Below are 57671 nucleotides of genomic sequence, written 5' to 3'. Positions count from 1 at the left end.
ACCTGTTGAGGCGCTCCGGCGCTCTTACTGATCGTTTCAGAATGAGGTTCGGAGTCGTCTCAAGCAGATGATGTGCAAGCGAGTTGAAGCAGGCCGAGGTGGAGATCGGCGCGTATCTCGTAGCGGATCCGTAGCCGTTTGAACTGGTGGAGCCAGGCGAAGGTCCGCTCGACGACCCAGCGGGTGCGGCTCAGGCCGGAGCGGTGTGCTGTGCCCTTGCGTGCGATCTTCGGTGTGATGCCTCGGGCCCGGAGGAGGCGGCGGTACTTGTCGTAGTCGTAGTCGTAGCCGCGGTCGGCGAACAGCCGGCCCGGCCGGTGCCTCGGCCGCCCGCGCACCCCGCGAATGCGGGGTATCGCGTCCAACAGGGGCATCAGCTGAGTGACGTCGTGACGGTTTCCGCTGGTCAGCGACACGGCCAAGGGGATGCCGTGCCGGTCGGTGATCAGGTGGTGCTTGCTGCCCGGGCGCGCGCGGTCGACCGGCGAAGGTCCGGTGTGAGCCCCCCTTTGAGAGCCCGGACATGGGAGCCGTCGACGGCCGCATCGCTCATGTCCAGCAAGCCCGCGGCCCGCAGCTCGGCCAGCAGCACCTCGTGCAGGCGGGGCCAGACGCCGGCCTCGGTCCAGTCCCGCAGACGCCTCCAGGCCGTCACACCACTGCAGCCGACCTGCTCAGCCGGAACGTCCCGCCAGCTCACGCTCTTGCACAGCACGTAAACGATGCCCCGCAACGCAGCCCGGTCATCCACCGGCAACCGCCCGGGATACCGATGCCGCCGCGGCGGACGAGCCGGCAACAGCGGAGCCACACGTTCCCACAGGTCATCAGGCACAAGATCAGCAGACACCCAACAGATCCTGCCGACACAACACCCAACTGCCAAATCCCGCAACGAACTTCATTCGGAAACGATCAGTAAGGCTCACTGGACCGCCTTCGGCTCAGAGATGGCTGAGCAGTCTCATCGCCTCGCTCCGAAAGAGGTTTATCAAGCCGCTCGGGAGTCGATTTGAGACAAAAATGGGACGACCCTCAGCAAGCGGGGGGCGCGATCTTCGCGGCGCCCGCGCGTATGGTGTAGTTGCCCGGAAGGCTCCGCTGGTCAACCCAGGCGGGGGCTTCAAAGGCCCGATACCCGATTGATCGGGAATCCTCCGAATTCTTCATAGCGAGCTCATCTCGGCGGCTGTTTGCGCTGGTCAGAGGCCAGACTCATGCTCTCCCTCATGGACACCGCCACCAGCGTGATCATTTCTGTCTTCGGCTTGGCAGGGCTTCTGATCACCTTTGCTGCATCAACTCTGCGCCAGCTCCCGGATCTGGTCTCCGCGTTCCGCGAGTTTCGACGCTCGCTTCGAAACGGACATCGCGGGGTTGCGGATGACAGCGAAGACGATTAGCGCACGCCCAGTAGTCAGAGGGGCCCAAGGAGCGACAATGTCGGGGATCTTGGAGTTCTCGGGACAGGGGCTTTCGGTGGTTGGAACGCTTCGGACGGTCCTGCGTGGTTCCGTCCTCCTGAGGTGATCAGTGTCCGTTCGTCCCCGGTCCGGTGCAGTAGTTCCCGAGCTCACAGCCCGGATGGCGCGGGCCAGCAACCCCCGCGGCACCACGGCAATGTGGGTACGTGATCACCTCGACGGGCTCTGGGACGACAGGGACTTCGCCTCCTGGTACCCGCGCGACGGCCGCCCCGGACTCTCGCCGGCCCAACTCGCCACGGTCTGTGTCCTTCAGTTCTTACTCAACCTCTCCGACCGGCAGGCGGCCGAGGCGGTGCGATGCCGCATCGACTTCAAGTACGCCCTGGCCCTGGAACTGGACGACCCGGGGTTCCACCACAGCGTGCTGACCGACTTCCGTGATCGTCTGTGCGAGGACGATCGTGCGGACCAGCTGCTCTCCCTGTCGCTGGAGCGGATGCGGGCGGCCGGCATGGTCACGGAGCGCGGGAGACAGCGCAGTGACTCCACCCAGGTCCTCGCTGCCGCGCGGGACCTCACCCGCCTGGAGCTGGTCCTCGAAGCAGTACGCGCGGCGTTGGAGGAAGCCGCTCAGCGGGCACCTGAGGTCCTGGACGGGCTGGTGGATGCTGAGTGGGCCACCCGCTACGGGCGTCCGGTGCGCCTTCCCAGCCAGCCGACTCACCCCGTCACCCGGCTCAAACAGGCCGGCGCGGACGCCCGCCGACTCCTGGAACGCTTGACGCCCCACCAGCGCGGTCCTCGCGCGGAAGCGCTACGGCAAATCGTGGTGCAGAACTTCCTCCTCGACGCCCGTGGCAGGTTACGTCCGCGCACCGAGAAGGACGGACAGCCCAAGGGGCCTTGCGGATCGTCACGCCCTACGACTGCGAAGCCCGCCGGGCCATCCGGGGCAATACCCGCTGGAGCGGCTTTCTGGTCCATGTCACCGAGACCTGCGATACCGGCGCCCAGGCCAACCTGATCACGGACATCGCCACCACCAAGCCGACCCGGGACACCGAGGCCCTCCCTGGCATCCACGCCCGGCTCCGTGCCCGCCGGCTGCTGCCCCGGCAGCACCTGCTCGACGGCGGCTACCTCTCCGTCTCGCTGCTGTACCGCTCCCTCCGGGACCACCGGGTCGAACTCGTCGGCCCGGTGAAGGCCAGCGGAGCATGGCAGAGCAAGGAACAGTCCGGCTTCACCCGGGACGACTTCTCCATCGACTTCGACCAGCGCCAGGTCACATGCCCCAACGGCGAGACCAGCCACATCTGGCTCGAGCCACCGGCCATGGCGCCCTACACCGTGGCCCGGTTCCACCCACACCAGTGCAACCCGTGCCCCGACCGGTCTGCCTGCACCCGCGGCACCGCCGCCCGCACCGTGAACTTCCTCCCCCGACCCCTCCACGAGCTTCAGGCTCGAAACCGCACAGACCAGCAAGACCCCCAGTGGAAACGGCTCTACGCCACCCGGTCCGGCGTCGAAGGCTCCATCTGCGAGTTCATCAACGGACACCATGCCCGACGCAGCCGCTACCACGGCATCCGCAAGACACACGTGCAGCACGTCCTGACCGGCATCGCGATCAACATCGAACGCCTCGCCTCACGCACAACTCAACACCCCCACCGCCCTCGCTCCCCCACGACCTTCCAGCAGTACCTCAACACCCGCGGCCTGACCTGGGAATGCTGGTGGCGACAAGGAAAATGAGGTCACGCTCAAGATCCCCGACAGAGTCGCTCACTGGTCCATCATCGGCGCAGCCGTGACCGCCATCACGCTGATCAATCCCGGCTCCGGACCCGCCACCACCGTCTACCTCATCGCAGCCGGCGGCCTCGCCTTTAAACTCGCCGCCGCCGCGTGGATCAGGCACGATAAGAAGAAGCGCACCAACTTGCCCACCCCGCCTCACCCGCCCCAGACCAACCCACCGAACAAAGAGAGCCGATGACGACCGACACGACCCGTATATGGGGCCAGGTGGTGGCCTGGCTGGCCGAGAACGCGCCGGTCAACCACCAAGGGCTGGGCGCCCCCGCCACCGCGGAGGAGCTCGCCGCTGCCGAACAGCGGCTCGACGTCCGTTTCACCGACGAGCTGCGCGCCTTCCTCTCGCTGAACAACGGCACCCGGACCTCCCTGGACGGTCATGGCCGGCCGGTGTCCACGCGGGCCGGGGAGTTCCTGTCGGGCGGCTGGTGGCTGCTGCCGCTGGAGGCGATGCTGCGCGTGCACGAGTTCCGTACCTCGGTCGCCGTCGACAACGGCCAGGTGTGGCCGAAGCAGTGGGTGCCGATCGTCGCGGAGTCCTCGGACTGCGGGGAGATGTACGGCTACTTCATCGACGTGGAGACCGGGGCGGTGGGCTCCTGGTCCGATGGTGACCAGGACGACCCGCACGTCTACCCCGGACTGGCCGCCTATTTCGCCGACACCTACCGGCAGTTCACCGAGCTGCGCGACAACCCGACCCCCGAGGGCAGCTTCACCATCGCCGGCGGGGCCATCGAATGGTCCTGACCGCAACACGCCGTCATGGTTGGTAGGAGTTGATGTCGTTGATGAACACCTTGGGTTCGGATATTTCTTTCGTGTATCCCGAGATACTGATTTCGCGTGACGTCTGCTTGCTGGCCTGGGGGGAGACGTTGTTGATGTCTATGTCCTGCGTGAACACGGGAAGGTCTTCGTGGTTCACTGCGACGCCGATGCTGTAACTCAGTTCTTTGTCCGTGCGGTTGGTCACGGTCACGGTCAGGTCAATCACCGTTTTGTCGACCGTTGCTTTCACTTCGACGTCGCCGAGGGTGACCGTTTTCGTCTTCCCGTCGAAGGTGACGACGGGGGTCGGGTCTTGTTTCGGGGTGATAGTGGGCGTTGCCTGTGTGGTGGGGGGAGGTGGTGGCGTTTCGGTGCTGGAGCATGAGGTCAACAGTACGATGACGGGGGCTATCGCATACAGCATCCATGTGGTTCTCATGGGTTCTCCTAGCTGACGGGGAAGGCCCCTCCCGAAGGTTTTCGTGAGGGGCCTTCTCTTGTTTTTTCTTCTTACTGGGCGGTGAAGCCGTCGAGGTCGACCCAGTACTTGTCGTCCTGCATGAGGCGCTGGTTGATCATGAAGGTGGGGAAGGGCTGCATGGACTGGCTGTTTTGCCAGTTCGACATGGAGGAGCGGCCACAGGGCTCGTTCCAGGTCGGGTCCGGGTAGTCCGGGCGCAGATGGAGGGACATGGTGGTGGCGGAGTCACGCTTGAGGTAGGTCTGGACGCATTCGCTGCCGTTCTTCGTGACGGGGTTGGTGCCGCCGGGGTTCTTGTTTCCGGCGGACTGGTATCCGTTGGCGAACACGAACTCGTCGCAACTGGGGTCGTCCTTCTTTCCCCACAGGTCGGAGAAGTCTCCGGTGCCGTTGTAGGCGCCGGCGACCAGGTAGGGGTAGAAGTTGACGGAGGACTTGCCGCAGATGATTTCGCGGTTCCTTGTGCTCTGCTTCTTGGTGCCGCCGGGGACGGTCTTGTTGCCGAGGAACTTGATCGGCTTACCCGAGGCGCGCTGACCGTACTTGATGTTGGTCTTGCGCCACATCAGGTCGATGTGGGCGGCTGCGCCGGGGAACTTCTTGGAGTTCATGACGTAGGTCGGGTTGTACTTGGGGAAGATGCAGCCGGTTCCGGCGTTGGAGACGGTGTTGTCGCAGCGTGGGTTCCACTCTTCGTTCTTGACGGTGGTGGGGTTGACGACGTTGGTACCGTTGACCTTGACGTTGTACGTCCAGGACGGCTCGATCGTCTGGGTGCCCGCTCCGGTCCATACGGTTGTCTGTGTGGCCTTCAGGACGCGAGTGGAGCCCTTGTTGAAGGTTTGGCTGCCGTCCCAGAACGGGGCGAGGGCGCTGCAGCCCGTGCCGCAGCCGAACTTGACGTCGATCGTTGCGGTGTTGGCCTTGGATGACATGTAGTTCAGCTTGATCTCAAGCTTCTGCGTCATCTGGGCTGACTTGGGGTCGAGGTCGAACTGGTGCTTGTAGTACCACTTGACGGTCCGGTCGCCGATCAAGACGCCGTCGGAGGCGTCGACGATGTCGATGACGCAGCCCTGGGTTCGGGTGAAGGTGTAGGTGCGCTCCCAGCCGTCGCAGTCACGGTTTTGGGCGTTGGTGACGTTGGTGGCATCCCCGATCGCTCCGTCCTTCCAGGGGAAGAAGTTGCTCGGCGCCATCGTCGGAGGCTCGACGGGGGCCGGAGCGGGGGCGGTCGGGTTGGTCGTCAGGTTGGCGGCCATCGTCATGCCGTTGAAGGTGCCGGGCACGAACGCGACCGCGTCGAAGGCGATGTCGGCGTCGCCGGTGCCGCCGTTGAAGTTGTCCAGCCGTACCTCGGGGATCAGGTCTCCGAAGTTGTAGGCGCCCAGGGAGACCCACTTGTTGGACTGGTTACGCTTTTGGGAGATGGTCGCCTGGCGTTCCCCGTTGGCGGTCTGGATGCGGTAGACGGCGTTGCCGGTCTGCGCCCCGTGGTCGGGGATGTGTGCGTAGACCTTGGCCTGTCGGGTGGTGTTGGTCAGGGGGGCCTTGAGCTTCCAGGTGCCCTGGACCTTCAGGCGGCCGGCGTTGCCGGGGTACGCCTCGGGGCTGCGGGTGTGGGTGAACCAGAAGTGGTTGCCGTAGCCAGCGCCGATCTGATGGGTGTCGATCTTCCCGGGGTAGGTGTTCATGGTGAGCGTGGTGTGGTCCGGGCGTTCCATGGTGGTGGACCGGGGGGGGCGAAGTCGAAGGTGAAGGTGCCGTCGGATTTCACGGCGCCGCAGCCTCTGCTGTCCGATCCCGCTGGCACGGTGCCGCTTGGGAGGTCGTCGACGATCAGGGCGTTCGCGTCCAGGCCCGAGGTGCAGCGCGGCGGGTAGGAGGCCGCGTCGGGTTGTTCGGGGTAGGTGGTGTCGAAGCGGTGGACGGCGTAGCCGCAGGTGGCGTCTCCGTCCTGGCAGATCTTCCACTCCAGCGGGTCGATCTTGTCTTTCCACCAGCAGTGCAGCCAGTGAGGGTTGGTGGAGGAGTCGCCAGAGTCGAGCGTGCAGGCGCCCTGGCCGGGGTCGTTGGAGTCGCCGTCGCGGATCTTGGACGGGTCGCAGAAGTTGCGGTCGTCGCAGAACAGGTCGACCGGGGGCTTTGCGGTGGAGCGGTCGTAGTTGGAGTTCCACCAGGCGGCGCGGTAGCCGGCCTGGAAGTCGCCGGGGGCGAACATGGCCGAGAGCGGGCGGGCGGCCCAGCCGATGACCTTCTCCTGGTACGGCCAGTCCTGCGGGTGCGCGGCGGCGGAGTAGTCGTCGCCGGCGAGGTCGCCTGCGGCTTGCAGGAACATCACACGGTTGGCGTCCCACAGGGGGTTGGCCGGGTTGTTGGTCCAGCCCACGCCCCAGTGCCCGGCGCCGTCAGCGGTGGGGTAGAAGCCGGAGTTGTAGGCCCACAGGGCGAAGAACCAGTTCTCGATCCACCGCGGGTTGCCGCCGTTTATAGTCATCCCGGCGTTGTAGGTCTCGTTCCACTTCTTGGAAAGGATCTGCACGCCGGCGGCGATGTTGGCGGTGTAGTCCACCGCGACCGCCTTTTGCATCAGCGGGGACAGGGTGGTGGGCTGGCCCTTGTTGTCCAGGCGCATGCCGTCGGTGGCCTGGGTGATGCCGTAGCCGCAGTCAGCGTCGAACCAGTTGATGCGCCAGGCGTCGTTCTGCTCGCCGGAGGCGGCGTAGTCCACGCCGTAGTAGTTGCCGATCAGGGAGTTCGCGGTCACCCCGGGGACAGCGAAGCGGGTGGCCTGCCACATGTTCGACTCCTGCGCGGTGATGCCGAGCATCACCTGGGCCGGGATGTGCCACTTGTCGTTGGCGCCGTCTTCGTTGTCGACCACGGCCGCAAGACTGACGCGCCGACGGCTGCAGTCCCTGCTCAAGCAGGCCGGCCGACTCCGCGGCATCGAGGCAGAAGCCGAACGGCTCCACGAGGTCTTCCACCGCGACTACCTCCACCAGCTGCCGCGGGTGGAAGCGGCGCTCGGCCAGCAAGCCACAGCCCTGCTGCGACAGCTGGACACCACCTGCCTCAACGCCGACCAACTCGAGAAAGCCTCCACCCAGATCTTCGAGCAGCACCCGGACGCCCCGATCATCCGCAGTTTTCCGGGCCTCGGGTCCTTACTGATCGTTTCAGAATGAAGTTGGTTGTCAGGCTTGGCAGTTGAGTGTTGTGTTGGCAGGATCTGTTGGGTGACCGCTGATTTTGTGCCTGATGACCTGTGGGAACGAGTGGCCCCGCTGCTACCTGCTCGTCCGCCCAGACGGCAGCGGTATCCCGGGCGGTTGCCGGCGGATGACCGGGCTGCGTTGCGGGGCATCGTTTACGTGCTGTGCAAGAGCGTGAGCTGGCGGGACGTTCCGGCTGAGCAGGTCGGCTGCAGTGGTGTGACGGCCTGGAGGCGTCTGCGGGACTGGACCGAGGCCGGCGTCTGGCCCCGCCTGCACGAGGTGCTGCTGGCCGAGCTGCGGGCCGCGGGCTTGCTGGACATGAGCGATGCGGCCGTCGACGGCTCCCATGTCCGGGCTCTCAAAGGGGGGCTCGCACCGGACCTTCGCCGGTCGACCGCGCGCGCCCGGGCAGCAAGCACCACCTGATCACCGACCGCCACGGAACCCCACTCGCCGTCTCGCTGACCAGCGGAAACCGTCACGACGTCACTCAGCTGATGCCCCTGTTGGACGCGATACCCCGCATTCGCGGGGTGCGCGGGCGGCCGAGGCACCGGCCGGGCCGGCTGTTCGCCGACCGCGGCTACGACTACGACTACGACAAGTACCGCCGCCTCCTGCGGGCCCGAGGCATCACACCGAAGATCGCACGCAAGGGCTTAGCCCACGGCTCCGGCCTGGGCAAGACCCGTTGGGTCGTCGAGCGGACCTTCGCCTGGATTCACCAGTTCAAGCGGCTTCGGATCCGCTACGAGATACGCGCCGACCTCCACCTCGCACTGCTCCAACTCGCTTGCAGCATCATCTGCTTGAGGCGACTCCGAACCTCATTCTGGAACGATCAGTTAGGCCGGAGCCGGTGACGGGTCTGCCCCGGCCGGGCGCGTGGGGCCCGGCCCTGACCGGGACCCCCGGCCGGGGCAGACCCGTGGAAGCCACCCACTCGGGTGCCCACCAACGGCCCCTGCCCGGACCGACCACTGCCGGGTAGGCCGGGCCGGAGTCGTGGTTGAACGTAACACCACTGCAATGATTTGCGAAAGAGTTTGCGGTCACGAAACGGCTTGTTTTCAGGCGTGTTGCCGGAGTCTGCTCGGAGGGTTGACCGGTGGCCCGGCTGGGCTTACGGTCTCGTCCGCAACGAGTTTCAGACTTCTTGCAGCAAGAATTCCCAAAGGCCTTGCGGGCACGGCGCGTTGCCGCACGAGGCTGACCCCTCGCATCCGCACCTTCCTGTGAGCCCAGGAGGAATCATGGCCAGCAGAACCGTGGCCGCGGCACTCGCCGTTGTGGCGGGAGCCGCCGTCGCCGTCACGGCCCCCACCGCCGCCCAGGCCGCCCCGCCCGGCGGCAAGGACGTCACCGCCGTGATGTTCGAGTGGAAGTTCGACTCGATCGCCAAGGCGTGCACCGACATCCTCGGCCCCGCCGGATACGGCTTCGTACAGGTCTCCCCGCCCCAGGAGCACATCCAGGGCGGCCAGTGGTGGACCTCGTACCAGCCCGTCAGCTACCGGATCGCCGGACGCCTCGGCGACCGCGCCGCGTTCGCGAGCATGGTGAACACCTGCCACGCGGCCGGGGTCAAGGTCGTCGCCGACTCCGTCATCAACCACATGTCGGCCGGGTCGGGCACCGGCACCGGCGGGTCCTCGTACACCAAGTACAACTACCCCGGGCTGTACTCCGCGCCCGACATGGACAACTGCACCTCGCAGATCAACAACTACCAGGACCGCGGGAACGTGCAGAACTGCGAGCTCGTCGGGCTCGCGGACCTGGACACCGGCGAGGAGTACGTCCGGGGCAGGATCGCCGGATATCTGAACGACATGCTGTCCCTCGGCGTCGACGGCTTCCGCATCGACGCCTCCAAGCACATGCCCGCCGACGACCTGGCCGCCGTCAAGTCCCGGCTGAGCAACCCGAACGCCTACTGGAAGCACGAGGCCATCCACGGCGCGGGCGAGGCGGTCTCGCCGAGCGAGTACCTCGGCAGCGGCGACGTCCAGGAGTTCCGCTACGGACGCGGCCTCAAGCAGGTGTTCAACCACGAGAACCTCGCCCACCTGAAGAACTTCGGCGAGGGCTGGGGCTTCATGGAGTCCGGGAAGTCCGCCGTCTTCGTCACCAACCACGACACCGAGCGCGTCGGGGACACCCTCACCTACAAGGACGGCGCCGCCCACACCCTGGCGCACGTCTTCATGCTGGCCTGGCCGTACGGCTCGCCCGACGTCCACTCCGGCTACGAGTTCTCGGACCACGACGCCGGCCCGCCGAACGGCGGCCAGGTCAACGCCTGCTACAGCGACGGCTGGAAGTGCCAGCACGCCTGGCGCGAGATCTCCTCCATGGTCGCCTTCCGCAACACCGCGCGGGGCACCGGTGTCACCGACTGGTGGGACAACGGCGGCGACGCGATCGCCTTCGGCCGCGGCGACAAGGGCTACGTGGCCATCAACCACGAGAGCTCCCCGCTGACCCGCACCTTCCAGACCTCGCTGCCGTCCGGCACCTACTGCGACGTGCAGAGCGGCAACGCCGTCACGGTGAACGGCTCCGGCCAGTTCACCGCGACGCTGGGCGCCGGCACCGCCGTCGCACTGCACGCCGGTGCCCGTGACTGCGGCGGCCCCACGGAGCCCGACCCGGTGAGCGCGGGTGCGTCCTTCGCCGTCGACGCCACCACCGTCATGGGCCAGAACATCCATGTCACCGGCAACCGCCCGGAGCTCGGCAACTGGAACCCCGGCAGTGCCCCCAAGCTGGACCCGTCGAGCTACCCCGTGTGGAAGCTCGACGTGAATCTGCCCGCCGGCACGGCGTTCGAGTACAAGTACATCCGCAAGGACGGATCCGGCAACGTCACGTGGGAGAGCGGCGCCAACCGCACCGCCACCGTCCCGTCCTCCGGCAAGGTCACGCTGAACGACACCTGGCGCAACTGACGCCGCCCCGCGCGCTGCCCCGCGTCCCTCCCCGGGCGCGGGGCAGCGCTCTCGCACCGCACACCACCCTCATCCAGGAGAGACCTGCCTTGATACGCCCCCGTATCCCGCTGCGCAGCGCAGTGGCCGCCGCCGTGGCGACGGCGACGGTCGCCGCGCTCGTGTCCGCCCTTCCGGCGGCAGCGGCACCCAAGCCGCCGAAGCCGCCGTCGGACAGATCCCTGGCCGCCGAGCCCGCCCGCAACGACCTGACGCGTGAGCAGTTCTACTTCGTCCTGCCCGACCGTTTCGCCAACGGCGACCCGAAGAACGACCGTGGCGGACTGACCGGATCGCGTCTCGCGACCGGCTACGACCCCACCGACAAGGGCTTCTACCAGGGCGGCGACCTCAAGGGAATCACCGAGAAGCTGGACTACATCAAGGGCCTGGGCACCACCGCCATATGGATGGCGCCGATCTTCAAGAACCAGCCCGTGCAGGGCGAGGGCAAGGACGCCAGCGCCGGCTACCACGGCTACTGGATCACCGACTTCACCCAGGTCGACCCGCACTTCGGTACCAACGCCGACCTGGAGCGGCTGATCGACAAGGCCCACGCCAAGGGCATGAAGGTCTTCTTCGACGTCATCACCAACCACACCGCCGACGTCGTGGACTACAAGGAGAAGTCGTACGACTACCTCTCCGAGGGCGCCTTCCCTTATCTGACCAAGGACGGCGTGCCGTTCGACGACACCGACTACGCGGACGGCTCGAAGCGCTTCCCGCGCGTCGACACGGACTCCTTCCCGCGCACCCCCGTCGTGCCCGAGGACAAGAAGGACCTCAAGGTCCCGTCCTGGCTCAACGACCCGACGATGTACCACAACCGCGGTGACTCGACCTTCGCCGGCGAGTCCTCCGAGAACGGCGACTTCGTCGGTCTGGACGACCTGTGGACCGAGCGTCCCGAGGTCGTCGAGGGCATGGCGAAGATCTACCAGCGATGGGTCCGCGACTTCGGCATCGACGGCTTCCGTATCGACACGGTCAAGCACGTCAACACCGAGTTCTGGACCCAGTGGGCCACCGCGCTCGACGCCTACGCGGCCAAGCGCGGCCGTGACGACTTCTTCATGTTCGGCGAGGTCTACTCGGCCGACCCGGCCATCACCTCGAAGTACGTGACCCAGGGCCGCCTCGACGCCACCCTGGACTTCCCCTTCCAGGACGCCGCACGGGCCTACGCCTCGCAGGGCGCTCCCGCCGAGAAGCTGGCGAACCTCTTCGCGCAGGACTACCGCTACACCACCGACAAGGCCAACGCCTACGAGTCGGTCCCCTTCCTCGGCAACCACGACATGGGCCGCTTCGGCACGTTCCTCGCGCAGGACCACCCGAAGGCAGGAGACGCCGAACTGCTGGCCCGGTACAAGCTCGCCAACGAGCTGATGTTCCTCAGCCGCGGCAACCCCGTCGTCTACTACGGCGACGAGCAGGGCTACACCGGCGCCGGCGGCGACAAGGACTCCCGCCAGACGCTGTTCGCCTCGCAGACCGCGGACTACCTGGACGACGACCAGCTCGGCACCGACCGCACCCACGCGCACGATGCCTACGACACCTCCCACCCGCTCTACCGGCAGATCGCCGCACTGGCGAAACTCACCAAGGCCCACCCGGCGCTGCGCGACGGCATCCAGGAGCAGCGGTACGCGGAGGGCTCGGTGTACGCCTTCTCCCGTACGGACGCGAAGACGCGGACCGAGTACGTCGTCGCCGTGAACAACGCGGCCGAGGCAGGGACCGTGAAGGTCCCGACCGGTTCCGCCGGCACGGACTTCGCGGCGATCCACGGCGGGGACGACACCGTCCGCAGTGACGGTGACGGAACCGTCGAGGTGACCGTCCCGGCGCTGGGCGCCCTGGTGCTGAAGGCGGCGAAGCCGCTCGGCGCGCCTGCCGCACAGCCCACGCTCACCCTGAAGGCACCCGAGGCCGGTGCCACCGGAACCGTGGAGATCTCCGCCGACGTCGACGGGGGACAGCTGAACCGCGTCGTGTTCGCCGCCCAGACCGGAAACGGCAGGTGGCAGGTCCTCGGCTCCGCCGACCACGCCCCCTACAAGGTCACCCAGCACATCACCGCCCCGGCCGGAACCGCCCTGCGGTACAAGGCCGTCGTCGTCGACAGCGCGGGCCGCACCGCGAGCGCGACCGCCGCCACCACCAGCGGCGCTCCTGCCGTGGAACAGCCGCCGACCGCCACCCAGCGCGACTACGCGATCGTCCACTACAAGCGCGCGGACGGGGACTACGCCGACTGGGGCCTGTACACCTGGGGCGACATCGCCGAGGGAGAGGGCACCACCTGGCCCGCCGGCAAGCCGTTCAGCGGACGCGACGCCTACGGCGCCTTCGCCTATGTCAAGCTCAAGCCCGGCGCTTCCTCCGTGGGCTTCATCGCCGTGAACAAGGACGGCGTCAAGGACACCGACGCCGACCGCGAGATCGATCTGTCGAAGACCGGCGAGGTCTGGATCGAGCAGGGCAAGCCGGAGGTGCTGGACACCGCACCCGAGGGCGCGTACCCGCCCCAGGACACCACCAAGGCCGTGCTCCACTACCAGCGCCCCGACGGGGACTACACCGGCTGGGGCCTGCACACCTGGACCGGCGCCGCGAACCCGACCGACTGGTCGAAGCCGCTGGAGCCGGTGCGCACCGACGCGTACGGCGCGGTCTTCGAGGTGCCGCTCGCGGCCGGAGCCACCTCGCTCAGCTACATCCTGCACAGGGGTGACGAGAAGGACCTGCCGTCCGACCGGTCGCTCGACCTCAAGGGAACCGGCCACGAGGTGTGGCTGCTCGCCGGCCAGGAGAAGCACCTGCTGCCGCAGCCCAAGGGCGGCGGCGCGGCACTCGACCCGACCAAGGCGGAGGCCGTCTGGATCGACGAGAACACCGTCGCCTGGAAGGGCAGCGACGCCGCCGCCTCCAGCGCCCTGCTGTACGCGCGGGACGGCTCCATCGCAGTCAAGGACGGCGCCCTCACCGGAGAGCGCCGGGTGCTGCGGCTGAACAGGACGGAGCTGACCGACGCGCAGAAGGCGAAGTTCCCGCATCTGAAGTCCTACGGGGCCTTCTCCGTCGACCCGCGCGACCGCGACCGGGTGCGCGAGGCCCTGCGCGGGCAGGTCGTGGCGGCGCAGTACGCGGCAGGCGGGGCCGCGTTGACGGCCACCGGCGTGCAGATCGCCGGCGTCCTCGACGACCTGTACGCGGCGAAGGCCACCAAGGCCGACCTCGGCGCCACCTTCGACCGCAAGGGCGTTCCCACGCTGCGGCTGTGGGCACCGACCGCCCAGCACGTCTCCCTCGAACTCGACGGGAAGCGTGTCGCCATGCGCCGTGACGACGCGAGCGGCGTCTGGTCGGTCAGGGGCAGGAAGAACTGGAAGGGCGACGCGTACCGGTACCACGTGAAGGTCTGGGCGCCCAGCGTCCAGAAGGTCGTCACCAACAGGGTCACCGACCCCTACTCGCTCGCGCTGACCACCGACTCGGAGCGGAGCGTCGTCGCCGACCTCTCCGACAGGTCGCTCAAGCCGGCCGGCTGGCCGGCGCTGAAGAAGCCCGCCGCCGTGCCGCTGAAGGACGCCCAGATCCAGGAGCTGCACATCCGCGACTTCTCGATCGCGGACGCCACGGCCGACCACAAGGGCACCTACCTCGCCTTCGCCGACAAGGACAGCAAGGGCTCGCGGCACCTGCGCGAGCTGGCCGCCGCCGGCACCTCGTACGTGCATCTGCTGCCTGCCTTCGACATCGGCACCATTCCCGAGAGGAAGTCGGAGCAGCAGCAGCCGGAGTGCGACCTCAAGGTCCTCGCACCGGACTCGGCGGAGCAGCAGGCGTGCATCGCGAAGGCCGCGGCGAAGGACGCGTTCAACTGGGGCTACGACCCGCTGCACTACACCGTCCCGGAGGGCTCGTACTCGACCGATCCGGACGGCACACGCCGCACCGTCGAGTTCCGGCAGATGGTCAAGTCGCTCAACGAGGACGGCCTGCGCACCGTCATGGACGTGGTCTACAACCACACCGTGGCGAGCGGCCAGTCGGACAAGTCCGTGCTCGACAGAGTCGTACCCGGCTACTACCAGCGCCTGCTGGCCGACGGCAGCGTCGCCACCTCCACCTGCTGCGCCAACACCGCGCCCGAGAACGCCATGATGGGCAAGCTCGTCGTCGACTCGGTCGTGACATGGGCGCGCGACTACAAGGTGGACGGCTTCCGCTTCGACCTGATGGGCCACCACCCGAAGGCCAACATCCTGGCGGTGCGCGCCGCACTCGACGAGCTGACGCTCGAGCGCGACGGCGTGGACGGCAAGAAGATCATCCTCTACGGGGAGGGGTGGAACTTCGGCGAGATCGCCGACGACGCCCGCTTCGTCCAGGCCACCCAGAAGAACATGGCCGGCACCGGCATCGCGACCTTCTCCGACCGGGCTCGCGACGCGGTCCGCGGAGGCGGCCCGTTCGACGAGGACCCCGGTGTGCAGGGCTTCGGCTCCGGCCTGTTCACCGACCCCAACACCTCGAAAGCCAATGGCGCCGAGGCCGAGCAGAAGGCGCGGCTGCTGCACTACCAGGACCTGATCAAGGTCGGTCTGTCCGGCAACCTCGCGTCCTACTCCTTCACGGACACCAGCGGCCGCACCGTCAAGGGCTCCGAGGTCGACTACAACGGCGCCCCGGCCGGCTACGCCGCCGCACCCGGCGACGCCCTGGCCTACTCGGACGCCCACGACAACGAGTCGCTGTACGACGCCCTCGCGTTCAAGCTCCCGGCCGCCACCTCCCCGGCCGACCGGGCCCGTATGCAGGTGCTGTCGATGGCCGTCTCCGCGCTGTCTCAGGGACCGGCGCTCTCGCAGGCCGGGTCGGACCTGCTGCGCTCCAAGTCTCTGGACCGCAACTCGTACGACAGCGGCGACTGGTTCAACGCGATCCACTGGGACTGCCGCGACGGCAACGGCTTCGGCCGCGGACTCCCGCCGGAGGCCGACAACAAGTCCAAGTGGGGTTTCGCGAAGCCGCTGCTCACCGCTCCCTCGCTGTCCGTGGGCTGCGCCGAGATCAACGGCACGTCCGCCGCCTACCGCGACCTGCTCGAGATCCGCACCGGTGAGCCGGCCTTCGGCCTGACCACCGCGGGCCAGGTGCAGTCGGCGCTGTCGTTCCCGCTGTCCGGGAAGGACGAGACACCCGGTGTGATCACGATGCGGCTCGACGATCTCGTGGTGGTCTTCAACGCCACTCCGGAGCAGCAGACCCAGCGGGTCGGCGAACTGGCGGGCATGGGTTACGCCCTGCACCCCGCCCAGCGGTCCGGCGCGGACGACGTCGTCAAGGCATCGTCGTACGAGGCGAGTTCGGGCACCTTCACGGTCCCGGCCCGTACGGTCGCCGTGTTCGAGCGCGGCTGACGAGCGTTTCGTCACACCAGGTTCCCGTCCCCTCACCCGTGTCGTAGTTGGGCCGAACGGGTGAGGGGAGCGAGGATGGAGTCATGAGTAGGTACGAGAGGTTCGACGTCACCGACGAGCAGTGGGAGGGCCTGGCCCAGGTTGTGCCGCTGCGCAGTCGCAACGAGTGGCCGTCGCGGGCCGATCACCGCACTGTCGCGCGGGAGTACGCGACCCCGGAGAACCGTCGCTTCGTCGTGCTGCGGGTCCAGGTCTTCGCCGACGCGCGTGAGGTCGCGGAGTACCTGGTCGACCAGACGCCGGTGCTGCTCGACCTCACCGGCGCGGAGACCGACGTCGCCAAACGGATCCTCGACTTCACCAGTGGAGTCGTGTTCGGACTCGGCAGTGCGATGCATCGCGTCGACCGGAACGTCTTCCTGCTCGCACCCGTCGGCACCGAGGTCGAAGGGATTGCCGCGGCCGCCGTCCCCCATTCGTAGGAAGGCCCCCAGGCGGAACGGTTCGGCGTGGCGCGGGCTGCGTACCGTCCCGCTCATGGACGCGAAGACCCTGGTCATGGACCCGCAGACGTCACCCGGCCGGACGGCCGACAGCCGACAGCCGGCCAACGACCGCCCGGCCGGTACCCGCCCGCCGGTCAACGATCGCCCGCCGGCCGACGCCCGCCCGGCCAACGAGTCGGCCGACGCTCGCCCGGTCAACGCCCGCCCGGCCGTCACGGAGTTGCGGCTCTCCTCCTTCCGGTCCCATCGCTCCGCCGCCTTCCCGCTCGGCCCCATGACGCTCCTCGCGGGCGCCAGCGGCAGCGGCAAGTCGAGCGCCCTGGCGGCGTACGAGGCCCTGGCCCTCCTCGGCGCCGGCAACGACCTGGGCACCGCCTTCCCCGAACCGGCCGAATGCGTCCCCGAGCGGGCGGTGGCGGACCGGCAGGGGCGGCGGGGGTTCCGTATCGGCTGCACGGTCGACGGGCCGGCCGGACCGGTCCTGCTCGATCTGGCGGTGCAGGCCGAACCATGTCTGCGCATCGCGGGGGAGCGGCTTACCTGTGGCGGACGCACCTTGCTGAACACGGCGCTGCGCGATCCGGCGCGCTCCGTGGTGGAGGCCGCCTGGCTCACCGCTGGCTCCGGGGGCGTCACCCGCGGCCCGCTGCCCGACGACCGACTCGGCACGGCGCTGCTGCCGCTGCACGTCGCGGGCAGGACCGAGGCGCAGTTGCAGGTGCTCGCGGCGGCCGAGCAGGTGGTCGTCGCGCTGCGCTCGGTCTTCGCCTGCGACCCGCGGCCGGAGCTGATGCGTGTGCCGGTGCCCGCGGGGGCGGGACGGCTGCGCCGTGGCTGCGACAACCTGGCCGCAGTGCTGCACCGCACCCGCAGTGAATGCGCCAAGCGGCATGCGCGGCTCACGGCGGCGGCACGAATGGGATGCGCGGGAGCCGTGGACGATCTGGCCGTCGAGGAACTGGCGAACGGGCGTGTGCGCGCGCTGCTGGCACGGGGCGGCGCCGGAGGGCCGACGCCGGTGGGGCGGCTCGGCGAGGGCGAGCTCAGGTATCTGGGTCTCGCGCTGGTACTGCTCACCGGCCCCGGGGTGCTCGCCATGGACCAGGTGGCCGAGGTGCCGGTGGCCTATCAGTCACTGACGGTTCTCGCGGACGGATTCGACCGCAGCCTCGACCCGGCGCAGACGCGCCAACTGGTCGCGCTCGGTGCCGAGATGTGCGCACGGGGGCACATCCGGCTGGTGGGGACGGTCACCGACGGCTCGTGCGCGCGGGAGATCGGCGGCGTGACGGTGGTAGACCTGGTGCCGTGACGAGAGACGACGGGCTGGATGTCGAAGCGCTGCAGCGCCGGCTGGCCGAATTCGCGGCGGCGCGCGGCTGGGAGCCGTACCACACCCCGAAGAACCTGGCCGTGGCGCTGAGCGTCGAAGCGTCCGAACTGGTGGAGATCTTCCAGTGGTTGACCCCCGAGCAGTCGGCGCGGGTGATGGAGGAAGAGGAGGCGGCGCACCGGGTGCGGGACGAGGTCGCCGATGTGCTGGCGTATCTGCTGCAGTTCTGCGAAGCGCTCGGGGTCGATGCCCTTCAGGCGCTGTCGGAGAAGATCGACCGTAACGAGATCCGTTTTCCGCGGAAGTGAGAACTGGAGGCGAACGGGCGGGTTCAACAGGGTGCACGGCACAGCTTCATCACTCTATGGAGTCACCGGGTTATCCACAACAGGCTTGCTGTCCACAGATTTCCGAATTCCCCTGGCTTTTCGGCTCAAGGGGCTTCACTCTGGGTAATGAACTCGGTGGGTGGTAAGTCGTGCGAACGGGGGTGCGTACATGGATGCGGAACGGCTCGTCAAGGTGTGCCGACATGCGCTGGCACAGAGCCGGGCAGTGCCGGACATCGTCGCGGAGGCCTGGCAGGCCCAGGCCCTCGCGCAGGCGATCGGGGCCCGGCTCGCGCTGAGCGGCCCGCTGGAGCTGAGGGGCGAGGCCAGGGGCCTCAGCGAGACCGGCGGCCGCGGCTGCGGCGTGCTCGACCATCCGATGGTGCGCAGCGGCGCGGTCCGTGCCATGCAGCTGACTGAAGTGGCCGACCCGGAAGTGACGTTGACAGGGCTGAACGTCCTGCTGGGGGACGTGGGCATCGCACTTGTCGGCGTCGCGTGTGCCACGGACGATGAGGGGCTGTACTGGCAGTGCATCGAGACGATAGACGCGGCCGACGAGTCGAGCGACCGGGTGCGCGGCATGCTGCGGCGGCTCGCGGAGCGCGAGCCGGACCGGCCGCCGGAAACCGTCCGCGGCCGGGCAGGGCCCTGATGCCGGCAGGCGAGGGCGGCCGGGCCCGCGAGGGGCTGCGACGGGCCGATGGCGGAAGGTGCAGGATGGAAGCATGGATCTTCGAATCTTCACCGAGCCCCAGCAAGGTGCCGGCTACGACACCCTGCTGACCGTTGCCAAAGCCACCGAGGACCTCGGCTTCGACGCCTTCTTCCGGTCCGACCACTATCTGAGCATGGGCTCCGCCGATGGCCTGCCCGGGCCGACCGACGCCTGGATCACCCTGGCCGGACTGGCGCGTGAGACCAAGCGCATCCGGCTCGGCACGCTGATGACCGCGGGCACCTTCCGGCTGCCGGGTGTGCTGGCGATCCAGGTCGCCCAGGTCGACCAGATGTCGGGCGGCCGTGTCGAACTGGGGCTGGGCGCGGGATGGTTCGAGGAGGAGCACAAGGCCTACGGCATCCCGTTCCCGAAGGAGAAGTTCGCCCGGCTGGAGGAGCAGCTGGCGATCATCACGGGGCTGTGGGCTACGGAGACCGGCAAGACCTTCTCCTACGAGGGCAACCACTACCGGCTGACCGACTCGCCGGCGCTGCCCAAGCCTGCCCAGCAGAAAGTGCCGGTGCTGATCGGCGGCCACGGAGCGATCCGTACGCCCCGTCTCGCCGCGCAGTACGCGGACGAGTTCAACCTCCCCTTCGCCTCGCTCGAAGACACCGAGCGGCAGTTCGGCAGGGTGCGCGCCGCCGCGGAGAAGGCCGGTCGCGCCGCGGACGACCTGGTCTACTCGAACGCACTGGTGGTGTGTGTCGGCAAGGACGGCGCGGAGGTGGCACGCCGCGCCGCGGCGATCGGCCGCGACGTGGACGAGCTGAAGGCGAACGGTCTGGCCGGCACGCCCGCGGAGGTCGTCGACAAGATCGGCCGCTATGCCGCGGCCGGCGCGTCGCGGATCTACCTCCAGGTGCTCGACCTCGACGACCTGGACCACCTGGAGCTGATCTCGTCCCAGGTCCAGACTCAGTTGACCTGATCCACCGGGAGCAGATGTGAGGCCCGCTCGTACGCTCGCCGCCGCCCTCGCCCAAAGGACCCTCGTCCTCGACGGCGGTCTGTCCAACCAACTGCAGGCCCAGGGGTGCGACCTGTCCGACAGTCTCTGGTCGGCCGCCCTGCTCGTCGACGGTCCGCGGCAGATCGAGGCAGCGCACACGGCATACGTACGGGCGGGCGCGCAGGTGCTCATCACCTCGAGCTACCAGGCCACCTTCGAGGGGTTCGCGCGGCGAGGCCTCGGCCAGGCCGAAGCCACCCGGCTGCTCGGCCGCAGCGTCGACCTCGCCCGGTCCGCGGCAAAGGCGGCAGACCACGAGGTGTGGGTCGCCGCCTCCGTCGGGCCGTACGGCGCGATGCTCGCGGACGGCAGCGAGTACCGCGGCCGGTACGGGCTGAGCGTGCGCGAGCTCGAGCGCTTCCACCGGCCGAGGGTGGAGGCGCTGGCGGCGGCCGGCCCCGACGTGCTCGCGCTGGAGACCGTGCCGGACACGGACGAGGCACAGGCGCTGCTGAATGCCGCAGAGGGGTGCGGGGTGCCGGTGTGGCTGTCGTACACGATCGCGGACGGCCGTACCCGGGCCGGCCGGCCGGCGGCCGAGGCCTTCGCGCTGGCGGCCGGTCGTGACGAGGTGATCGCGGTCGGGGTCAACTGCTGCGATCCGGGCGAAACCGTGCCCGCGGCGGCGCTCGCCTGTGAAATCACCGGCAAGCCCGCCGTCGTCTACCCCAACAGCGGCGAGCGCTGGGACGCAGCCGCACGGGCCTGGCAGGGCGGGTCCGCCTACGACCCGGCCCAGGTGCGCGCATGGCGGGCCGCCGGCGCCCGCCTGATCGGCGGCTGCTGCCGGGTCGGGCCGCAGAAGATCGGGGAGCTCGCGCGGCTGCTGGCCCACGAGGAGGAAGAGTGAGCGAACGCGGACCGGGAGGGGACCGGTTCCTGACGAAAACCCCTGGTCGGAGGTGGCCGACCGGACGATACTCAAACGCGTGTTCCTGACGATCAGTACTACCGGTACCCGTGAGCGTCCCGCGACCGACCTGGGCTTTCTGCTGCACAAGCATCCCGACAAGGCGCAGGCGTTCTCCACCTCGCACGGCACGGCACACGTCTTCTACCCCGAGGCGTCGGCCGAGCGGTGCACGGCCGCGCTGCTCCTGGAGGTGGATCCCGTGGCGCTGGTGCGGCGCGGCAGGGGCAAGGGCCGCGGCGGCGCACCCGACTCGGCGCTCGCGCAGTACGTCAACGACCGCCCCTACGCGGCGTCGTCCCTGCTGGCCGTGGCGCTGAGCACGGTGTTCAAGAGCGCCCTGCGCGGGGTCTGCGCCGCGTTGCCCGAGCGGGCCGACGCGCCGCTGCCGCTGCGCATCGAGGTGCCCGCGCTGCCCGCGCGAGGCGGCGCCGAACTGGTCCGCAAGCTCTTCGGGCCGCTCGGCTGGAGCTCCGTCGAGGCCGAACCGGTCGAGCTGGACGCGAAGTTCCCCGAATGGGGCGCCTCCCGCTATGTACAGCTGGTACTCGAAGGGGAGCTGCGGCTCGCTGACGCGCTGCGCCAGCTCTACGTCCTGCTGCCCGTCCTCGACGACGCGAAGCACTACTGGGTCGCACCGGAGGAGGTCGACAAGCTGCTGCGCGCCGGCGAGGGCTGGCTCGCGGAACACCCCGAGCAGAAGCTGATCACCAGCCGCTATCTGTCCCGGCGCCGGGGGCTGACCCGGCAGGCCATGGAGCGCCTGGAGCTGGCGCGTCTCGCAGAGGCCGACGACCTCCAGGTCGAGGACGTGGACAACGCCGTGGACGAGACCACCGACACCGAGGAGCGTCCCGTCCCGCTCGCCGAGCAGCGCAGGGAAGCCATCCTCGACGTGCTCCGCACGTCGGGCGCGAGCCGGGTGCTCGACCTGGGCTGCGGTCAGGGCCAGTTGGTGCAGGCCCTGCTCAAGGACGTCCGCTTCACCGAGATCGTCGGCGTGGACGTCTCGGTTCGCGCGCTGACCATCGCCGGACGGCGGCTCAAGCCGGAGCGGATGGGCGAGCGGCAGGCGGCCCGGGTCAAGCTGATGCAGGGCTCGCTCACGTACACGGACAAACGACTGGTGGGATACGACGCGGCCGTCCTCAGCGAGGTCGTGGAGCACCTCGACCTGCCGCGGCTGCCCGCGCTCGAGTACGCGGTGTTCGGCTCGGCCCGGCCGAGGACGGTGCTCGTGACGACGCCGAACGTCGAGTACAACGTCCGCTGGGAGACGCTGCCCGCCGGCCATGTCCGCCACGGCGACCACCGGTTCGAGTGGACCCGCGGGGAGTTCCGCACCTGGGCCGGCGGTGTGGCGGAGCGGCACGGCTACGAGGTCCGTTACGTGCCGGTGGGGCCCGACGACCCCGAGGTGGGCGCGCCCACGCAGATGGCCGTGTTCGAGATGACCGGGGCCACCGACCCGGACGCCGGGAAGGCCGGGAAGGCCACCGACCCGGACGCCGGGAAGGCCGGGAGGACGGCGAAGGCCGAGGAGACTGCGATCACGGAGAAGGCGAAGGAGGCGAAGGCCGCATGAGCACCGCGGAGAACCCCACGGGCAACACCGAGACCACAGGCGCCACCGGCATCACCCCCGGCCGCCGGCTCCCGGTCACCGACCTGTCCCTCGTCGTCCTCGTCGGGGCCAGCGGCTCCGGCAAGTCGACCTTCGCGCGCAAGCACTTCAAGCCGACCGAGGTCATCTCCTCCGACTTCTGCCGCGGCCTGGTCGCCGATGACGAGAACGACCAGAGCGCCAGCGGCGACGCCTTCGACGTGCTGCACTACATCGTCGGCAAGCGGCTGGCGGCCGGGCGGCTGACCGTCGTCGACGCGACCAACGTGCAGCAGGAGAGCCGCCGCCAGCTGGTCCGGCTGGCGCGTGAGCACGACGTCCTGCCGATCGCGATCGTGCTCGACGTGCCGGAAGAGGTCTGCGCGCAGCGCAACGCGATCCGCCCCGACCGCTCCGACATGCCCCGCCACGTCATCGCGCGCCACCGCCGCGAACTGCGCCGCTCGCTGCGGGGCCTGGAGCGTGAAGGCTTCCGCAAGGTCCACATCCTGCGCAGCGTCGAGGAGGCGGACAGCGCCGAGATCGTCCTCGAGCGCCGTTACAACGACCTGCGGCACCTGACCGGACCGTTCGACCTCATCGGCGACATCCACGGCTGCAGCTCCGAGCTGGAGACACTGCTCGGCAAGCTCGGTTATGTGGATGGCGTACACCCCGAGGGCCGTACCGCCGTCTTCGTCGGAGACCTCGTCGACCGCGGCCCGGACAGTCCCGGCGTGCTGCGCCGGGTGATGGACATGGTCGCCGAGGGCGGTGCCCTGTGCGTGCCCGGCAACCACGAGAACAAGCTCGGACGCTGGCTCAAGGGAAGAAACGTCCAGCACACCCACGGGCTCGCGGAGACGATCGAACAGCTGGACAAGGAGGACGACGCCTTCCGTGCGCAGGTGCGGGAGTTCATCGACGGACTCGTCAGCCACTACGTGCTCGACGAGGGCAGGCTCGTGGTCGCCCACGCCGGGCTGCCCGAGAAGTACCACGGGCGTACCTCCGGCCGGGTCCGCTCGCACGCGCTGTACGGGGAGACGACCGGGGAGACCGACGAATTCGGACTGCCTGTCCGCTACCCGTGGGCCGAGGACTACCGGGGCCGGGCCGCGGTGGTCTACGGCCACACACCTGTACCCGACACCTCATGGATCAACAACACCATCTGCCTCGACACGGGCGCGGTGTTCGGTGGGAAGATGACCGCCCTGCGCTGGCCCGAGCGGGAACTGGTCGACGTGCCGGCCCAGAAGGTCTGGTACGAGCCGGTCAGGCCACTTGTCACCGAGGCGCCGGGCGGCCGTGAGGGCCGGCCGCTGGACCTCGCCGATGTGCAGGGCCGGCGGGTCGTGGAGACCCGCCACATGTCCCGCATCGGCGTACGCGAGGAGAACGCCGCCGCCGCGCTCGAGGTGATGAGCCGCTTCGCGATCGACCCGCGCCTGCTGGCGTATCTGCCGCCGACCATGGCGCCGACCGCCACGTCGAAGGAGGAGGGCTACCTGGAGCATCCGGCGGAGGCGTTCGCCCAGTACCGGTCCGACGGTGTCGCCAAGGTCGTGTGCGAGGAGAAGCACATGGGCTCGCGTGCGGTGGCGCTGGTCTGCCGGGACGCCGACGCCGCTCGCGAGCGGTTCGGCGCTTGTGGGGGTACCTCCCACGCCGAAGGCCGTGGGGGAGGGCCGACGGGCGCGCTGCACACCCGGACCGGGCGGCCCTTCTTCGACGACCTCGCGGTCACCGAGGAGGTCCTCGAGCGCCTGCGCACCGCCGTCACCGCCGCCGGGCTGTGGGACGAGCTGCAGACCGACTGGCTGCTGCTGGACGCCGAGCTGATGCCCTGGTCCCTCAAGGCCCACGGTCTGCTGCGCTCGCAGTATGCCGCGGTGGGCGCCGCGTCCGGCGCCGTACTGCCCGGCGCGACCGCTGCCCTGGCGGCCGCGGCGGCGCGTGGTGCCGCCGTCGACGCGCTGCTGGAGCGGCAGCACGAGCGCGCCGCCGACGCGGCCGCGTTCACCGAGGCGTACCGGCGCTACTGCTGGAGCACGGACGGGCTCGACGGGGTGCGGCTCGCGCCCTTCCAGATCCTCGCGGCGCAGGGGCGCTCGCTCGCGGCGGTGCCGCACGACGCGCAACTGGCGTGGCTGGACCGGCTGGTGGAGCACGACCCGACGGGCCTGCTCCAGGTCACCCGGCGGCTGGTCGTCGACACGGGCGACGAAGCATCGGTGCGTTCAGGTGCCGACTGGTGGCTGGAGATGACCGGGCGGGGCGGCGAGGGCATGGTCGTCAAGCCGCTGCAGGCACTCGCACGGGACGGGAAGGGCCGGCTCGTGCAGCCGGGCATCAAGGTGCGCGGCCGTGAGTACCTCCGCATCATCTACGGCCCCGAGTACACCCGCCCGCAGAACCTGGAGCGGCTGCGCGGCAGATTCCTGAACCACAAGCGCTCGCTCGCCCTGCGCGAGTACGCCCTGGGACTGGAGGCGCTGGACCGGCTGGCCGACGGCGAGCCGCTGTGGCGTGTCCACGAGGCCGTGTTCGCGGTGCTGGCGCTGGAGTCGGAGCCGGTCGACCCCCGGCTGTGAGCGGCGCGGTACGACGCCCCGGCCGCCTCCCCGGCGGCCGGGGCGTCGTGCCGGGGGCTCACCCGGGAGGTACAGCAGGAGGGCATGCGCCCGCGCATTGCCCAGTGCGCCCCCATGTGCCCCCAAGACCCTTTCAGGTCATATTGACCGACCGATGACCGGCCCATAGCGTCATTGGCCCGACGCAGTGTGACGGATGATGAGCTCTGAGGTACCGAGTGCCTCGTGGGCCCACTGCGCGGAAAGACACACCGGCGTAGGAAGTGGTCCCCCGACGGGCCAGCACATCCGCTGCGGGGGGCGAAGCGATGAGTCTGTTCGGAGGGGGCAGTTCGTTTCTCGACGCCCTCACTCCGCAGGACCGTGCGACGCTCATCGCCCTCGGCGCCCCCCGTGTCTACGAATCCGGCGCGGTCATGATCCAGGAGCGCGACACCAGCACCTTTGTGCTGCTGCTGCTCTCGGGATGGGCCGTGGTATCCGTCGACACCGATCGCGGAGGGCGCCTCATCCTCGCCCTGAGGGGCGCCGGCGAGGTCGTCGGCGACCTCGCGGCCGTGGACCGCGGGCCGCGCAGCGCCTCTGTGACCGCGCTCGGCGAGGTGCGCACCGTGGCCGTTTCCGGCGAGCGCTTCCGCAGCTTTCTCGCCGCCCGCCCCCAGGCCACGGCGCTGATCATGCGCCAGCTCAGCGCCCGGCTGCGCAGCTCGGACGTCGAACGCCGGTCGCTGGCCTCCGGTTCGGTGCTGCAGCGGCTCGCCGCGCGCCTGGTCGAGCTCGGCCGACGGGTGGGCCGCCGCTGCGACGAAGGCACCGTCATCGACCTGCCCCTGCCGCAGCACGACCTCGCGGCGGCCATCGGCGCGACCCGGGAGGCGGTGGCGAAAGTGCTGCGCCTGCTGCGCGAGCAGGGCGTGGTGCGCACCGCGCACCGCCGCCTGATCGTCACCGACATGAAGCTGCTGCGGCTGCTCGCCGAGGGCCGCGAACAACCGCCGCAGCGCAGATCGGCGAGGAAAAAGCCGCCACTTGTGTAAACGGCTACATCGCCCGTCGCCCGACGCGCCCAGTCTTTTCTCCGAGACGACAGCAACCCAGGGGGTCCCAGTGAGCAGTGCGGCAGCCGTCAACAGACTGGTGATATACGGAGACGTCTGCGGCTCGGGAACCATGGGTCTCGAAGCGAAGAGACGCATGCGGGACGCCATGTACGGGGCGTTCACCGAGGCGTACGGTGCCGTCGGCGTCGACGTGCGCCGTATCCACCAGGAGGACCGCGGAGACGGGATCCTCGCGGCGCTCGATCCGGGCGTACCGCCGACGCTGATGGTCGGCACCTGGACCGACACCCTGTACCAGAGCCTGCGCGAACACAACGCGGCCGGCGCCCCCCGTCTGCGGCTGCGCATCGGGATGAACGCGGGGCCGGTACTCGACGACGGCAGAGGGCTGGTGGGCCGGGCCGTGGACCTGGCGGCCCGGCTCTGCGACAGCCCGACCGCCAAGCGGACGATGGAGCTGGCCCCCGGTTCCGACCTGCTGCTCGTCGTGTCCGACTGGCTCTACACCAACGTGGTGGCGGAGGGCGGCCGTTACGTGGAGCCGGAGACCTACCGCAGCGCCCGGGTCCGATTCAAGGAGACCGACGAGAAGGCCTGGTTCCACATCCCGCGGACCCCCGCGCCGCCACTGCCCGAGGACCGGCCGGACGACCTGCCGGGCGCCGGACAGGGACGCGGCGCGAAAACACCCGGCGCGGCCGACGCGCCGGGTGCACCGACCGGCGGTGGGCCGGTACAGGGGGACGGCCCACCGCCTTCCGCTCCGCCACGTATCGGCACGCAGATCAATGCGCGGGGTGACGTGGCGGCATTCGAGAACAACGTGTTCCACGCCCCGGTGACCGGCATCCGCAAGGACCGCGCAACCGGTGCACCCGACCCGGGTGATGCGGCATGAGTGACCAGGACCAGGCCCCGCCCACCGACGGCCCGGCGGACGACAAGCCGCCCGTGGCCGACCCCAGGCCCCCCGGAGAGGCCGAGGCCGGCGCCGGTGCGCCGGACGGCGCGGAGCCGCCGCCGGAGCCGCCCAACCCCTTCGCGACGGCCGGCCGCAACCCGATCGGTTCGGCAGGCGGCACCGGCGGATCCGGCACCGCCCATGCCGCACGCCGGACCTTCGCCCCCCGGCAGGCGGAACGCGTCGTCAACTTCGGCGACGACGGCCAGTATTTCCACGGCAACTACTTCATCAGCCAGTTCGGTACGGGCGGTGGCCCGGCCCTGCTCGACGGGCCGGTCCCGGCGGAGGAACTGCGAACCCTCGCCGGTGTCTACTGCGAGTCGCCCGGGTACGGCCGGATGCGGGCCCGGCTCCGCGAATGCGGTCTGCTGGTCCTGTGCGGCGAACGGGGCAGCGGCCGCAAGGCCACGGCCCTCGCGCTGCTCGCCGAACTGACCGAGGACCAGGTCACCCGGCTCGACCCCAGCCAGGCCGTGCACACCATCACCGGCGAGATGCTCAAGGAACAGCACGGGCACCTGCTGGAGCTCCCCTCCGAGGAGTTGCACCGCGACGGCGGCCGGAGCGCGGGTGCAGACGGCCGGGAGGCCGTGGGCGGCCCAGGCCGGCTCACCGAACTGCATCTGGACCGCTTCAGCCGGCTGCTGCTGGCTGCCAAGGCCTTCGGTGTCGTTCTCGTCGAGCCCGGAGATCTGGCCGACCGGCTGCTGCGCGGCCGCTACGGCATGCACTGCCGGCCGCCCGGGACCGAGGACGTCCTCCACCGCCATCTGCGCATCCGGCTCAGGGACGAGCCGCAGGAAGCCCTCGACAGCTGCCGGGAGCTGGCCCGCCGTGACGACGTCCAGGGCGCACTCGGACTCGACGAGCTGCGGCCCCGGGAGGCGGCCGGCCTCGCCGATCTGCTCGCCCGGCACCACCGCGGCGAGATCGGCGAGGACGAACTCCTCGACGGCTGCGCCACCTTCGTACGGGCACAGGCACGCTCGTGGTTCGCGGGCGCCGACCGCCCAGGCACCCTCCCCGAGGCCGCTCCCACGATCAACGCGGCCGCCTTCCGTATCGCCGTCGCCGTGTTCAACGGGTCGCCCTACGGCCTGGCGGCGGAAGCCGCGGAGCAGCTCGCCTGGGAGATGCAGGTCACCCTCGACCCCGAACAGGCGGTCGGCAGGAGGCTGTTCGGTACGCACGCCGACGAACGGCCGGTCCTGGCCCGCTCGGTGGTCGAGGACTCGGAGCTCGATCTGGGTGACGCCCAGATCCCGGTGCGCGCCATCCGCTTCCAGGGTGAGGCACTCGCCACCGCAGTTCTGCGCGAGGTCTGGCACGGCTATCACAACGTGCGCGGACCGGTGGTGCGGTGGCTGCGCGCACTCTGCGACGACCCGCGGCCCCACGTGTGGGTGCGGGCCTCCGTGGCCGCCGGGGTGCTGTGCTCCTGGGACTGGGTGTACGGGGCGGGCGAGTTGATCGGCCCGATGGCGGCGACGGACAGCCCCGTACAGCAGATGTCCGCCGCCACGGCGCTCGCGGAGGCGTCCAGGGACCCGTCGGTGCAGCCGGCCGTCGGCGCACTGCTGAAGGAGTGGGCCGGGTCCGGCCAGGACAACCTGGTGACGACCGCCCTGCTGACCCACGGCTACGGCATGGCGGCCGGCTCCGTCCGTGCCTCCCTCGACGCGCTCGCGAAGACCGTCCGCACCGGGGACGTGACGGTGCTGTCCAACGCGGCGTTCAGCGTCACCCGCCTGCTCGCCGGTGTGGAACCGGAGACGGTCGTGGCCCGGCTCGGCGACTGGCTGCGCGGCGGCCGGCGGGAGCTGAACGACCTGGTGCTGCTGAGTGTCCTCGGCACGCTCACCACGCGTACCACCTATCTGTGGGGCCTTGAGGAGACCGATGAACTCGAGGCGCACGCCAGGCGTCCGCTGCTCGTGGCGCTCATCGCGACCCGCCGCCCCCTGGTGCGCAAGCTCGCCGATCTCGTGCGTCTCACCCTCGGGACCGCCCGGTCGGGCGAGGTGGCGCTCGACGCCCTCGGGCGCGTGCTGCGTCAGTGTGCCGACGACCCCGGCCAGCTGGACCTGATGTGCGGCTTCCTCCCGCTGATCACCGAGGAACGCAGGGACCGCGCCCGGGTGCGGCACCTGCTGGCCCGGCTGGTGCGGGACGAGGACGACCCCCTGGACAAGAACGCCGCCCGCCTGATGTGGGACGCGGTGGCGGAAGGAGCGATGTGATGATCCCGTCAGGCGCCGGAGAGCATCCCGCGCAGCAGGACAGCCCCCACGGCCCGCAGAACCCCGACGGACCGCGGAAGGGCCCCCTGCTGCGTGAGTGCGCGCTGCCGTACCAGCGGCGCAGCGGCCAGGTGGCGGCGGTGTGCCTGTACTCCAACGGCGGCCACAGCGTGCTCTGGCCGAGCCGCCGGGAGGACCACAACAAGCCGTGGTTCGGGCAGCCGTTCAGCGTCTTCGAGGTGATTCTCGGACGCCATGTGACGACCTTCGAACTGGCCCTGCCCGCCGCAGGCGACGCCCAGTCCTTCCAGGCGACGGCGGAGGTGCAGTGGGAGGTGGACGACCCCCACCTGATCGTGGAGAAGGCCGTCTGGGACGTCCGCGAGATGCTGCACGGCGACCTGCTGTACGGCCTGCGCCAGGTGTCGCGCCGGTTCCGGCTGACCGAGGCGCAGCGCGCCGACGAGGCCGTGCAGGCGGAACTGCGGGCCGGGCGGATGGACCTCGGCCGCGACCTCGGTCTGCGCACCCGCGTGCACGTCTTCATCGACCTCAACGAGCAGGTCAGGGACCGGGTGGTCGAGGTCGAGAACGTCACGTTCGAGATGCAGAGGGACCGGGCGCAGGCCGAGGCGGAACGGCACAGGGACAGGTACGAACGGGAGCGGGTCGCCGCACGGGCCGCGGAGCTGGAACAGGTGCTGCGGCGCGGCGAGGAGGCCGAGATCATCCATTTGATGGCGAGCAACCCCGACAAGGTGTGGGAGATCCGCAAGGCGATCCGGCAGGAGAAGCGGGAGGGCCAGGCCGACTACCTGAACCTCTTCAACAGGCTGCTCGACGCGGGCATGCTCGAGCGTCACGACGTCGGCGAGCAGATGTACGAGGTGCTGCGGTATCTGCGCGACAACAACAGCCGTGTCATCGGCGGGGTCACCGACCGAGTGCTGACGTCCGGCGGGGAGTCGCGCAGGCCGGCCCTGTCCGCACGTACGGACGAAACCCCCGAGCCCAGGAGGCCGTTCTGGGACGAGGAACCGGAGGACGCCGATCCTGCCGGTCCGGCCGTCGGTCCCGACGACGAGGGGCACATCTACGAACCCACGCGGGTGCAGTCGGCCGCGGAACGCGACCGGGACAGCGACCGTGATCGGGACAGCAACCGTGACCGTGACCGGGACAGTCTGCGCACGGCCGGGCCACGGGACGCCCGCCCCAGCGCCGACTTCGACGACTGGGGCGACGAATGAACGCTGCCCCGCCGCCGGTCCCCGACCCCGCCCCGCCGCCCATGCCCGCCCCCGCCCCGCCGCCCGGCCCGGACGCCGGGCCCGATGTGCGGTTCGTGGCGGAACGGCTGCTGGGCTCCGTACGCGAGGACATCGGCCGCGCCGACGCCAAGGCGGCGATCCTGCTCTCCGGGGCGATCGCCGCGCTGGCCGTCGCCTTCTCGCGCAACGAACTCCCGCTGCCGGCCTCCCGCCCGGCCGCAGTCGTCGTGGCGGCCGGGCTGGTGCTCTGCGCGGCGGGAGTACTGATGCTCGTCGGCGTGATACTGCCCCGCACCCGGACCGGCGCGGACAGCACGTTCCTGCGGGATCTCTCGGTCGGCACACCGGTCGATGAACTGCTCGCCCGGCTCTCCGAGTCGGGCGAGGACATCGTGCGCTGGCTGGTCGGCCAGGCACGGGTGCACGGGGCGGTCCTGGCCGCCAAATACCGGTGGCTGCGCATGGGGGTCTGCTCGCTGACCCTCGGCGCGCTGCTGGTCCTCTTCGGCGAGCTGTGGTGAGAGACGATGAGACTGATCCGCAAGACGAGTGCGCCGGTGCTGGCCTGCGCGCTCCTGATGCTGGTGGCAGCAGCGCCGGCGCCGGCTTCCACCGGGCCGGGCGGCCCGCAGCGCGAGGCGGCCGCCCCGGCGGCCGACGGTCCCGACCCGATCGACTTCGCCGTCGTGGTCGACCAGTCGGAGAGCCTGTCGGACGACGATCTGGCCCGTGAGGTGGAAGCCGCCTCACTGATCACGCAGGGCGAGATCTCCGAGCGGTCCCGCGCCGCTGTGATCGGCTTCGGCAGCTCGGAGAAAGAGGGCCAGTCACCGGTCCGCGAGGTGTGTGCGCTGACGACGGCCGACACCGCAGGGCGCCAACGGCTGAGCGACTGCGTCCAGCAGCTGGGCGACCGGGACGACAAGACCATGGGGCCGGGAACGGACTTCCCCGCCGCCGTGCGCCAAGCCGTCGACCGGCTGACGGAGGACGACGCCAAGACCATCCCCAAGGTCGTCTTCCTGCTCACCGACGGCCGGCTCGACGTCTCCGACAGCCCGGAGTACGGCACCGACAGCACCAGCCGCCAGGCCAACGGGGCCAAACGCCTCGCGGAAGAACTGGCCCGGGCGCGGAAGGAGTCCGTGCAGATCTGGCCGCTCGGCTTCGGTGACAAGATCGACCGCGCTGCGCTGACCAGGATGGCCGAGGGCGGATACCGAAACGGCTGCGCCGACCAGCCCGGCTCGGCCCCCAAGATGCGAGAGGTCGGTAGCTCGACGCAGATCGACAAGGCCCTCCAGGAGACCTTCGCCGCCGCGCGCTGTGCACGCGTGGCCCACGGCACCGTCGGAAAGCCGCCCGCCGACCTCTACGTCACGATCCCGCCCATCGCCACCGACGGCTCCATCACCGTCGGCAAACACGACCCCAAGGTCTCCGTCACCTACTACGACCCCGACGGCCGACGGGTGCCCACCCAGGGTGACTTTGACGGTTCCTTCTTCGAGACCAGCGGACAGGACGGCCCGGTGGAAGCGCTCCGGGTGAAGAACCCGCTGCCGGGCAAGTGGCGTGTGCACATCGAGGCGCCTGAGGGCCACCGCGACCGTGAGGTCGCCGTGCGTGCCATCTGGCAGGGCAAACTGCGCTCCGCTGTCACCCTGGGCCCGGCGTCCCCGCGACCGGGTGAGGAAGCGGTCGTCGAGGTCCGCATGCAGACCCGCCGCGGCGTGGTGATCACCGACCCCGAGCTGCTGCGGGGCGTACGGGTCTCGGCGCGGATGTCCGGTGCCGGGTTCGACCCGGTCGTGGTGCCGCTGGCCGACAACGGCGAGAAGCCGGACGCACAGGCGGACGACGTGCGCTACACCGGACGCGTCACCGTACCCGCCACCGCCTCGGGGGAACTCGAACTCGTCACGGAGATGGCCGCCCCCGGCGTCACCAGCGACCGCCGTCCCCTGCACGCACGGGTCTCCGAGGGCACGCCGGTGCTCACCGCCGGACTGACCGTGGACCGTGGCGAGCTCCACCCCGGCGGTACGTTCACGGGAACCCTGGACGTCACCAACAACGACTCCGGGCCGCACACCCTGCGTCTCGCGCTCGCAGACCAGCCGCCCGGATCCGGTCTGCGTATCACCCCCGCCACGGTGAACGCCGCGCCCGGCGGCAGCTCCACCCCGTTCACCGTCACCCTCGGCGCGGACGCCCCGCTCGGGGAGCTGTCGGGACGCATCACGGTGACCGACCTCGGCGACCGCGGCCGGGTGGTGGACAACGTCTTCCTCGGAGTGCACGTCACCAAGAAGCCCACCGTGTGGGACGAGTGGGGGTGGGCGTTCTACGCGGCGGCGGTGCTGCTGCTCGCTCTGGCAGCGGTCGCCGTCGTACGGCTCAAGGCGGGAGCCAGACGGCGGGACCTCACGGGTGTACGGCTCGAACTGCGGGCGCAGGGACAGCGACCGGACACGCTGACCGTCAGGTCCGGTCAGAGCTCCGGCGGAGAGTTCCTGTTCAGCGTCGACCGCTCCGGCGGAGGGGCACCCGCACTACGGCGCGGCGGCACCCAGGCGTACCGGCTACGGCGCACGACGGCCGGACAACTGCTGCTCAAGCCCCCGAGCGGCCGGGAACGAACCATCGGGGCGGGCGAACCGACCACGCTCGGCGACGGCCTCGAACTTGTCGTCGGCGACGGCAGTACCGCCTCCGGGCCCGGCCGCACCGGCACAGGCAGACGCACCGGCCGCGACGGCGGCGGACCGGGCGACAGCGGCGGTCGAGGAGGCCGGTGGCGGATGCCGCGCCCCCGAGGCGGCGGCCCCGCGGGCTCCTCGAACGGGAGCGGCCCACGCCGGGGCCGGGGTGACGCCTCCGTCGCACCGGGACAACGCGGCACGACCCAGCGCCCCGACCCCAACTTCTGAAGCCCCTCTCGGCCATGAGCGGCCGTCGACGACGGCGCAAGGAGAGACGACATGAAGATCTACCAGCCCATGCTCTACGTCGGACTGGGCGGCACTGGCGCCCGGATCGGCGCGGACCTGGAGCGCGGACTGCGCCGGGAGCTCGGCGGTCCCGACGGCAACAAGCTGGTCAGCGACGGCCGCCGGCTGCCCTTCCAACTGCCGGACTGCCTGCAGTTCGTCTACGCGGACTTCAGCGAGTCCGAACTCGACAAGCTGCAGCCCGCCGGTCTCAAAGCGGGCGAGGCCGCCGCCCACGCCCGCACCTCACGGATCATCCACGACCTGCTCCCGACCGACTACGACAGCTCACCCGAAGTGGCCAGGATGCTGCGGGTCGCACTGCACGACGAGACACACGACTGGCTGCCGCCGCAGGAGCGGCAGCCGAGGGTCGCACCCCTGCACACCGGGGCCGGGCAGCTGCCGACCGTGGGCAGGTCGGCGCTTTTCGCGACGCTCCGCAGCGGACTCGAGCCGGTACTGCGCCAACTGCGCGAGGCGATCGGCGCGATCAGCGCCTCCCAGGGCGACCTGCGGGAGATGGGCGGCGGGCAGATCCGCGGCTGCGACGTGTTCGTGGCGTTCTCCGTGGCCGGCGGGACCGGGGCCGGCATCTTCTACGACTTCATCCACCTCATCGGGCACGAGTTCCGCAAGTCCAAGGTCAAGGGCGTGAAGATCTATCCGCTGGTCGTCATGCCCTCGGCCTTCCCGCCCGAGGCAGGCGGCGGACGCGAGGCCGAACTGAACTCGTCCCGTGCCCTGGTGGACCTCTCCCGGCTGGTCGACGACCAGAACGTGCCGAGTGCCCGGTCCGACTTCGGCGACGTGGAGGAGCACGGCACGCTCGGCGTGCGCTACCCGGGAGAAGGCATGGTCGCGCTGCGGCCCTCGACGGTGCAGACCGCCTTCCTGTTCAGTCGCACCGCGGGCATCGAGCCGGAGGATCTCCGCCGCTCCATCACCGCCATGGTGATGTCCCTCATCGGCACGGAACTCGGCGACGACAACGGCCCAGGCCGCACGGAAGGCGACTACCAGTCGTTCGCCGCGAGCTTCGTCAACAAAAGCGTGGAGCGGTCCAAGCCGTCCAGGTCGGGCATCGGCCACCGGTCCATGTCGACGAGCCTCGCCGCCTCACTGACCGTTCCGGTCGACGACCTCGCCGAGATAGTGGCGGGCCGGCTGCTGGCGCAGGCCGTGCGAGCCATGGACGAGGAGGCGCGCAAGGCCGCCGACGACGGCACCGAGCGGGTCCGCGACATGTTCGAACGCTCCGCCATCGGGCGGCTGTGGATCCGGGAGGCTCCCGTCGTGGCGCCGCCCGACCCGCTGCCCAAGGGCACCAAGGCCATCATGCAGGCCCTGCGGAACCGGCTCGGCGACATGGACGACGCTCTGGGCCGGCTCCAGCGTGAACTGGACATCGAGATCCCACGGCTGGTCGACGAGTTCCGGCCGGGCCCGGGCGCCCGTGAACTGCTGGGCTTCGTGGACCCGTTCAGGCTGGAGAAGCTGCTCACCGGACTGCCCGGCCACCCCCAGCGCGTCGCGGAAGCCGGGTTCGTCGGCATGCTGGACAACCGCAGGAACGACCCGGAACGCGACGAGGGTGTGGATGTCCACCCGCCCCAGATCCCGCTGATCAAGCGGGCGGTCGGCGGGCTCGTCGCGGCCCGCTGGGGCGACCCCGACGTGCAGCATGCCCTCGAGGAGCAGAACGCCTGGTACGAGTGGCGGTCCCGGCAGAAGTGGCACCGCGGCTGGAAGGACCAGGAAACACGCTGGCGGCCGCCGCTGCTGCGTACGACCAAGGAAATCGGCGAGCTGGTCAAGGCGCTGCGCGGGCACGAGGAGGACGAGCGCAAGTTCTTCGCGGAGCGGCGCAAGGAGCTCTACCGCAAGGACCGCAAGGGCGTGCTGTACCTGCTGCCCCCGCAGAACACGCTCGCCGCCTTCTACGACGACGTGATCCGCCGGCTCTATCAGCACGAGGACCTGCCGGAGAACCCGGGCGCCGCCCGTCTGGTGGCCAAGCTGATCCGGCCGGACGACTGGATGCGCGCCCTGGAGTCGGTGCGCCGCTCGCCGCAGGCCGCGGTCAAGGAGATCAAGCAGGTCATCGAACGGCGCGTCAAGGGGCTGTTCGTGGAGTCGAGCGTGCTCGGCGACCGCCCGCTGCTGCCCTCCCTCGGAGTGCTGCTGCAGGCCGCGGCCGGTGACGAGGACGCCGCCGCGAAGGTGGACGCCAGATGGCTGGAGCAGTTCCGCTCCCAGCTCGTCGGACTCCTCCCGGTCGGCTTCGAGCCGGACGGCAGCGGCCCGCTGAAGGTGCTCATCGTGCACCCGCAGAGCGAGGCCGGGTCCGGCGCCGCGGCCTTCCTGCGGCGCGAACTGCGCCTGCCGTACGGGACGGTGCCCGAGTTCAGGGCCGTGGACACCGAGTCGATCACGGTGGTGCTGTTCCGGAGCGGCATGAGCCTCACCGACGTCTCCGAGGTGCGGCACGTGCTGCGGCTGTGGGCAGAAGCGCGGGATGCGGCGGGTGTGGACGACTTCCTGCACTGGCGCCAGCGCCTCGGCTACCGCGACGACTGGCTGGCCAGCACCGAGGAGGACCGGCGCCGGATCCTGCACCGCATCCTGTGCGCGGTGTGGAACGGCCTGGTCGACGTCAAGGGCTCGCCGGACTCGCCCGATCAGATCCGCATCCGCCTCCAGGAGGGCGGCGCGGCCACCATGACGCTGCGTCTGGAGGCCTTCGACGACAACGTCTCCAGCTGGGCCGGCCTGCTGCGGGCCTACGAGGAGTGGGCACTCCTCGACGAGGGCCGGATCGTCGAGGAGGTGTGCGAGCGTCTGATGAGCGCCCAGCCAGGCGGACTCGCCACCACGCCCGACGCGCCGTCGCAGCTCTTCCTGCGGCTGGTGCATGAGGTGGCACCCCGCCAGCTCGCGCTGATCAAGGAGCTGACCGGGCAGTTCGGTGCGGAGGACGAGGAGTGGCTGGTCCCGCTGCGCGACTTCTGGGAGCAGACGTTCCCGGGCGCGCTGGACATGCGTTTCCCCGGCGCGACCCGCCCCACCCGCCCCTCCCTGCGTGCGCTGGACCAACGCCACTCCCAGGGCGGCGCCCGACGCCGCGAGACCGGCCCGGTCCCACCGCCGCACCCGGAGCATGCCCCGGAGTCCCGTGGCGAACGGCGGTTCAGCCGCGGCCAGGACGAGGACCCCGGCTGGGAGCCGGGGCACGGCCGCGATCGGGGCGTTTACGACCGTGAGCCTGCTTCGGGTCGTGGTCGTGACGGTGTGTACGACCGCGAGTCGGCTGCGGGGCACGGCCGCGGCCAGGACGAGGACCCCGGCTGGGAGCCGGGGCACGGCCGCGATCAGGGCGTTTACGACCGTGAGCCTGCTTCGGGTCGTGGTCGTGACGGTGTGTACGACCGTGAGCCTGCTTCGGGTCGTGGCCGTGACACCTACGACCACCGGCCCCCGCCCCGCCGTGACCTGGACGACGCCTCGGCCCACGCCGGGCCGCCCGGCGGCGCCGACCCCTGGGACGACGGCGACTGGGGACGGCAGGACCAGGACCAGGACCTGGAGCACGACCAGCACCGGGACGGCGACCGATGGTGATCCGGACAGAGAGCCCCGTCGACCAGGTCGTCGTCGTGGACCTCCGCGACGGTTCCTCGGCGGCCGTGGACGAGGCGCTCAAGCAGACGGAACAGGACCGCATCCGGCGGTTCCTGGTCATCGACGGCGCGGCGGACCTCGTCGGCCACCAACTGCTCCACGAACGGCTCTACTCCCACGGCCCCGCCCGGTTGCTGTGCCTCGCGGTGGGCGCACCGGAGCAGCGACAGCTCCGCAGGCCGCTGCCGCTCGGCCCGCCGGAGGCGGGCGTGCTGTGGCTCCCGGACACTCTCGCGGGCGCCGCTCCCGGGACCGAGAGGTTCGACGCGTCGCTGCGTCCGCTGCTCGAACTCCTCCGGGAAAGGGCGGTGTTCGACTCGATGCTGGGGGAACTGGCCGACGTGCCGCAGGGCGTCGCCGTGCCCGCCGTCCATGTGCTCGAACACGACCTGACCGACGACGCGCGGTCCCGTTCCTGGCGGCAGGCCCTGGAGCAGCTCGCCGGTCAGGACGTACCGGCTCACGTCCCGCCGCCCGGTGGGGCGCCCTCCGGTGCGGGGGCGCAGGACGGTCTCGCACCGGGACTCTCCCTTCTGCTCGGCCAGTCGGTGCCGCGCAGTCTCGCCGACCGCCCGTGGCTGATCCCCGGGGGGCGGATGGACAACCGGCACGCGGAGTGCCTGGATGCCCTGGACGACACCAGGGAGGTCTACGAAGGAATCCGCGGCGCGGCGGGTCTGTTCGGCGGGGCAGACCAGGGATCCGACCTGCCCGCACGGTTCGAGCGTCTCGCCGACGCGCTGGCGGCCTTCCGCGCCGAGGTCGCGGGTGCACTCGGCGACGGCGGCGGCGACCGGATCCGCCCCGAGCAGCGCAGCCGTCTGATGGAGCGCGGCATCGAACTGACCGAGGTGCCGGAAGTCACCCGTGCGAGCGTCGGCCCGGCGCTGCGCACGTATACGGAGCGTCTGTTCGGCGACCGGTTTCCGCTGCGATCGGTCGCCTCCCGGCTCATTGCGCTCGCCGACCGGTCGGCGCCGGCCGGGAGCACGGCCCGGCTGCGGCGGCTCGACGAAGCCTGTCCGCCGGAGCGGGTGGCGGAACTGTCCCTGCCCCCACGGTTCACGACGCCCGGACCTTGGGGCCGTGACGCCGGACTCGCCTTCCTGATCTGCTGCGTCGCCGGGCTCTGGCCGGTGACCGGCTGGGTCACCGGCCCGCTCACCGCGCTGGTGGCCGCGGGGTTGGCCGTGCTGATGCTGCGGCGCCGGCCCGGCCGGACGCGTGACGGCCGCCTCGACGGCGGTGGCGGCACCCGTGCCCTCACCCGTCTCCTTGCGGGTGTCGCCGGCGGTGTGATCGGCGCCGCAGCGGGCCTGGCGCTGTCGCCGCCGCCGTGGGCGGGCCCGGTCGCCCTGGTCGCCGCCCTGACCGCCTTGGTGCTGCTGGCGGTACGCGACTGGACGGCGGCGGTCGACGACTGGTGGTCGCAGACCGACTGGGCCTTCGCCTCCCGCGCGGTTTCGGAGGTGGACGAGCTGCTGGCCGACACCGTCGTGCACGACTGGCTGCTCGCCGACGCCCGCTACCACTGCTCCGACGCGGCCCGCGCCGTCGCGCTGCTGGTGCGCGGCCTTGCCGACACGGTGGACGTCAGACTGCGCGCCGGCTCGGCAGTCGGCGGGCCGCTGCCGGCGCACGAACCGGGCGGTCCGCCGGTCGGCCCGGCGGGCGGCTTCGACTGGGACACCTGGGGGAGCGGCGCCGACGACTGGTCCGACGACCCGTGGTCCGAGCCGCTCGCGCCGGACGCCGTCCCCGCGCCCGGTCCGGGTTCCGGCCACGGCGCGGGCCGCGGCACCGCGCCGTGGCCGGAACCGGCTTGGGCGCGCGACGGCGCAGACGCGGCACCGCCTGCCGACGAGCAACAGCACGCCCTGCGCGACCTGTGGCCGTCCGGCTCGGGCGACGACGCTCTGCCCTGGCTCGAGCGGGAGACCGGCGACGGCGGACCGGAACTGGTCGACACCCTGGTCGGCGACCTCACCCACGGGGCGTTGAGGATCCTCGCGACCCGCTGGGCCGCCGTGGAGCGTGAACCGGCGACCGCGGGCCGGGTGCCGCTGCGCCCCCGGATGGACGAACTCCTCGACGAGGAGCACCGGCGGCTCGGCAGGGACGGTGCCGCCGCCGCGCCGCCATACGCGCCCGATCCCGCGAACCGGCCGGGCATCGCCAGCCTGCTGGGCGTCTCCGCCGACCGGGTGGGCCGCCTCCTGGGCGAGGACGGCGCCGAACACCTCGTCCCGCTGTGCGGTGCCGAGCACCGGCGGCTGCTCTCCAAGGACCCGCAGGCGGCACGGCTGTTCCGCTTCGCCCCGGAGGCCATGCGCAGGGGCGCCGAGCCGGACACCGGTCAGGACGCCTGGACCGCCGCCGAGGACGTGGTCTGGACGGTGGGCGGCCGGCACGCGGGGGTGCTGAAGCTGGTGCCGATGCGCCCGGAGACGGTCAGGTCGGTCAGGGGAGAGGAGGGCGGGGCCCCATGACCCTTCCGGACAACTCGGGCAACGCGGTGACGTCGGTGGAGGACATGGAGGAGCTTGAGTTCTACACACCCCGGCAGGACCTCGTCCGTTTCGCCGCCAGATTCGCCGACGACGTCCACCGGACCGAGTGGGCGCCGTTCTCCGCCCGCCAGGTGCTGCTCGGCAAGGGCCGGCGGGTGCTCCAGTACCGGCTGCCGCGTTCGGCGAGCGGAGCCGCCGGCGCATACAGCGCGCTCGAGAGGGAGGTGAGCGCGGCGATGGCGGTGGAGCGCGGTTTCGGGTCCGAGCCCTATTGCGAGCTGTTCACCCGCATGGTCGGCTTCCATCTCGACGCGCCGGAGCCCTTCGTCCTCTACAAGACTCCGGCCGGCCGGCCCATCGCCGCCTGGCAGGGCACGCTGACCGTCGCGGACCAGTTCAAGGTGCTCAGCCAGCTCACGCTGGCGGTACGTCTGTTGGAGGAGGCCGGGCTGGTGCACCGGGCCCTCAGCCCGCACACGGTCCGCTGGGACGGTTCCCACGTACGGCTGTGCGAGCCGTACCGCACCCAGCGGGTCGGTGAGCCGCGCGAATCGTTCGGCGAGGCTCCCTGGGCCTCGCCCGAGCAGCGGGACGGCCAGGGCGCCGCCGACCCCCGCGACGACCTGTGGTCGGTGGCGCAGCTCATGTACTTCCTGCTCTCCGGACGGCACGGTCGCGCCGACGGGGCTCCGGACGACCTCGACGAGTTCCGCAGACTTGCCGCGCTCGGCGAGGCCGGCGCGTTCGCTCCCCGGGCCGATGCGCGGGCGCGGCCGGCCGAACTGCTGCGCCTGCTCAACGTGAGCGACCCGCTCGCCGCCGTCTCGTCCGCCCCGGATCCGCTCGCGCGGGCGCGCGCCGAGTTCGACGCCAGGCTCACGGAGAAGCGCTCCCGACTCGGGCTCGACCGGGACGAGGAGGCGTTCGAGGAGCCGGAGGTGATCCCGGCGCGCCGCTCGCTGCGGCGGCTCCTGGGCGGCGGCCGGCCCGCCGCGGTCCGGCCGGAGGTTCCGGCGGCCGTGCCCCTGCCGGGGACACTCCCGTTGTGCCCGCACTGCCTGCTGCCCGTGGAATACGACGAGACGCAGTTGTTCACCCTCGACAGCAGAAGGGAGCCGAAGAAGCTGGACCTGAGCACGGAACGCCGCCCTATGCACCGTCAGGACGCCCTGCGCCAGGCGTTCCAGATGTGCCCGCACGCGGACGAGAACCAGCCTCACCGGCTGCCCGTCCCCTACCTCACCAGCGGCGAGCCGCTCACCGTCGCCATGGTCGGCAGTTCCTCGGCGGGCAAGACCCATCTGCTGGCCGCGATGCTCGGCGAGATCGAGCAGGGCGGCCTCGAGCCGTACGGGCTCAAGTGCCTGCCCCTCAATCCGGAGGAGCACCGTGAATACCTCGACGAGATGGTGCATCCGCTGCACCGGGGAGAGGTACTGCGGCGGACCGGTCAGGTGCGGTTCGCCGAGTTCGCCGACGGCCTGCTGGTCTCCGGACCCGGGGGGACGCGGCCGGTCGTCTTCTTCGACCTGGCCGGTGAGGACCTCGCGCAGAACAGTGATGTGACGCGGTTCCTCATGGGTGTGGGCGCGTTCATCTTCGTGCTCGACCCACTGCGTGCCCTGAGCATTCCGCAGCTCGACCCCGTCCGCGAGCGCACCGGTCTGACCCGGCGCGATCTGGGTGACGAGGCGTTCGCCACCGTGCTCGGCAGGATCCCGCGCAGCGGGCCCTACATCGGGGCCCCTGCGGCCGTGGCGCTCAACAAGAGCGACCTGGTCCGCTTCGATCCCTCGGTCGACCGCTGGCTGGCCCGCGGTCTGCCGTCCGTGCTGGACGACAGGCAACTGCGCGAGGAGAGCCGCGACGTTCACGCCTTCGTCCGCCACCACGGCAGCCAGGCGTGGTTGAAACCGTTCGACGACTGCGCCCGCTGCACGCTGCACTTCGTGGCGGCGACCGGCGGCCAGGAGCAGGGGGAGACCTTCCCGCACGGGGTACGGCCGCGTCGGGTCCTGGCCCCGCTGCTTTCCGTGTTCGCGATGTGCGGGCTGCTGCCCGGTGCCGAGTTGAGGGAGACAGGGGTATGACGGCACGTCAGGCAGGGACGGTGGACCAGATCGTCTTCCGCTGGGACGGCGCCAACCCGCTGGGGAACACCGGCTTCGGACCGGTCGCCTGGTCCGGCGAACGCAGCGATATGGACCGGCTGTTCAGGCCGATTTCCCACCTGCTGCGGTCGGCGGGCCGGGACACGTCCCCGGCACTCGTGCGCCTGGTGAGCGACGATTCGCCAACGGCGATGCTGGTGCACCGCAGACCGTGGCGCGGCCACGGAGGGCGCCAGGACACCTTGTGCCACGCGCTGTACGGGCCGGAGGAGAGCCTCGACGCCGAGACCTGTCTGGGTCTGCACGACTGGAACTGGGAGGGCAGCGGGATCCCGGCTGGTGAGGTGCGCGGCACGCTCGATCCCGTTCCGCTCGCAGCCCTCGGGGAGTCCGCCCTCGTGGGCGGGCAACAGCTGGCGGGCCGTCTTTCGCATGCCGCGCCGGAGCTCACGGCGGTGGCGGCGGAGGTGCTGCGGAATCCCGGCGGGCTCTACACCGTGCTGGACCGCATGGGCGACGACGTGCCGTGCCGTCTGCTGTGGGGTCTGTACGGGATCTTCAGCAGGGCTCTGCCCCGGGCATGGACCTTCGCGACGCACGACACCGCTGAGAGCCGGCAACTCGGGTTCATGTTCGTGAGCCGCTGGCCCAGTTCGCCGGACCAGGACGGGCCGCGGGTGCGCACCGACCCCTGGGAGCCGCCCGACGACCGGCCTCGCGAGGTGTCCGAGCAGTTGGTGCACGGCTATCTGCGCGCGGTCGAACGCGGCGACGCGCACGAGTTCGCGCTCGCGGATGCCCTGCTCGCGGCGCTGCCCCATCCCGGTGCGGCGCGGGACAGCCGGATGCTGGTGGCCGCCGCAGAGGACGCGCTCGCCTCCCTGGAGCGCCGTGCGCTGCGTGAGCGGAGGGCGCACCCGGTTCCGCCCGAACGGGAGCGGCACGAGCCCGGCCGACCCGTGGCGGAGCGGGCGCCGGTGGATGAGTTGTTCGGCGGGCCGTCCGCCTCTCCTTCCGCACGCTCCTCGTACGGCCGTGGCGAGCGCTCCTCCTTCGATCCGCCGTCGGTCCCCGCGGCCCGCGCGGAGGCGCCCGCGCCTCCCACCATGTCGCCACCGCCACCGCCACCGCCACCGCCATCGCCGGCTCGTGCTGCGCTTGCCGAGGCACTGCCGGTGGTGCGGCCCACGTGGCCGGAGCCGATTGGCGGGCGGCGCCGCCTGCCGGTCCTCGGCCGCAAGCCCGCCTCGCTAGGCGCCGGCGTGCTTTCGTCGCGGCTGCGGGCCTGCCGCAGCGAGCGCGAAGAGGCCGACGTGCTCCGGGACGCCGGCGACAGCGACCTGCTCCGGGCGCTCGCGAGCGAGCCCTCGTACACCGCACTCACACTGATCGTGCGCCGTATCGCCGACCGCTGGCCGGACTGGACGGCCGCCGAGCGCAAGCAACTGTGCCGGACCGTTCTGCGGCAGGACCTCTTTCTGGCCCGCCGGACCCCTCGGGCTCCGGGCGACCCGGACCACCCGGACGAGCCGGTGCACGCCGCCAACGCGGCCGCGCTGTACCGCTGGGCGGTGCGGCCTTTCGCGGCGGAACCGGACGTCGGGGAGCAACTGGCCGAGCTGCTGCCCCGCCTGTACCGCGGGGACGACCGGGTCAAGCGAGGGGCGGCCGAACAGATCCTGACGGGCCGTGACGATCCAGGGATCACGTTCCAGGTGTGGCAGGAACTCCTGCGCCGGTCCCCGGCACCTTCCGGCCACCTGCCGGAGCCCTCCGAGCAGCCGCCGCCCACGCCGTCCATGTCCCGCAAGCCTGCACGGCAGGATCCCCGCGCCCACGAGCCGCAACGCCCGGAGCCCCGGCGGCAGGGTTTCGGGGGCTACGACCCGCCACGCAACGCTTCCGAGCCGCGCCGCCAGGAGCCCGGGCGCCATGCTTCCGAGCGTCACTCCCCGCCCCCCAACGCTCCCGAGCCGCGCCGCCATGGGCCCGAGCCCGGCAGACAGGTGCGCCGTGACCCGGATCCTCCGCCCACCCCCACCGCGCAGCCGCAGACCCGTACCCGCTACGCGGCTGACGATCCGGAGCGGTCCCGGCGGGACCCGCGGCAGCCTTCGCGCCCACCGGGGTACTCGGACGGGGCAGCGGGCCACGGCAGGACCTTCCTCTTCGGCCTGGGCGGCTTCGGGGTACTGGTGATCATCCTGCTCGTATGGATCGTCGCGAGGTCCTGACGGCCGCTCATGGCCGAAGATCCGCGTACGGCGTGTGCCCGGCGGCCCGCCCGGCCAGGATGGTGGCATGGGATTCCATGTCGACTCCGAGACCGGGCGGCTGCGCCGGGTCATACTGCACCGGCCCGATCTCGAGCTGAAGAGGCTCACTCCGAGCAACAAGGACGCACTGCTCTTCGACGACGTGCTCTGGGTACGCCGCGCCCGGCAGGAGCACGACGGGTTCGCGGACGTGCTGCGCGACCGCGGGGTGGAGGTGCATCTCTTCGGTGATCTGCTGCGCGAGTCGATGGAGATCCCCGAGGCCAGAAAGCTCGTGCTGGACCGCGTCTTCGACGAGAAGGAGTACGGTCCGCTCGCCACCGGCCATCTGAGAGCGGCCTTCGACGAACTGCCCACCGCGGACCTGGTCGAGGCGCTGGTCGGCGGGATGACCAAACGGGAGTTCCTCGCCGGCCATTCGGAGCCGACATCGGTGCGCTTCCACGCAATGGATCTGGACGATTTCCTGCTCCACCCGCTGCCCAACCACCTCTTCACCCGCGACACTTCGGCCTGGATCTACGACGGCGTCTCGATCAACGCCATGCGCTGGCCGGCCCGGCAGCGCGAGACCGTGCACTTCGAGGCGATCTACAAGCACCACCCGCTGTTCGTCGGTCCCGAGGTGGAGCCGTTCCATCACTGGTCGGAGGGGCAGGACGACTACCCGTCCACCATCGAGGGCGGTGACGTGCTGGTGATCGGCAATGGCGCGGTGCTGATCGGGATGAGTGAGCGCACCACACCGCAGGCCGTCGAAATGCTGGCCCGCGGGCTTTTCGCGGCCGGTTCCGCCCGCACGATCGTGGCACTCGACATGCCCAAGCGGCGCGCGCTCATGCATCTGGACACCGTGATGACGATGGTCGACGGCGACACCTTCACCCAGTACGCGGGGCTCGGCATGCTCCGCTCCTACACCATCGAGCCGGCAGAGGGCACCGGCAGCCTGAGGGTCAGCGACCACCCGCCGGAGCAGATGCACGACGCGATCGCGGCGGCGCTCGGGCTCAAGGACATCCGGGTGCTGACCGCGACGCAGGACGTGCACTCGGCCGAGCGCGAGCAGTGGGACGACGGATGCAACGTCCTGGCTGTCGAACCGGGCGTGGTCGTCGCGTACGAGCGCAATGTGACCACCAACACCCATCTGCGCAAGCAGGGCATCGAGGTCATCGAGATCCCGGGCAGTGAACTGGGCCGTGGCCGTGGCGGGCCCCGCTGTATGAGCTGCCCCGTGGAAAGAGAGGCTGTATAGCGATGCAGTCAATCGTATAGAGTTCCATAGTCATCGCATCCGCCACGCAGGAGCAGCCATCATGGCGATACATCTCGAAGGCCGCCACTTCCTCAAGGAGCTCGACTTCACCGCCGGGGAGTTCCGCGGCCTCGTCGAGCTCGCCGCCGAGCTCAAGGCCGCCAAGCGCGCCGGCAGCGAGGTCCAGCGGCTGCGCGGCAGGAACATCGCGCTGATCTTCGAGAAGTCGTCGACCCGCACCCGCTGCGCCTTCGAGGTCGCCGCCGCCGACCAGGGTGCCTCGACCACCTACATCGACCCCGCAGGCTCCCACATCGGCAGCAAGGAGTCCGCGAAGGACACCGCACGGGTGCTCGGCCGGATGTTCGACGCCATCGAGTTCCGTGGCGATGCCCAGGGCGTCGTCGAGGAGCTCGCCGCGCACGCCGGGGTGCCCGTCTACAACGGGCTCACCGACACCTGGCACCCCACGCAGATGCTCGCCGACGTGCTCACCATGACCGAGCACAGTGACAGGCCCGTGGAGCGGATCTCGTTCGCCTATCTCGGTGACGCCCGCCTCAACATGGGCAACTCCTATCTGGTCACCGGCGCCCTGCTCGGCATGGACGTCCGGATCGTCGCCCCCAGGGCCTACTGGCCCGCGGAGGAGGTCGTCGCCGAGGCGCGCAGGCTCGCGGCCGGGAGCGGGGCCACGGTCACCCTCACAGAGGACATCGCCGAGGGCGTGCGGGGAGCCGACTTCGTCGCCACCGACGTATGGGTGTCGATGGGGGAGCCCAAGGGCGTCTGGGGCGAGCGGGTCAAGGCGCTCGCGCCCTACGCGGTGACCATGGACGTGCTGCGCGCCACCGGCAACGCGGGCGTGAAGTTCCTGCACTGCCTCCCCGCCTTCCACGACCTCGGCACCACGGTCGCCCGGGAGGTTCATGAGAGGCATGGGCTGACCGAGCTGGAGGTCTCCGACGAGGTCTTCGAGTCGGAGTACTCGGTGGTCTTCGACCAGGCGGAGAACCGGATGCACACCATCAAGGCGGTCATGGTCGCCACGCTCGCGGGTGCCACGGCGGGCGAGAGCGAGGCATCCGTATAGCAATGCAGTCGCCGGCCGACGCGGAGGACCTCGTCGACGCGTGACGCGGCGCTCGCGTACTCGACGGCCTGGTCGGGGCGGTTTCGGCCCCGTCAGGCTTCTGCGGGGAGCGTGAACCAGACCGCCTTGCCGCGAGGCGTCGGCCGGTGACCGCAGGCGGAGCTGAGCGCCCTGATCAGCAGCAGACCACGGCCGTGCTCCTGCCAGGGATCCGGTTCCGGCATCGGGGCCGACGGTGAGATGCCGCCGGGTGGCGCCGGGTCTGTGTCGTGGACCTCGACCTGGCAGCCCGTCGGCAGCAGTTCCACCACGAGCTCTATGGGTGTCGTGCCGTCGGTGTGCTCCACGGCGTTGGCGACCAGCTCGGCCGTGAGCAACTCCGCCGTGTCGCGGTCCGGCGGCGCCGGGTGATCGCCGTCGGCCAGCGCCGCGCGCACCAGGGCGCGGGCGATCGGCACGGCCGCAGTGGTGTGCGGCAGCGCGATGCGCCAGGAGGCGGAGCCGATGGCTGGAGGCAAGGCTGAACGTCCGTTCGGTGGCGGTGGGCAGTCCCCCACCCTACGTACCCCAGGACGCCGGACCAGGGGCGAGTGCCCGCCCCGCCCGGGACCTGTGCCACAACCGCGACGGGATCTTTGCGGAGTCGGAACAGTCGTATCGCGTACTCGTGACGGAAGTCACGAACGAGTGATAGCGTCGTCTGCAGAACGAGTGCTGTGGAAGTTCCGTAGAAGCGCCGTACGAGTGGCAGAGGCGGGGCAGCAGGCCGCCCGCGCCGAAGGAGGCCCCACTTCAATGAGCCCCTTTACCGGTTCCGCGCCCCGCACGGAGGAATGGCGCCATCTGCGGCTGACGAGAGACGGCGGTGTGGCCACCGTCACCCTCGCCCGGCCGGACAAGCTGAACGCCCTGACCTTCGGTGCCTACGCGGATCTGCGCGACCTGCTTGCGGAGCTGTCGCGGGAGCGCTCGGTGCGTGCGCTCGTCCTCGGCGGGGAAGGGCGCGGCTTCTGCTCCGGCGGGGATGTCGACGAGATCATCGGCGCCACCCTGTCGATGGACACCGCCCAGCTGCTCGACTTCAACCGGATGACGGGCCAGGTCGTACGGGCGATCCGCGAATGCCCGTTCCCCGTGATCGCCGCGGTGCACGGCGTCGCGGCAGGGGCGGGCGCGGTGCTCGCGCTGGCCGCCGACTTCCGGATCGCCGACCCGTCCGCTCGCTTCGCCTTCCTGTTCACCAGGGTGGGGCTCTCCGGCGGCGACATGGGCGCGGCCTATCTGCTGCCCCGGGTCGTCGGGCTCGGTCATGCGACCCGCCTTCTCATGCTGGGCGAGGCGGTCCGGGCCCCGGAGGCCGAGCGGATCGGTCTGATCAGTGAGCTGGTGGAGGAAGGCAGGGCGGGCGCCCGGGCCGCCGAGCTCGCCCGGCATATGGCGGACGGCCCGGCGCTGGCGTACGCGCAGACCAAGGCTCTGCTGACCGCCGAGCTCGACATGCCGCTCTCCGCGGCGGTCGAGATGGACGCGGCGACGCAGGCACTGCTGATGAACGGCGCGGACTACACGGAATTCCACGCGGCCTTCACCGAGAAGCGCCCGCCCAAATGGCAGGGCCGCTGATGCCCCCGGCCGAGCCCGCAGCCCGCCCCACCACGCCCGCGCCGGCGCGGGGCCCCGCCCCTGCGGCGGACCTGGTGTCTACGGCGGACCGCGCTCCCAGGGCGGCCCCGGCTCCGGCCGCCGGCCGCGAAGCGATCCTGAGCGGCCCCGCCCCTGCGGCGGACTCGGCCCCCGCGACGGACCCCGCCCCCGCCTCCCCCCTGCGCATCGCCGTCATCGGGGGTGGGCCCGGTGGGCTCTATGCCGCAGCTCTGCTCAAGCGGTTGGATCCCGCCCGCGAGGTCACCGTCTGGGAGCGGAATGCCCCCGACGACACCTTCGGCTTCGGCGTCGTGCTCTCCGACGAGACCCTCGGCGGGATCGAGCACGCAGACCCCGTTGTCCACCGGGCCCTGAAGGACGAGTTCGTGCGGTGGGACGACATCGACGTCACCCACCGCGGGCGGACCCTCACCTCCGGCGGCCACGGCTTCGCGGCGCTCGGGCGGCGCAGGCTGCTGGAGATTCTGCACGAGCGCTGCCGGGACCTCGGCGTGGACCTGCGCTTCCGTACCCCCGCCCCGCCCGCGGCGGAACTCGCCGCCGGCCATGATCTCGTCATCGCCGCGGACGGCGTCCACAGCGCCACGCGCGACGCCCACGCCGACGTCTTCGGTCCCCGTATCACCACCCACCGCTGCCGGTACATCTGGCTCGCCGCCGACTTCGCCTTCGACTCCTTCCGGTTCGAGATCGCCGAGACCGAACACGGCGTCATGCAACTGCACGGCTACCCCTACTCGTCCGACGCCTCCACCGTCATCGTCGAGATGCGCGAAGAGGTCTGGCGCGCGGCCGGCCTGGACGCATGCGACGAGCAGCAGTCGACCGAGCGCTGTGCGAAAGTCTTCGCCGACGCCCTCGGCGGCCGGCCCCTGCGCGGCAACTCCTCCACCTGGATCGCGTTCCGCACCGTCGTCAACGACCACTGGTCGCACGGCAGCACCGTGCTGCTGGGCGATGCCGCCCACACCGCGCACTTCTCCATCGGCTCGGGCACCAAGCTCGCCGTCGAGGACGCCCTCGCCCTGGCCGCCTGCGTCGAGGAGCAGCCCGACCTGCCCGCCGCCCTTGCCGCCTACGAGGCCGAGCGCCGCCCGGTCGTCGAGTCCACTCAGCGCGCCGCCGCCGCCAGCCTGCGCTGGTTCGAGGAGGTCGCCACGTGTACGGACCAGCCGCCCCGCCAGTTCGCCTTCAACCTGCTCACCCGCAGCCGACGCGTCACCCACGACAACCTGCGGTTGCGCGACCCCGCTTTCACCGGCGCCGTCGAGCAGGACTTCGGCTGTCCGCCGGGCACCCCGCCGATGTTCACCCCTTTCCGGCTGCGCGGGCTGACCCTGCGCAACCGTGTCGTCGTCTCGCCCATGGACATGTACGTCGCCGAGGAAGGCCTGCCCGGCGACTTCCACCTCGTCCACCTCGGCGCCCGCGCCCTCGGCGGAGCGGGCCTGGTCATGACCGAGATGGTGTGCGTGAGCCCCGAGGGCCGCATCACCCCCGGCTGCACCGGCCTCTACACACCCGAGCAGGCCGCCGCCTGGCGCCGCGTCACCGACTTCGTCCACCACCACGCGCCCGGCACCGCCATAGGCGTCCAACTCGGCCACTCGGGCCGCAAGGGCTCCACCAAAGTCATGTGGGAAGGCATCGACCAGCCGCTCGACACCGGCAACTGGCCGGTGTCCGCAGCCTCCCCGCTCCCGTACCGCCCGGGGATCAACCAGATCCCCCACGCGCTCGACCGGACCGGACTCACCGAGATCCGCGAGCAGTTCGCCGCGGCCACCCGGCGTGCCGCCCGCAGCGGCTTCGACCTCCTCGAACTCCACTGCGCCCACGGCTACCTGCTGTCCGGCTTTCTCTCCCCGCTGACCAATCAACGGACCGACGCCTACGGTGGTTCCCGCGAGAACCGGCTGCGTTTCCCCCTCGAGGTGTTCGACGCGATGCGCGACATCTGGCCTGACGAGCGGCCCATGACGGTCCGTATCTCGGCCACGGACTGGGCCGACGGCGGCAGCACCGCGGAGGACGCCGTCGCGCTCGCCCGCGCCTTCGCCGCCCACGGCGCCGACGCCATCGACGTCTCCACCGGTCAGGTCGTCGTCGAGGAACGCCCCGAGTACGGCCGCTCGTACCAGACCCCGTACGCCGACCGCATCCGCAACGAGGCGCACATCCCGGTGATCGCCGTCGGAGCCATCTCGTCCTGGGACGACGTCAATTCGATCCTGCTGGCCGGCCGCGCCGACCTGTGCGCGCTGGCCAGGCCCCACCTCTACGACCCGCACTGGACGCTCCACGCGGCGGCCGACCAGGGCTACACGGGCGAAGCCGCGCCCTGGCCCCTCCCGTACCGCGCGGGCAGCCGCAAGCCGCCCACGGGCCGCGCCGACGCCCCGAAGCCGCGGCTCACCCTGCGCTGAGGCACTCGTGGCAGCGGCACGGATCGGGGTGCGGCCCGCCGTGGTACGAAGCGCGCTGCTCGGCGGCGATCCGCTCCAGCATCGCCGCGTGCTCCACGGCCTCCGCCTCGTCCGACACCGGCCGGTGGCCGATCAGCTCGTACCGCCGCAGCACCGCCGGTGTGTACACCGGCTTCGGGCGGAAGTTGTGCAGATGCCGGGTGGCCGTGTCGATGGTGATCCACCGCCCGGTGTGCCGCCCGCGCCCGATCGTGGTCAGCTGCTCGTGCCCCATGCCCGGGTACGTGGCTGCGACCAACACCTTCGCCCCGCCCTTGTACGCCTTCGTTCCGGGCCGCAGCTCCTGCCCGAGGTCCCCGTACCGCCGCCACAGCACCACGTTCGCGGCCACCGCCCAGCGGGGCGCCCGCTCCTCGCTCATCGCGGCTCTCCGGTGACGAACTGTGCCCCCGCGTCACGCAGCCGCGCGTGCAGCCGGCCGAAGACCTCGGCGGAACGGCCGCCCGGCCAGCCCTGCGGCAGCAGCTCGGCGGGCAGCCCGGGATCGGCGTACGGCAGGCGCCGCCACGAGTCCAGGGCCTGCAGGTAGTCGCGGTAGGCGTCCTCGGCGGGTGTCGCGTCGCGTGCCTCCCACGACCGCAGTACGGGTTCGTGCAGGTCGAGGAACTCCTCGTGCTGCTTGGCGATCGCCGCCAGGTCCCACCAGCGGGCGACCGAGTCCGCCGTCGCCGCGAAGCCGAGGTGCTCGCCGCGGAAGAGGTCCACGTACGCGTCGAGCTGCAGACGCCGCAGCGTGTGCTCGGTCTCCTCGCGAAGCCTGGCAGGTGCGATCCACACGCCGGGCGCCGCCGCCCCGAACCCGAGCCTGACCAGGCGGGAGCGCAGCAGATGGCGCTTGTGGCGCTCGGACTCCGGTACGGAGAAGACCGCGATGACCCAGCCGTCGGCCAGGTCGGCGGACGAGGGAGCGTAGATGCGGCGGTCGCCGTCGTCGAGGAGCTGGCGGGCGTCCGCGGACAGCGCGTAGCCCGCCGCGCCCTCCGGCGTGCGCTCCGGGACCAGCAGACCGCGCCGCTTGAGCCGGGAGACGGAGGAACGCACCGAAGGCGCGTCCACACCGAGTGCGCCCAGCAGCCGGATCAGCTCGGCCACGGCCAGGGGACCCGGCCGTTCGCGTCCGTACGCGCCGTACAGGGTGACGATCAGGGATCTGGGGGTGTGCTGCTCGGCCACGCGATCACTCTAGAGCGCGCAGCCTGAACCGTTGCAGCTTGCCGGTCGGTGTGCGGGGCAGTGCGTCGAGGAAGACGATCTCGCGCGGGCACTTGAACGGCGTCAGCCGCGTCTTGACGAACTCCCGCAGCGCCTCCGCCATATCGGCCCCGGTCGCGGCGCCGCCGCGCAGGACGACGTAACCCACGGCGATCTGGCCTCTCAGTTCGTCAGGGCGCCCGACGACCGCGGCCTCCGCGACGTCCGGATGGTGCAGCAGGGCGTCCTCGACCTCAGGGCCCGCGATGTTGTAGCCCGCGGAAATGATCATGTCGTCGGCGCGGGCGACATAGCGGAACCAGCCGTCCGGTTCGCGTACGTAGCTGTCGCCGGTGAGATTCCAGCCGCCTCGGACGTACTCCGTCTGCCGGGGGTCGGCGAGGTAGCGGCAGCCGACCGGGCCGCGGACCGCCAGCAGCCCCGGCTCGCCGTCGGGCACCGGAAGGCCCTCGGCGTCGACCACGCGCGCCTGCCAGCCGGGCACCGGAAGGCCCGTCGTCCCCGGCCGGATCGACTCGTCCGCGGCCGAGATGAAGATGTGCAGCAGCTCGGTCGCGCCGATGCCGTTGATGATCCGCAGCCCGGTCCGCTCGTGCCAGGCCTGCCAGGTCGCGGCGGGCAGGTTCTCCCCGGCCGAGACACAACGCCGCAGCGAGCCGGTGTCGTGGCCGTCGAGCTGGTCGAGCATCACCCGGTACGCGGTCGGCGCGGTGAACAGGACGGAGACCCGGTGCTCGGCGATCGCGGGGAGCAACTGCCCGGGGCCCGCCTGGTCCAGCAGCAGTGCGCAGGCTCCGGCGCGCATCGGGAAGACGACCAGACCACCCAGTCCGAAGGTGAAGCCGAGCGGCGGGCTGCCGGCGAACACGTCGTCAGGCTCCGGTCGCAGCACATGCTCGGAGAACGTGTCGGCGATCGCGAGTACGTCCCGGTGGAAGTGCATGCATCCCTTGGGGCGGCCTGTCGTGCCGGAGGTGAACGCGATCAGCGCGACGTCGTCGGCAGCGGTGCGCACCGCCTCGTACGGCTCCGCCGTACCCGCGGCGGCCAGGCGCAGCAGATCGTCGGGTGCGTCACCGCCGTACGAGGTGATCCGCAGCCCGGGCACCTCTGCCTTGACCAGGTCGTCGACCGAGCGGATGTCGCACAGGGCGTGGGAGACCGCGGCGATCTCGCAGACGGTCGCCAGCTCCTTGGCCCGGTGCTGGGCGAGGACCGTCACCGCCACGGCGCCCGCCTTCATAGCGGCGAGCCAGCAGGCCGCGAGGGACGGGGTAGTGGGCCCGCGCAGCAGCACCCGGTTGCCCGGGACGACCCCGAGATCCGAGGTGAGGACGTGCGCGATCCGGTCGACCTGTTCCCGCAGGCCGCCGTAGGACCAGACCTCGCCGCCGCGGGAGCGGAAGACGGGGCGGTGGGCGCCGAAGCGCTCGATGGTGCGGTCCAGCAGTTCGACGCCGCAGTTGAGCCGCTGCGGGTACCGCAGCGAGGGCAGGTCGAAGAGGAGTTCCGGCCACTGCCCGGCGGGCGGCAGGTGGTCGCGCGCGAATGTGTCGAGGTGGGCCGAGGGTGACAGCTCCATGGTTCGCCCCCTTCTCGTGTTGGGGTCGCGAAACGAGCGTATCGTGATGGTGACGACAGTCAACGGTCCGCGATAGATGCGTCTGAACTGGGGGCACGAATGCCCGTATTTTCGCTCGATCCGGCACAGACCGCCTGGTGTGACCAGCTGCGCACTCTGGCAGAGGAACGGCTCCGGCCCCTCGCGGAGAAGGGTGAACCAGGCCGCGTCAACCGGCCCTTGCTGGCGGTGCTCGGCGAACTGGGCCTGCTCGAACGCCTCTTCACGGCCGGTGCGCTCGAACTGTGCCTGCTCCGCGAGTCCCTGGCATACGGCTGCACCGAGGCCGAGACCGCCCTCGCACTCCAGGGCCTCGGCACCTCACCGCTCGTCCAGGCGGGTACCGACGCGCAGCGGGAGCGCTGGCTCCCCGAGGTCGTCGCGGGCCGCGCCGTCGCCGCGTTCGCGCTCAGCGAGCCCGACGCGGGCTCGGACGCCGCCGCCCTCGCGCTCAAGGCGGTGCCGGACGGTCCCGGCTGGCGCCTGAGCGGTGAGAAGCGCTGGATCTCCAACGCCCCCGAAGCCGACTTCTACACCGTCTTCGCCCGTACGACCGAAGGGGCCGGAGCGCGCGGCGTGACCGCCTTCCTCGTCCCGGCCGACCGTCCGGGCCTCACGGGCAGCGCGCTGGAGATGCTGTCCCCGCACCCCATCGGCGTACTCTGCTTCGACGACGTGCCGGTCACCGCGGACGATGTGGTCGGCGAGACCGACCGAGGCTTCCGTGTCGCCATGAACACTCTCAACCTGTTCCGCCCCAGCGTCGGCGCCTTCGCCGTCGGCATGGCCCAGGCCGCCCTGGACGCGACGGTCGCCCACACCGCGCGCCGCCGCGCCTTCGGCGGCCGTCTCGGCGACCTCCAGGCGGTGGCCCACCGGGTCGCCGAGATGGCCACCCGTACCGAGGCCGCCCGGCTGCTCGTGTACGCCGCGGCGTCCGCGTACGACGCCGGTGCCGTCGACGTGCCGAAACGTTCGGCGATGGCCAAGCTGCTGGCCACGGAGACCGCCCAGTACGTCGTCGACTCGGCCGTCCAACTGCACGGCGCCCGCGCCCTCCAGCGCGGCCATCTCCTCGAACACCTCTACCGGGAGGTCCGCGCACCCCGGATCTACGAGGGCGCCACCGAGGTCCAGCGCACGATCATCGCCAAGGAGCTCTACGCCGAGGAGGCCGCCGCATGACCTTGTCCCGCCACAACCCGGCCGAGCTCTCCCCGCCCACCGGCTTCTCCCACGCCGTCACCGCCACAGGAACCCGGCTGGTGTTCCTCGCCGGCCAGACGGCGCTCGACGGCGACGGCAACGTCGTGGGGAAAACGCTCCCTGAGCAGTTCGAGACGGCGCTGACAAACCTTCTCGCGGCCCTCTCGGCGGCCGACGGCACCCCGCAGGACCTGGCGCGCGTCACGGTCTACGCCACCGACGTCGCCGACTACCGCGCCCGTGCCGTCGAACTCGGCCGTATCTGGCGCCGGCTTGCGGGCCGGGACTATCCGGCCATGGCGGTCATCGGAGTGGTCCGACTCTGGGACGAACAGTGCCTGGTGGAGGTGGACGGGGTGGCCGTGCTGCCCTGAGCCGGGGCCGCCGGCAGGCAGGGAGCGACCGCCGACAGACAGGGAGAAGGCCCCGGCGCTCCCGTCGTCAGGGCCTTCGGTTTCGGTTCGATCGGTTACGGGACGCTCACCTGAGCGGTCCGGGGCCGGACGGTTGCCTGCTGCCGCCTCCGCCCCGGCCGGCCGCAGCGGCCATCGCCAGGCCACAGAGCAGCGCGACCACGCCGACGATGATGTTGCTGACGACGCTACGGGTGGTGGCCATGTTGCCGGAGACGACCCATGGGGAAATGATCGTCCATGCACCAATGGCGCACGCCGCCCATGCCATGGCGTGGGTGCGCTCGTATGCGGAGCTGAAGCCGCCCAGGCATAGGGCAAGGGCGATTCCTGTGATCAGATTGCACACGGCCAGGTTGGTCAGCCCGCTGAAGCCGACGATCCAAGGCGAGGCCGCCAGGTAGAGGCCCGTGAGAAGGGCCAGAGTTTCAACGGCCTGGGCGCGCGGCGTAATGGTCGCCCGCTCGAAGCGGGAACGCATCTCGGCCAGGTCCGGGTGTTGCTCGATGTCTGCGTGAGTGGTCATGGTGGGCCGCCTCCTGTCAGCAGCCTTATGTGTCCTTTATGTCCATGGAACGCCTGTCCGGGCGGCCGGTCAACCGGAGCGTTTGCCCGGCGGGAAGTACCAGCCGCAGCGGCCGATCACAGCGGCTCGCCGGAGGCGACGGCAAACGCCGCAGTCAGCGGAGTTGCTCCCGGCAGCTGACCGCGCGGCAGTCTCCGTCGAGGAGACTGCCGCGCGGCGGCGATGCGGACGAAGGGGCCCCCACGTCACCGGTCGGGGTACAGGTTCCGGTGGACGGCCCTCGCCACACTCTCGATCGTGTCCATGCCGTAGTCCCATCCCGCATCCGGATGCCCGTCCTCGGGATCCCGGTTGTTCTCGGTGAGGACCACCAGGCCGTAGTCGTACGCGCGGCCGGTGAAGGCGCCCATGCTGTGGACCTTCCAGTCCCCGCGGTCCCACGGGTTCCTGAGGTTCGCGTCGGAACGCTGAAGCCATCCGTTCTTGACCTGAACGGCGGCGTCCCAGGGCGCCCCGGCGGGCGCTCCCCACCGCTGGTCGTCCTGCACGTCACGCATCAGTCCGAGGATGTAGGCGCGCTCATCATCGTCCAGAACGGTGTCGTCCTCCCCGGTGAGCAGGGCGAGCAGAGTGGCCTGGTCCCTGGCGGTGACCTGCGTCAGGCCCATGAAGCCGGCTTCGTCGATGGCGGTGTTCGTCATTCCGGCCTCGTCCAGAAAATGCCGGATGTTGTCGGGGCCGACGGTGTCCCACAACACGTACGTCGACCGGTTGTCCGAATTCACGATCATTTTCCTGGCGAGGTACTGCTCCTCCTCGGTCAAGTAGCCGTTCCTGATATGAAGCAGCGCACCCAGGATCGTCGGCTTCACGATGCTCGCCGAGTCGAAGCGCTTGTCGGCGCGGTACGTGCAGAAGGTGCGTGTGGTCCGGTCGTACAGCGCTATCGAGGCCCGGCTGTCGCGCCTGGCCAGCGTCTGGGCTATGTCGCGGGTCAGATCGTGGGCGAGCCGGGGTTTCCTGGAGGCGCATTCGATGAGCCCGCCCTTGAACGGCTGTGCGATGGTTTCCGCTTTCCCCTTCCGGCGTGCGGCCGGGGGAGCGTGGGCCGCCGAAGCCGAGACGGAAGGGGCAGCAGAAGCCGGACGCGGGGCAGGGTCGGGGGAGGAGGATTCCGGAGACGGCGCCGAGACGGATATGGCGAAGGCAAGGGAGACCGCCATGGAAATCGTTACCCAGGTCACTTTCGACGTCGTCCCACTGAGCATCAGCTCGTTGCCCTTTCGACCGTCAGCCCGCCACTGTGAATTCGACGGGCATCGATGCGGTGCACGCGCCGGCGGCGCCCTCGAATTCGACGCTACAAGTGGGGAATCTGCCTGGCCTGTTCGGTCGTCCGATAGGTCTATGCGGGCCTGCGCAGAACGGCTGATGGGGTGACGGCCGAGGCTGCCGCACACCTCTCCGGGTCGCGGTCACACACGCGGCGCCCCCCTTTGCGCCGGCAACCAACCCCCGGGTGGTCAGCCACATCCGGAAGGTGTGGCGGCGGCCGCGCACGGGTGCCTGGCATATGACACTGAGGGGGTATGTGTATCAGCCGTGAAGACGCTTTCCTACGCCGGTGACGCAAGGTGACGAAAGGTGCAAACTTCCGGTGATCGTTGACGTTCTACGAGGGGAAGCCTGATCGGCTGCTTGTGATTGCCGCCGGTCGCAGGGCGATTCGTGGAGACCGCCGAGACTGCGCGACCACCGACCACCGACCACCGACCACCGAAACCTGAAACCTGAAACAGACTTAAGCCTGCAATCTCCGGCGCAGGACACTAGTGTCTCGTGATCCTGTAGGCGTTACTTGATCTCGCGTATCTCGTTGTTACCGACATGGAGCTCTCCGTGGAACAGGCCGCAGAGTTGCGGG

General features: G+C 70.6%; 42 protein-coding genes and 1 pseudogene. 33 read left to right on the top strand and 10 right to left on the bottom strand.

From position 1 onward, the window contains the following. Nucleotides 1–36 precede the first annotated feature (36 nt). A pseudogene (locus ACZ4SA_RS24370) lies at nt 37–850 on the bottom strand (IS5 family transposase). Nucleotides 851–1229: 379 nt separating this feature from the next. Here ACZ4SA_RS24370 and ACZ4SA_RS24365 point away from each other — a divergent pair. The 5 genes from ACZ4SA_RS24365 to ACZ4SA_RS24345 all read left to right on the top strand — a co-directional run bounded on the left by ACZ4SA_RS24365 (nt 1230) and on the right by ACZ4SA_RS24345 (nt 4001). Then, complete coding sequence (locus ACZ4SA_RS24365; protein WP_468278126.1) at nt 1230–1403, top strand: hypothetical protein; 174 nt, start codon at nt 1230–1232, stop codon at nt 1401–1403. 217 nt (nt 1404–1620) lie between these two features. Next, complete coding sequence (locus ACZ4SA_RS24360) at nt 1621–2451, top strand: transposase (protein ID WP_468278124.1); 831 nt, start codon at nt 1621–1623, stop codon at nt 2449–2451. Beyond that, entirely contained in the window at nt 2337–3188 is an 852-nt protein-coding gene (locus ACZ4SA_RS24355; RefSeq protein WP_468278213.1) for a transposase, read from the top strand. Before ACZ4SA_RS24360 ends, ACZ4SA_RS24355 begins: the two co-directional genes overlap by 115 nt. 55 nt (nt 3189–3243) lie before the next feature. Next, nucleotides 3244–3432, top strand: coding sequence for a hypothetical protein (locus tag ACZ4SA_RS24350; protein WP_468278121.1), 189 nt, complete (start codon nt 3244–3246; stop codon nt 3430–3432). Then, the gene (locus tag ACZ4SA_RS24345; protein WP_468278119.1) at nt 3429–4001 is read left to right on the top strand and encodes an SMI1/KNR4 family protein; all 573 of its coding nucleotides are present in this window, start codon (nt 3429–3431) and stop codon (nt 3999–4001) included. The genes ACZ4SA_RS24350 and ACZ4SA_RS24345 overlap by 4 nt, the downstream gene beginning before the upstream one ends. Nucleotides 4002–4014: 13 nt before the next feature. Here ACZ4SA_RS24345 and ACZ4SA_RS24340 read toward each other — a convergent pair whose 3' ends face one another. The 3 genes from ACZ4SA_RS24340 to ACZ4SA_RS24330 form a co-directional block, all read right to left on the bottom strand. Then, nucleotides 4015–4461 (bottom strand): hypothetical protein, encoded by a 447-nt coding sequence (locus tag ACZ4SA_RS24340; RefSeq protein ID WP_468278117.1) that lies wholly within the window; start codon nt 4459–4461, stop codon nt 4015–4017. A gap of 71 nt (nt 4462–4532) precedes the next feature. Next, the gene (locus ACZ4SA_RS24335; protein ID WP_468278115.1) at nt 4533–6227 is read right to left on the bottom strand and encodes a golvesin C-terminal-like domain-containing protein; all 1695 of its coding nucleotides are present in this window, start codon (nt 6225–6227) and stop codon (nt 4533–4535) included. Beyond that, complete coding sequence (locus tag ACZ4SA_RS24330; RefSeq protein ID WP_468278112.1) at nt 6194–7387, bottom strand: hypothetical protein; 1194 nt, start codon at nt 7385–7387, stop codon at nt 6194–6196. The genes ACZ4SA_RS24335 and ACZ4SA_RS24330 overlap by 34 nt, the downstream gene beginning before the upstream one ends. Between ACZ4SA_RS24330 and ACZ4SA_RS24325 the strand changes: the two genes are divergently transcribed. From ACZ4SA_RS24325 to argF, 24 genes are all read left to right on the top strand, one after another. After that, the gene (locus ACZ4SA_RS24325; protein ID WP_468278110.1) at nt 7377–7691 is read left to right on the top strand and encodes a hypothetical protein; all 315 of its coding nucleotides are present in this window, start codon (nt 7377–7379) and stop codon (nt 7689–7691) included. The genes ACZ4SA_RS24330 and ACZ4SA_RS24325 overlap by 11 nt on opposite strands. Nucleotides 7692–7742: 51 nt before the next feature. Beyond that, nucleotides 7743–8584 (top strand): IS5 family transposase gene (locus ACZ4SA_RS24320; RefSeq protein WP_468278108.1). Its coding sequence is split into 2 segments (ribosomal slippage): nt 7743–8082 and nt 8082–8584, totalling 843 coding nucleotides; the frame shifts between segments, so codons are not numbered across the junction. Nucleotides 8585–8974: 390 nt separating this feature from the next. Then, the gene (locus ACZ4SA_RS24315) at nt 8975–10672 is read left to right on the top strand and encodes a carbohydrate-binding module family 20 domain-containing protein (protein ID WP_468278106.1); all 1698 of its coding nucleotides are present in this window, start codon (nt 8975–8977) and stop codon (nt 10670–10672) included. An 89-nt stretch (nt 10673–10761) separates the two neighbouring features. Beyond that, a complete protein-coding gene (gene pulA, locus ACZ4SA_RS24310) occupies nt 10762–16149 on the top strand; it encodes a pullulanase-type alpha-1,6-glucosidase (RefSeq protein WP_468278104.1) in 5388 nt (1795 codons plus the stop codon). 83 nt (nt 16150–16232) lie between these two features. Continuing rightward, the gene (locus ACZ4SA_RS24305; protein ID WP_468278101.1) at nt 16233–16631 is read left to right on the top strand and encodes a cell division protein SepF; all 399 of its coding nucleotides are present in this window, start codon (nt 16233–16235) and stop codon (nt 16629–16631) included. Nucleotides 16632–16686: 55 nt separating this feature from the next. After that, the gene (locus tag ACZ4SA_RS24300; RefSeq protein ID WP_468278098.1) at nt 16687–17967 is read left to right on the top strand and encodes an AAA family ATPase; all 1281 of its coding nucleotides are present in this window, start codon (nt 16687–16689) and stop codon (nt 17965–17967) included. Then, the gene (locus ACZ4SA_RS24295) at nt 17964–18296 is read left to right on the top strand and encodes a nucleotide pyrophosphohydrolase (RefSeq protein ID WP_468278095.1); all 333 of its coding nucleotides are present in this window, start codon (nt 17964–17966) and stop codon (nt 18294–18296) included. Before ACZ4SA_RS24300 ends, ACZ4SA_RS24295 begins: the two co-directional genes overlap by 4 nt. A gap of 190 nt (nt 18297–18486) precedes the next feature. Next, a complete protein-coding gene (locus ACZ4SA_RS24290; RefSeq protein ID WP_468278092.1) occupies nt 18487–18972 on the top strand; it encodes a DUF6099 family protein in 486 nt (161 codons plus the stop codon). Between the two features lie 73 nt (nt 18973–19045). Continuing rightward, nucleotides 19046–19969 carry an LLM class F420-dependent oxidoreductase gene (locus ACZ4SA_RS24285; protein WP_468278090.1) on the top strand — a complete coding sequence of 308 codons (924 nt, stop codon included), beginning with the start codon at nt 19046–19048 and terminating at the stop codon, nt 19967–19969. A 16-nt stretch (nt 19970–19985) separates the two neighbouring features. Continuing rightward, nucleotides 19986–20900, top strand: a complete 915-nt coding sequence (gene mmuM, locus ACZ4SA_RS24280) for a homocysteine S-methyltransferase (protein ID WP_468278088.1) — start codon at nt 19986–19988, stop codon at nt 20898–20900. Nucleotides 20901–20979: 79 nt separating this feature from the next. Then, complete coding sequence (locus tag ACZ4SA_RS24275) at nt 20980–22545, top strand: 3' terminal RNA ribose 2'-O-methyltransferase Hen1 (RefSeq protein WP_468278086.1); 1566 nt, start codon at nt 20980–20982, stop codon at nt 22543–22545. Continuing rightward, on the top strand, nt 22542–25160 hold the full coding sequence (locus tag ACZ4SA_RS24270) for a polynucleotide kinase-phosphatase (RefSeq protein ID WP_468278083.1): 2619 nt from the start codon (nt 22542–22544) through the stop codon (nt 25158–25160). Before ACZ4SA_RS24275 ends, ACZ4SA_RS24270 begins: the two co-directional genes overlap by 4 nt. Before the next feature lie 308 nt (nt 25161–25468). Then, entirely contained in the window at nt 25469–26197 is a 729-nt protein-coding gene (locus ACZ4SA_RS24265) for a Crp/Fnr family transcriptional regulator (protein WP_468278081.1), read from the top strand. 157 nt (nt 26198–26354) lie between these two features. Continuing rightward, nucleotides 26355–27119, top strand: a complete 765-nt coding sequence (locus ACZ4SA_RS24260; protein WP_468278079.1) for a hypothetical protein — start codon at nt 26355–26357, stop codon at nt 27117–27119. Next, the gene (locus ACZ4SA_RS24255; RefSeq protein WP_468278077.1) at nt 27116–29425 is read left to right on the top strand and encodes a hypothetical protein; all 2310 of its coding nucleotides are present in this window, start codon (nt 27116–27118) and stop codon (nt 29423–29425) included. Before ACZ4SA_RS24260 ends, ACZ4SA_RS24255 begins: the two co-directional genes overlap by 4 nt. Beyond that, nucleotides 29425–30675 (top strand): hypothetical protein, encoded by a 1251-nt coding sequence (locus tag ACZ4SA_RS24250; RefSeq protein ID WP_468278074.1) that lies wholly within the window; start codon nt 29425–29427, stop codon nt 30673–30675. Before ACZ4SA_RS24255 ends, ACZ4SA_RS24250 begins: the two co-directional genes overlap by 1 nt. After that, complete coding sequence (locus ACZ4SA_RS24245) at nt 30672–31217, top strand: Pycsar system effector family protein (protein ID WP_468278072.1); 546 nt, start codon at nt 30672–30674, stop codon at nt 31215–31217. The genes ACZ4SA_RS24250 and ACZ4SA_RS24245 overlap by 4 nt, the downstream gene beginning before the upstream one ends. A gap of 6 nt (nt 31218–31223) precedes the next feature. Further along, on the top strand, nt 31224–33629 hold the full coding sequence (locus ACZ4SA_RS24240) for a VWA domain-containing protein (protein WP_468278070.1): 2406 nt from the start codon (nt 31224–31226) through the stop codon (nt 33627–33629). 51 nt (nt 33630–33680) lie between these two features. Further along, nucleotides 33681–37310, top strand: coding sequence for a tubulin-like doman-containing protein (locus ACZ4SA_RS24235; protein WP_468278068.1), 3630 nt, complete (start codon nt 33681–33683; stop codon nt 37308–37310). After that, the gene (locus ACZ4SA_RS24230; RefSeq protein WP_468278066.1) at nt 37304–39859 is read left to right on the top strand and encodes a hypothetical protein; all 2556 of its coding nucleotides are present in this window, start codon (nt 37304–37306) and stop codon (nt 39857–39859) included. Before ACZ4SA_RS24235 ends, ACZ4SA_RS24230 begins: the two co-directional genes overlap by 7 nt. After that, nucleotides 39856–41970, top strand: coding sequence for a hypothetical protein (locus ACZ4SA_RS24225; RefSeq protein ID WP_468278064.1), 2115 nt, complete (start codon nt 39856–39858; stop codon nt 41968–41970). The genes ACZ4SA_RS24230 and ACZ4SA_RS24225 overlap by 4 nt, the downstream gene beginning before the upstream one ends. Beyond that, a complete protein-coding gene (locus ACZ4SA_RS24220; RefSeq protein ID WP_468278062.1) occupies nt 41967–44225 on the top strand; it encodes a hypothetical protein in 2259 nt (752 codons plus the stop codon). Before ACZ4SA_RS24225 ends, ACZ4SA_RS24220 begins: the two co-directional genes overlap by 4 nt. 67 nt (nt 44226–44292) lie before the next feature. Continuing rightward, nucleotides 44293–45525, top strand: coding sequence for an arginine deiminase (locus ACZ4SA_RS24215; protein ID WP_468278059.1), 1233 nt, complete (start codon nt 44293–44295; stop codon nt 45523–45525). A gap of 61 nt (nt 45526–45586) precedes the next feature. Further along, on the top strand, nt 45587–46618 hold the full coding sequence (gene argF, locus ACZ4SA_RS24210) for an ornithine carbamoyltransferase (RefSeq protein ID WP_468278057.1): 1032 nt from the start codon (nt 45587–45589) through the stop codon (nt 46616–46618). A 92-nt stretch (nt 46619–46710) separates the two neighbouring features. Here the strand turns inward: argF and ACZ4SA_RS24205 are convergent, their stop codons facing one another. Then, nucleotides 46711–47136 (bottom strand): ATP-binding protein, encoded by a 426-nt coding sequence (locus ACZ4SA_RS24205; protein WP_468278055.1) that lies wholly within the window; start codon nt 47134–47136, stop codon nt 46711–46713. A 277-nt stretch (nt 47137–47413) separates the two neighbouring features. Between ACZ4SA_RS24205 and ACZ4SA_RS24200 the strand changes: the two genes are divergently transcribed. Beyond that, complete coding sequence (locus ACZ4SA_RS24200; protein ID WP_468278053.1) at nt 47414–48241, top strand: enoyl-CoA hydratase family protein; 828 nt, start codon at nt 47414–47416, stop codon at nt 48239–48241. Beyond that, nucleotides 48226–50709 (top strand): bifunctional salicylyl-CoA 5-hydroxylase/oxidoreductase, encoded by a 2484-nt coding sequence (locus tag ACZ4SA_RS24195; RefSeq protein WP_468278050.1) that lies wholly within the window; start codon nt 48226–48228, stop codon nt 50707–50709. Before ACZ4SA_RS24200 ends, ACZ4SA_RS24195 begins: the two co-directional genes overlap by 16 nt. On the opposite strand, the gene ACZ4SA_RS24190 is transcribed toward ACZ4SA_RS24195, so the two are convergent. The 3 genes from ACZ4SA_RS24190 to ACZ4SA_RS24180 are packed head-to-tail and all read right to left on the bottom strand — an operon-like array spanning nt 50696 to nt 53563. Next, the gene (locus ACZ4SA_RS24190; RefSeq protein ID WP_468278048.1) at nt 50696–51130 is read right to left on the bottom strand and encodes a hypothetical protein; all 435 of its coding nucleotides are present in this window, start codon (nt 51128–51130) and stop codon (nt 50696–50698) included. The genes ACZ4SA_RS24195 and ACZ4SA_RS24190 overlap by 14 nt on opposite strands. Continuing rightward, complete coding sequence (locus ACZ4SA_RS24185; RefSeq protein WP_468278045.1) at nt 51127–51942, bottom strand: PaaX family transcriptional regulator; 816 nt, start codon at nt 51940–51942, stop codon at nt 51127–51129. Before ACZ4SA_RS24185 ends, ACZ4SA_RS24190 begins: the two co-directional genes overlap by 4 nt. A 4-nt stretch (nt 51943–51946) precedes the next feature. Then, a complete protein-coding gene (locus tag ACZ4SA_RS24180) occupies nt 51947–53563 on the bottom strand; it encodes an AMP-binding protein (RefSeq protein WP_468278044.1) in 1617 nt (538 codons plus the stop codon). A gap of 99 nt (nt 53564–53662) precedes the next feature. Between ACZ4SA_RS24180 and ACZ4SA_RS24175 the strand changes: the two genes are divergently transcribed. Beyond that, nucleotides 53663–54787, top strand: a complete 1125-nt coding sequence (locus ACZ4SA_RS24175) for an acyl-CoA dehydrogenase family protein (RefSeq protein WP_468278042.1) — start codon at nt 53663–53665, stop codon at nt 54785–54787. Next, on the top strand, nt 54784–55182 hold the full coding sequence (locus ACZ4SA_RS24170; protein ID WP_468278040.1) for a RidA family protein: 399 nt from the start codon (nt 54784–54786) through the stop codon (nt 55180–55182). The genes ACZ4SA_RS24175 and ACZ4SA_RS24170 overlap by 4 nt, the downstream gene beginning before the upstream one ends. Before the next feature lie 106 nt (nt 55183–55288). On the opposite strand, the gene ACZ4SA_RS24165 is transcribed toward ACZ4SA_RS24170, so the two are convergent. Then, nucleotides 55289–55747: an SPW repeat protein gene (locus ACZ4SA_RS24165; RefSeq protein WP_468278037.1), complete on the bottom strand. Its 459-nt coding sequence runs from the start codon at nt 55745–55747 to the stop codon at nt 55289–55291. Nucleotides 55748–55992: 245 nt separating this feature from the next. Then, on the bottom strand, nt 55993–56970 hold the full coding sequence (locus ACZ4SA_RS24160; RefSeq protein ID WP_468278035.1) for a serine hydrolase: 978 nt from the start codon (nt 56968–56970) through the stop codon (nt 55993–55995). Between the last annotated feature and the right edge of the window lie 701 nt (nt 56971–57671).

This window comes from Streptomyces sp. NPDC027962, assembly GCF_055566095.1.
This window is presented reverse-complemented; position numbering and strand designations above follow the sequence as displayed.

What these genes read in the sequence shown, in the direction of transcription:
- ACZ4SA_RS24365 (WP_468278126.1), top strand. Translation starts at nt 1,230, where the DNA reads ATGGACACCGCCACCAGCGTGATCATTTCTGTCTTCGGCTTGGCAGGG.
- ACZ4SA_RS24360 (WP_468278124.1), top strand. Translation starts at nt 1,621, where the DNA reads ATGTGGGTACGTGATCACCTCGACGGGCTCTGGGACGACAGGGACTTC.
- ACZ4SA_RS24345 (WP_468278119.1), top strand. Translation starts at nt 3,429, where the DNA reads ATGACGACCGACACGACCCGTATATGGGGCCAGGTGGTGGCCTGGCTG.
- ACZ4SA_RS24340 (WP_468278117.1), bottom strand. Translation starts at nt 4,461, where the DNA reads ATGAGAACCACATGGATGCTGTATGCGATAGCCCCCGTCATCGTACTG.
- ACZ4SA_RS24335 (WP_468278115.1), bottom strand. Translation starts at nt 6,227, where the DNA reads ATGGAACGCCCGGACCACACCACGCTCACCATGAACACCTACCCCGGG.
- ACZ4SA_RS24315 (WP_468278106.1), top strand. Translation starts at nt 8,975, where the DNA reads ATGGCCAGCAGAACCGTGGCCGCGGCACTCGCCGTTGTGGCGGGAGCC.
- ACZ4SA_RS24305 (WP_468278101.1), top strand. Translation starts at nt 16,233, where the DNA reads ATGAGTAGGTACGAGAGGTTCGACGTCACCGACGAGCAGTGGGAGGGC.
- ACZ4SA_RS24300 (WP_468278098.1), top strand. Translation starts at nt 16,687, where the DNA reads ATGGACGCGAAGACCCTGGTCATGGACCCGCAGACGTCACCCGGCCGG.
- ACZ4SA_RS24290 (WP_468278092.1), top strand. Translation starts at nt 18,487, where the DNA reads ATGGATGCGGAACGGCTCGTCAAGGTGTGCCGACATGCGCTGGCACAG.
- ACZ4SA_RS24285 (WP_468278090.1), top strand. Translation starts at nt 19,046, where the DNA reads ATGGATCTTCGAATCTTCACCGAGCCCCAGCAAGGTGCCGGCTACGAC.
- ACZ4SA_RS24270 (WP_468278083.1), top strand. Translation starts at nt 22,542, where the DNA reads ATGAGCACCGCGGAGAACCCCACGGGCAACACCGAGACCACAGGCGCC.
- ACZ4SA_RS24265 (WP_468278081.1), top strand. Translation starts at nt 25,469, where the DNA reads ATGAGTCTGTTCGGAGGGGGCAGTTCGTTTCTCGACGCCCTCACTCCG.
- ACZ4SA_RS24260 (WP_468278079.1), top strand. Translation starts at nt 26,355, where the DNA reads ATGCGGGACGCCATGTACGGGGCGTTCACCGAGGCGTACGGTGCCGTC.
- ACZ4SA_RS24255 (WP_468278077.1), top strand. Translation starts at nt 27,116, where the DNA reads ATGAGTGACCAGGACCAGGCCCCGCCCACCGACGGCCCGGCGGACGAC.
- ACZ4SA_RS24250 (WP_468278074.1), top strand. Translation starts at nt 29,425, where the DNA reads ATGATCCCGTCAGGCGCCGGAGAGCATCCCGCGCAGCAGGACAGCCCC.
- ACZ4SA_RS24245 (WP_468278072.1), top strand. Translation starts at nt 30,672, where the DNA reads ATGAACGCTGCCCCGCCGCCGGTCCCCGACCCCGCCCCGCCGCCCATG.
- ACZ4SA_RS24240 (WP_468278070.1), top strand. Translation starts at nt 31,224, where the DNA reads ATGAGACTGATCCGCAAGACGAGTGCGCCGGTGCTGGCCTGCGCGCTC.
- ACZ4SA_RS24235 (WP_468278068.1), top strand. Translation starts at nt 33,681, where the DNA reads ATGAAGATCTACCAGCCCATGCTCTACGTCGGACTGGGCGGCACTGGC.
- ACZ4SA_RS24230 (WP_468278066.1), top strand. Translation starts at nt 37,304, where the DNA reads ATGGTGATCCGGACAGAGAGCCCCGTCGACCAGGTCGTCGTCGTGGAC.
- ACZ4SA_RS24225 (WP_468278064.1), top strand. Translation starts at nt 39,856, where the DNA reads ATGACCCTTCCGGACAACTCGGGCAACGCGGTGACGTCGGTGGAGGAC.
- ACZ4SA_RS24220 (WP_468278062.1), top strand. Translation starts at nt 41,967, where the DNA reads ATGACGGCACGTCAGGCAGGGACGGTGGACCAGATCGTCTTCCGCTGG.
- ACZ4SA_RS24215 (WP_468278059.1), top strand. Translation starts at nt 44,293, where the DNA reads ATGGGATTCCATGTCGACTCCGAGACCGGGCGGCTGCGCCGGGTCATA.
- argF (WP_468278057.1), top strand. Translation starts at nt 45,587, where the DNA reads ATGGCGATACATCTCGAAGGCCGCCACTTCCTCAAGGAGCTCGACTTC.
- ACZ4SA_RS24200 (WP_468278053.1), top strand. Translation starts at nt 47,414, where the DNA reads ATGAGCCCCTTTACCGGTTCCGCGCCCCGCACGGAGGAATGGCGCCAT.
- ACZ4SA_RS24195 (WP_468278050.1), top strand. Translation starts at nt 48,226, where the DNA reads ATGGCAGGGCCGCTGATGCCCCCGGCCGAGCCCGCAGCCCGCCCCACC.
- ACZ4SA_RS24190 (WP_468278048.1), bottom strand. Translation starts at nt 51,130, where the DNA reads ATGAGCGAGGAGCGGGCGCCCCGCTGGGCGGTGGCCGCGAACGTGGTG.
- ACZ4SA_RS24180 (WP_468278044.1), bottom strand. Translation starts at nt 53,563, where the DNA reads ATGGAGCTGTCACCCTCGGCCCACCTCGACACATTCGCGCGCGACCAC.
- ACZ4SA_RS24175 (WP_468278042.1), top strand. Translation starts at nt 53,663, where the DNA reads ATGCCCGTATTTTCGCTCGATCCGGCACAGACCGCCTGGTGTGACCAG.
- ACZ4SA_RS24170 (WP_468278040.1), top strand. Translation starts at nt 54,784, where the DNA reads ATGACCTTGTCCCGCCACAACCCGGCCGAGCTCTCCCCGCCCACCGGC.
- ACZ4SA_RS24165 (WP_468278037.1), bottom strand. Translation starts at nt 55,747, where the DNA reads ATGACCACTCACGCAGACATCGAGCAACACCCGGACCTGGCCGAGATG.
- ACZ4SA_RS24160 (WP_468278035.1), bottom strand. Translation starts at nt 56,970, where the DNA reads ATGGCGGTCTCCCTTGCCTTCGCCATATCCGTCTCGGCGCCGTCTCCG.